Origin of the sequence: Amycolatopsis sp. WAC 01376, from assembly GCF_003947415.1 — a bacterium.
GTDB lineage: Bacteria > Actinomycetota > Actinomycetes > Mycobacteriales > Pseudonocardiaceae > Amycolatopsis.
The window spans coordinates 1,701,110-1,757,339 of record NZ_QHKL01000001.1; the positions used below are offsets into that span (position 1 = coordinate 1,701,110).

Consider the following 56,230-nt stretch of genomic DNA (forward strand, 5'->3'; position numbering starts at 1 on the left):
CGTTCGGCGTGCTCGGCTACCGCGACTATCTGCGCGGACGTTACTGGCGGGCGCTCGCGTTCCTGATGGTCTTTTCGCTGTCCGGGCTGGCGAGTCTCGGTCACTTCCTGGTCGCCGTGCCGCAGATCCCGGCCTTCTGGTTCGCCACGATCTACACCGACACGGCGGCCGCGCTGCTGCTGTGGGCCTTCGTGACCTGGGCGGCGACGAAGCTCAACCGGACCTCCGTGCCCGCGTGACGGTCAGCCGCCGTAAGTGATGTGGTGGGGCGCGGCGACCCGGTTGATCTTCGCCGGATCGATCGCCCCATCGGTGAAGACGGCGGGTCCCGCTTCGAACAGGTCCTCCAGGTAGTGCTCCCAGCCGCCGGGAGACGAGATCTGGAGAACCCGAGGCGGTTCGGAAACGCGTCGCAGGGCGTGCGGGACACCGCGCGGCAGCAGGACGAACGTGCCCTTGGCCGCGATGTGGCTCTCGTCGTCGAAGTCGATGCCGAGTTCGCCTTCGAGGACGTAGATGCACTCGTCGGCCTCGTGGTGCACGTGCCGCGGGATGTCCATGGCGACGGTGACCTCGAGCAGCGAAAACCTCGTCTCGGTGTCCTCGGTCATCGCCTTGACGCTGAACGCGCGCGGCAGCGGCACGCGGCCGGGCCGGGCCTCGCCGGGTTTGAGCAGGATGAAGCGGTCTTTCGACATGTTATGCTCTCCTTCAATCGGAAGCGGACTCCGTTTCCACTTAATCGCGAGGGAGGGCGGGTTGTCAACCAAGCCGCGAGCGGACGCGGAGCGCAATCGGGCTCGGGTGGTCGAAGTCGCGCGTGCGATGTTCGCCGAACGCGGGGAAGACGTGCAGATGCCGGAAATCGCGCGCGCGGCGGGCGTCGGCGTGGGGACCGTGTACCGGCATTTCCCGGACCGCCAAGCGCTGGTCGAGGCGGCGGCGGAGCACCGGTTCGCGGAGATCGAGCAGTACGCCCGGAGGCACTGCTTCGGCGAAGATTCCGGTCTGGAGCGCTATTTCCGGTATGTCGGCGAGCTGTTGTCCCGCGATCGCGGGCTCACCGCCGCCATCGATTCGGCCCGCGGGCGGCCGGGGAGTGAGCCGCGCGGTACCGCTCGCGAGCGGCTCGAAACCGTGGTCGCCGAAGTCATCGCCCACGATCAGGCCGCCGGCCTCCTTCGTTCGGATTGCACGGTCGCCGACGTCTATCTGCTGGTCGGTGCCCTGTCGTCCGTCATTCGCAAGGGTGGCGACTGGGCTCGTTTCCTCGACCTGCTCCGTGACCAACTTTCTACATAACATTGACGGTAGTCAGTGCCATGTAGACAATCGGAAGGGTGACGCGGACCACATCGGTGACGTTCGAACGTCATCCCAGCGGCTACCGGCACTGGAAACTGTCCACCGACGGCGACGTCGCGTGGCTCGAACTCGATGTCGACGCCGACGGGGGTCTCGTATCGGGTTACGAGCTCAAACTCAACTCGTACGACCTCGGCGTCGACATCGAGTTGTACGACGCGACGCAGCGGCTGCGGTTCGAACATCCCGAGGTCCGCGTGGTCATCGTGACCAGTGCGAAGGACAACGTCTTCTGTGCCGGCGCGAACATCCGCATGCTGGCGTCGTCGTCGCACGAGTGGAAGGTGAACTTCTGCAAGTTCACCAATGAGACCCGTAACGCCATGGAGGACGCCACCGCGCACTCCGGGCAGATCTACGTCGCGGCGGTCAACGGCACCTGCGCCGGCGGCGGCTACGAAATCGCGCTCGCCTGCGAAAAGATCCTGCTGGTCGACGACAACTCCTCGACCGTGGCGCTGCCGGAAGTACCCCTTCTCGGCGTCCTCCCCGGCACCGGCGGGCTCACCAGGGTGGTCGACAAACGTGGCGTGCGGCGGGACCTCGCCGACGTCTTCGCCACTCGCCCCGACGGGGTGAAGGGACGGACGGCCGTCGACTGGCGGCTCGTCGACGAGCTCGTGCCGCGGCAGGGTTTCCGCGAAGCCGTGCTGGCCAGGGCGAAGGACTTCGCGCGGACGAGCGAGCGGCTCGACGGCGAAGGTGTCGAACTGAAGCCACTCAAGCATCGTTACGTCGACATCGCCCGTGGCAAGACTGAAGCGACGATCACCGTCAAGGGGCCCGAGGACGACGACGGCTGGCTACTGGACGTCACCCGCGAACTGGACGACGCGATCCTTCGCCTGCGTACCAACGAACCCGAACTCGGCACGTGGGTACTCCGCACCGAAGGCGATCCTGCGAAGGTTCTCGAACACGAGCGCGCCGTGTTCGACGCGAAAGACTGTCTGAGCAACGAAATCGTCCACTACTTCAAGCGGACGCTGAAGCGCCTCGACGTCACCAGTCGCAGCCTGATTGCGCTCATCGAACCTGGTAGCTGCTTCGCCGGGCTTCTGCTGGAGCTCGCGCTCGCCGCGGACCGGCAGTACATCTTGGACGGTCCGCCGATCGACGACGAAGAAAGCGAAGAACGCGCCTCGATCACGTTGTCCGAAGCCAACTTCGGCCGACTGCCGATGGGCAACGGCTTGACCCGCCTGGAATCCCGGTTTTTCGGCGACCCGGAGCACGTCAAGAGGCTTGCGGAGGAACGCGAAAAACAGCTGAGCCCAGAAGAAGCGAACGAACTCGGCCTGGTCACCGACGCCCCGGACGACCTCGATTGGGAGGACGAGATCCGGATCGCGCTGGAAGGACGGGCTTCGCTCAGCCCGGACGCCTTGACCGGAATGGAGGCGAACCACCGGTTCGTCGGCCCCGAGACGCTGGAAAGCAAGATCTTCGGCCGCCTGGCCGCTTGGCAGAACTGGATCTTCACCCGTCCGAACGCATCCGGTCCCGAGGGCGCGTTGCGTCGCTACGGTACTGGTCAGAAGGCCGTCTTCGACAGGAAGCGGGTTTGAACAGCTCATGCCCACCAAGATCGATTACGACGCCAAGATCCCCAACAACGTCGACCTCTCCGGTGATCGGCGGCTCCAGCGGGCGCTGGAGGGCTGGCAGCCGAAATTCCTGGACTGGTGGGGCGAAATGGGCCCCACATTGCGGACGCAGGGCGTGTACCTGCGCACCGCGGTCAGCGTCGGCCGGGACGGTTGGGCGCATTTCGACCACGTCAACGTGCCCGACTACCGGTGGGGGATCTTCCTCGCGGAGCCGGATCCGGACCGCGTCATCACCTTCGGCGAGCACCAGGGCGAACGGGCGTGGCAGCAGGTCCCCGGCGAGTACCGCGCCGACCTGCAGCGGCTCATCGTCATCCAGGGGGACACCGAACCCGCGTCGGTCGAACAGCAGAAACTGCTGGGGCTCACCGCGCCGAGCCTCTACGATCTGCGGAACCTTTTCCAGGTCAATGTCGAAGAAGGCCGTCATCTGTGGGCGATGGTGTATCTGCTGCACGCCTACTTCGGCCGCGAAGGCCGGGACGAGGCGGAAGGGTTGCTGCTCCGGAATTCCGGAAGTCCGGACGCCCCGCGGATCCTCGGCGCCTTCAATGAGGAGACCGCGGATTGGCTCGCGTTCTACATGTTCACCTATTTCACCGATCGCGATGGCAAATACCAGCTCGGCACCCTCAAGGAAAGCGGCTTCGATCCGCTTTCCCGCACTTGTGAATTCATGCTCAAGGAAGAGGCGCACCACATGTTCGTCGGCACCACCGGGGTCGACCGGGTGGTCACCCGCAGTGCCGAACTGATCCGCGAGCACGACACCTTCGACATCGCCGGGCACGGCGGGATCCCGCTGGACGTCATCCAGCGTTACCTCAACTTCCACTACACCGTCTCACTCGACCTGTTCGGCGGCGAGACCTCGACCAACGCGGCGAACTACTACACCGCCGGGCTGAAAGGCCGCTGGCAGGAGGCCCGCCGCAAGGACGACCACAAGCTCACCGACGCCGCCGGAACGCTGTCCAAGCCGAGGGCCGACGGCACCTGGGGGACCGACGAACACCCGGCCATCCTGCTGCTGAACCTCGACCTGCGGGAAGAATACCGCGCCGACTGCCAGACCGGGGTCAACCGCTGGAACAAGATCCTCGACGAGGCCGGGATCGACTTTCGATTCGTCCTCCCGCACCCTGGATTCAATCGCGAAGTCGGCATAAACTCCGGCCACCATGTGACGCCCGACGGCACCGTTGTCGACGAGCGGACCTGGCTGGCCGGCAAACGCAAGTGGCTGCCCACACCCGAAGACCTGACTTTCGTCCGATCGCTGATGCACCCGGTGTACGAGCGAGGAAAGATCGCGAGCTGGGTGGCGCCGCCACGCCAGGGCATCAACGGGAAACCGTTCGACTATGAATACGTTCACCTGAGCTGAGCGATAGAAGGTGTGCCCGTGACCGCTGCTGCTACCGGGTTCAACGCGGTGAGCTACCTGCTCGACCGGCATCTGGCGGAAGGGACACCGGCCAAGCAAGCGGTCGTTTCCCCGCGGCGAAGTCTCACGTACGCGGAGCTCGCGGCCGAAACCCGCCGGGTCGCCGCCGGGCTGAAGGCGATCGGCGTCCGCCCGGAGGAGCGGGTCCTGTTCTGCATGGTCGACGACGTCGAGCTGCTCACCGGGATCCTCGGCGCGATGCTGGCCGGAGCGGTCGCGGTGCCGGTGTCCACCATGGTCACCGGGCTCGACCTCGGCAAGATGCTCGCCGATTCGCGGGCAAGGGTCCTGTGCGTTTCCGGCGAGTTCACCGCGCAGGCGACGATCGCGCTGGGGCTGGCGCCGGAGGTCACCGACGTCGTGCTGGACAGGGCGAAGGCGGCCGAACTGCCGTCCGGGGTCCGCGCGCATCAGTGGACCGATCTGTCCACAGTGGACGATGCCGGTTTCCTGCCGTCTCCGACCTGGGAGGACTCGCCCGCGCTCTGGCTGTACACCTCGGGCACGACGGGCAAGCCGAAGGGCGCGATGCACCGGCATGCGGGTATCCGCGCGGTCTGCGAGACGTACGCGCGCGGCGTGCTGGACATCGGGCCGAACGACCGCTTCCTTTCCGTCCCGAAGCTGTTCTTCGCCTACGGCCTGGGGAATTCGGCGTTCTTCCCGCTCGCGGCCGGCGGGACGGCGCTGCTCGAACCGGCGAGGCCGACCCCGGGGCTGATCGCCGCCAGGGCCCGCAAGGAGCGGCCGACGTTGTTCTTCGCCGTCCCGACCTTCTACGCCGCGCTGCTCGCCAGCGACATCCCCGACGACACGTTCTCCTCGGTGCGCCAAGCGGTTTCGGCGGGGGAACCGTTGCCCGCCGTGCTGTACGAACGATTCCGTGACCGGTTCGGCGTCGAAATCCTCGACGGCATCGGCTCGACGGAGGCGTTGCACATCTTCCTGTCCAACCGGCCGCGTCAGGTCCGCCCTGGCAGCACCGGGATTCCCGTGCCCGGCTACGAGATCGCGCTGCGCGACGAGTACGGCCGGCCCGTGCCGGACGGGGAGCCCGGCGAACTGTTCGTCGCCGGGCCGTCGATCGCGACCGGGTACTGGGCGCGCTACGAGACGACGAAGCAGGTCTTCCAGGGCGAATGGCTGCGCACGGGCGACAGTTTCGTGCGCGACGCCGACGGCGGTTACACCTGTCTCGGGCGGTTCAACGACATGCTGAAACCGGGCGGGATCTGGGTGTCGCCCGCCGAGGTCGAGGACAGGCTGCTGAAACATCCGGCGGTCGCCGAGGTCGCGGTCGTGGCCGCCTTCGACGCCGACGGCATCGAGAAACCGGTCGCGTGCGTGGTCGGCGTGCCGGGGCACCGGCTGGACGCGGACGAGCTGATCGAGTTCTGCCGGGCCGGGCTCGCTTCGTTCAAACGGCCGCGCAGCGTCGTCGAGCTGGGCGAACTGCCCAAGACGGCGACCGGGAAGATCCGGCGCAACGTCATCCGGGAACTGGTGCGGGACATGGACGAGGTCCGGGCCTACCAACCCGACCCCACCTCACCCCTGCCCGGCTGATCCCGAGCTCGCCCACTACCGCATTCAGAGGACGAAATGCGGCAGGTGTCAGGCGCCGTTGACGGTGCGCAGGGTTCGCATGGCCTCGGCCAGGTCGTGCGCGTCGTCGCCCAACGGGGTCAGGACAATGCGCCGCAGGATTTCCGCGCACGCCTCCCGCGCCTTCTCCGCGACGTCGAGGCCGTGGTCGGTGAGGACCGCGAAGGTGACGCGGCGGTCGTCCGGGCTGGGCACGCGGCAGATCAGGTCCGCGGCCACCAGCCTGTCCGCGACCTTGGTGAACCCGCCGCTGGACAGCGCCGCCTCGACGGCCAGCCGCGTCATCGGCATCCGGTGCTCGGGTGACCGGACGAGCCGCAGCAGGATGTCGAACGACGCCGGCGCCAGGCCGAACCGTTCGGCGATCTCGCCCATCAGCTTGTTCTGCGTGGCCAGGTAGCCCTCGATCACCAGGCCCCACCACGTGACCACTTCGTCGTCGTTCGGTTCCTCCGATTTCACCACTGTCACGCGAGCGAGGGTACACCAAGAAGTCTTTCCGGAATATATCTTGCGCGCGAGAGGTTATCGGGTTAGCTTGATTTCACCGGCTACCGGAGGAAGGGGCCATCATGTCGATCAAGACCTCGGGCCTGCACCACGTCACCGCCATCGGTGGCGATCCCCAGCGCAACGTGGATTTCTACACCCGGGCCCTCGGCCTGCGGCTGGTGAAGACCACGGTCAACTTCGATGACCCCGGCACCTTTCACCTTTACTACGGCGACGGCGCGGGCAAGCCCGGCTCGCTGATGACGTTCTTCCCGTGGAGGGACGCGCCGAAGGGCCGTCACGGCACGGGCCAGGCGACCACGACGTCGTTCTCCGTGCCGGAAGCGTCGCTCGGCTGGTGGAAGCAGCACCTCGCCGAAAGCCGTGTCGAGACCAGCCAGATCCGCAACTCCGACGGCGAAGAGACGCTCACCTTCGCTGACCCGGACGGCCTGAAGCTCGCGCTCGTCGCGCATCCGCAGGGCGACCCGCGTGACCCGTGGGACACGAAGCTCGTGCCCGCCGAACACGCGATCCGCGGCCTGCACTCCGTCACGCTTTCCGTGTCCAAAGAGGACGCGACCGCCGGGATGCTGACCGACGGGCTCGGCCTGACCTTCGAACACCAGGAGGGCAACCGCCTGCGGTTCTCCGCCGGCGAAGGCGGCCCCGGCGCGCTCGTTGACGTCCTCGTCACGCCGGATGCCCCGCGCGGGCTGGTGGCGGCGGGCACCGTGCACCACGTCGCCTGGCGCGCGCCGGACGAGCAGACCCAGGCGGCCTGGCGCGACGAGCTGATCGACGACGGCGTGAACGTGACGTCCATTTTGGACCGTCAGTACTTCCGCTCGATCTACTTCCGCGAACCAGGCGGCACCCTGCTCGAAGTCGCGACCGACGAACCCGGTTTCGCGATCGACGAGCCGCTGCTCGAACTCGGCCGCGCGCTGAAACTGCCGCCGTGGCTGGAGCCCAAGCGCGAAGACATCGAGGCGATGCTGCCGAAGCTCGACCTCCCGAGCGAGAACAACCCGCGATGACGGACTTGGCGCACAAGTACGTCGAAGGGGCGCCCGACGAGCCGGTGCTGCTGCTCCTGCACGGCACCGGCGGCGGGCCGGACGACCTCGTGCCGATCGCCCGGCAGCTGAGGCTGGCGACGGCGCTGCTCGCGCCGGCCGGGCCGGTGTCGGAACACGGTGCGGCCCGGTGGTTCCGCAGGCTGGCGGAGGGCGTTTTCGACCACGAGGACGTCGTCTTCCGCGCCAACCAGCTGGCCGACTTCGTGCTCGCCTCGCGCGAGGAGTACGGCCTCGGCGATCGGCGGCTGGTCGCGATCGGGTTCTCCAACGGCGCCAACATCGCCGCCGCGGTGACCCTGCTCCGTCCGGACGCCGTCCGGGAAGCCGCGCTGTTCGCGGCGATGTCTCCGCTCCCTTCGCCGCCACGTCACGACCTATCCGACACGCGGGTGTTCCTGTCGAACGGCGAGCGCGATCCGATGGCGCCGCTGGCTTCGGCGGACGCGCTGGTCCGCGACCTGCGCGAGCGCTCCGCGGACGTCGTCGCCCACCGCCATCCCGGCGGGCACCAGGTCACCGGCAACGGTTTGGTAGCGGCCGCGGGGTGGCTCAACGGGGGCGGGGGAGAGCAAAGCACGGGTACGTAACATCGTCGGATGACTAACGGGGACCTCGTCCGCGCCCAGGCCCTGCTCGAAAGGGTGCTCCTCGCGGACGGGCACAACGATCTGCCATGGGAGCTGCGGGTCACGACCGGGCCCGATCCGGTCGCGGCCGTCGCGGGCACGGATCTCACGGTCCGTCAGCCGCATCTGCACACCGACTTCCCGAAGCTCGCCGAAGGCAGGCTCGGGATGCAGTTCTGGTCCGTCTACGTGCCTTGCCAGTTCGAGGGGCACAGCGCGGTGACGGCGGTGCTCGAACAGATCGAGATCGTGCACCAGATGGCCGAGCGGTACCCCGATCGCCTCGCCCTCGTGGACACCGCGGACCAGGCCGAAGCCGCCTTCCGCGACGGCAAGATCGCGTCGCTGCTCGGCGCCGAGGGCGGCCACAGCATCGCGGAATCCCTTGGCGTGCTGAGGATCCTGCGCCGCCTCGGCGTCCGCTACATGACGCTGACGCACAACTACAACACCACCTGGGCCGATTCCGGCACCGACGAACCGGCGCACGGCGGGCTCACCGAGTTCGGCCGTGACGTGGTCCGCGAGATGAACAAGATCGGCATGCTGGTCGACCTCTCGCATGTCGCGCCGAGCACGATGCGCGCCGCGCTGGAGGTCAGTTCCGCGCCGGTGATCTTCAGCCACTCCTCGTGCGTCGCGGTCAACGACCATCCCCGCAACATCCCCGACGACGTCCTGGAAACCCTGGCCGCCAAGGACGGCGTCGCGATGGTGACGTTCGTGCCGGGCTTCATCTCGCCGAAGGTCGCCGAGTGGGACGACCGGCTGCGCCAGGACATGGAAGCCGCGGGCAAGGACTACCGGAACATCGACCAGCGCACGAAGTTCACCGCGGAGCGAGGCGGGCCCGAGAAGCCGAAGGCGGGCATCGACGACGTCGTCGCGCACATCGAGCACGCGCGCGAAGTGGCCGGAGTCGACCACATCGGACTCGGCGGCGACTACGACGGAGTCGCGACGCTGCCCGAAGGCCTCGAAGACGTTTCGAAGTACCCGGTGCTGTTCGCCGCGCTGCTGGAACGCGGCTGGAGCGAAGAGGACTGCGCGAAACTGGCCGGGAAGAACACCTTGCGCGTGCTGCGCGCGGCGGACGAGGTCACCCGTTCGGACGCTTGAGAGCGCGATCAAGCCCGTTTCGGCGGACACTGTCCTGCATGACGCAGCCGCAGGAGGGTGCCGCCGAGGTTCCGGTCAACCCGTCCGACACCGCTGGCGGCGGACGCCACAGCGGTAAGTTCGACGCCGCCCCGAAACTCAAACGGACCAGGGTCAGCGGTACCTGGATCGCCGTCATCGTGGCGCTGATCGTGCTGGTGTTCCTGCTCGTGTTCATCCTGCAGAACCAGGACACGGCCAACGTCCACTTCCTCGGCATGTCCGGCAGCATGCCGCTGGCGGTCGCGATGCTGTTCTCCGTGATCGCCGGCGGGGCGCTGGTCGCGCTCGTCGGCGGCGCCCGGATCCTGCAATTGCGCAAGCAGGCCAAGAAGTCCCGGCATCAGCTGCGTTGAAGGGCAGCGCGCCGGAAGTCGCTCGGGTTGACGCCGCGCACGCGTTTGAACGCCGCGCTGAACCCGAACGGATCGGAGTAGCCCACGGTGCGGGCGATGTCGGAGATGGTCGCGGATCCCGGACCGGCCAGGAGATCCGCCGCGAGCGTCATCCGCCAGCGGGTGAGATAGGTCAGCGGCGGTTCCCCGACCAGGTCGGCGAACCGCTTCGCCAGCGTCGACCGCGAGACCCCGGTCCGCCCGGCCAGCGCGCCGACCGTCCACGGCGCGGCCGGTTCCGCGTGCAGCAGCCGTAACGCGTCGCCGACCACGGGATCCCGCTGCGCGGCCCACCAAGCCGGGGGCCGTCCATCGGGCCGGTCGAACCATTCGCGCAGTGAGCAGACCAGCAACCAGTCCAGCAACCGGTCGAGGACCACCTGCTGACCCGGCGCGTCGATGGCGACCTCGGCGGCGAGATGCTCCAGCACGGGGTCGCCCGCGCCTCCGGAATCCACCCGCAGCACGACGGGCAGCGCGTCGAGCAGCGGTCGGCCGATCTCGCCGCGCACCGGATACGCGCCGACGATCAGCGACGTCTCCCCGCCGGGATCGTCGACCCAGCCGAGACGGTGCCGCGTCCCGCCCTGCTCGGGCGTCGCGCAGTGCTCGCCGCACGCGATCGGCTCGGCCGAAGTGCCGACCTCGTCGACGAAGGTGAAGGTCGAAGGGCCACGCACGATGGCCGACTCGCCCGCGCGCAGCGGCTCGGGCGGACCGTCCTCCGGCACGATCCAGCCCGCCCCGGTGAGCACGGCGCACAGGGTGAGCGGCGCACCGTCCACGAAGTGCAGCGACCAGGGCGGGGACAGGGTCGAACTGCCGAACAACGAACCGTGGGACCGCACACCGCGGATCAGGTCACTGAAGACGTCCACCCCGGCGAGGCTAGACGAATACACAGGCGATCCGGCCTTTCACCTATGGGCACGTCCAAGTCGGCCGGGTTGAATCGAGGCCATGCTGACCACTGACGACCTCGAATTCCTCCGCCGCCCCCTGCACGGGTTCCTGGCCGTGGCGGGCGGCCCGGTCCGGCCGGTGTGGTTCGAGGCCACCGGCGAAGGCGCGATCCAGCTGTTCACCCCGAGTGACTCGCCCAAGGTCCGGCGGCTGGACGACGATTCCCGCGCCTCGATCATCGTGGCCGCGCCGGTGGGCGAACGTGAGCGCTGGGTGTCGGTCGCCGGCCGCGTCACGGTGGAGCCCGACGGGGCGCACGAGCTGGCCGCTCGCCTCGCCGAGCGCTACTGGGACCTCGAAGACCCGGCCCACTCCGGCGAACTCGCCGGGATCCAGAGCCTGGATCTCGTCCGGCTCGTCATCCGGCCGGAGAAGGTGAGCCGTTACTCGATGTGATGATCGACGTCATCCCCAGCAGGATGGCGCAAACGTTTTCGTCGCCCTTGGCGGTGACCCGGTCGCGGTCCGCCGGGTTCCGGGTGCAGAGCCGCCAGAAGGTGTCCGCGTCCGTCGTCACCGAGGCCAGCGGCGAGCGCGACGTCGGCGCGACGCGGTCGAGCGCCCAGCCGCCGGCGGTCCGCTCGGCCGTCCACTTCCCGCCGCCCTGACCGGTCACGGTGTAGCCGACCTGCCTGCCGACGCGCGCGTCGACGTCACGCAGCGTGTGCGGCAGCGCCCGCATGAAGGTGTCGATCACCGGGCCGCGGAACTCCGTCTCGTCGAGCGTCCGCGCGCCGACGGCCTCGCGGATCTGCTGCTGGTGCACCCAGAACTCGGTGTACTCCCGTGCGACGTCGAGCCAGACCGGCGCCGGTTCGTCCCCCGCCCAGCTCACCGGATCGCCGACGGCGTCGAGGTCGGCGCGGCCCCACATCTCGGCGATCTGCGAGGTGCTGTCCACCAGCATCGCGAACAGCACTTCGGGGGACAGCCGTCGGCACGCGACCACCCATTCGTCGTTGATCCGGTCGATGAAGTCCTCGAACCGTTCACCCTCACGCGGCGCCGTCGCCCGGTAGTCGTCGCGGTCGCGGGACAGCCTGCCGAGTTTGTCGCCCAGGATGTGGGCGGCGAGATCGTGCACCCTCCAGCCCGTGCACACCGTCGGCGCGGCCCACTTCTCCGCGTCCAATCCGGTGAGCACGTCGAGCAGAGCCTGCTCCTCGCGCGCGAACAGCGGGAGGACGTCGATCGGCGGACCCCAGCGCGTGAAGCTCATGTCTTCATCAAAACACCCTCGTCGATCACAATTTCGGCCATTCGGCCTACTCGCAGGTAGCATCAGCGCGAACGTGAGGGGAGTGCCCGTGAGCAACGAACGACCCGCCGGTGACGACCTGGCCGCTTTCGCCAAACGCGCGGGGCAGCTGGCGGGCTGGGCCGCCCGCACGGGCTTCGAGTTCACCCGCAAACTCCCCGGCGTCGAAATCGCGGAGCAGGTCATCAAACAGGGCGAGCGGCAGCTGCTTTCGGAGCTGCGCCGCCGTCTCGACGAGGTCGACGACCCGTACCACGCCGCGCTCACCGCCGCGTCCGCGATGAACCGGCCGGCCGCCGACGGTGCGCGCCCGGTCGAAGCGACCATCACCCTCGTGCACAGCCGCGCCCAGCTCGAACCGCTCCGCGCGGCGATGGCCGAACTGCTCAACCACTCCATCGGCTTCGGCCGCGAGCGGGCCCGCGAGTACCTCTACGCGATCATCCTTCGGCAGCTCACGCCGGACGAGGCCCGCATCCTTTCCGCGCTTTCCGACGGCTCGCCGTTCCCCGCCGTCGACGTCGCCGAGCGGACCAACCTCGGTGGAGCCGGGCGGTTCGTGCTGCGCAACGCCTCCACCGTCGGCAAGGCCGCCGGGGTGTCGCTGCCCGACCAGGTGCCCGGCTACCTCACCAGGCTGATCGGGCTCGGCCTCGTCGAGCTGGACGAAGAGGTGCCCGCGCTCGAGACGCAGTACGAGATCCTGTTGACCGACGAGACCGTCCGCGAGGCGGAGAAGTCGGTGAAACGGGTCAAGTTCGTCAAACGCACGGTCCATATCTCCCGGCTCGGCGCCCAGTTCTGGCAGGCCTGCGACCCGAGCGCCGGCTGACCTCGGCATGGGTGCGTTCCTCGACGGGATCCTCGCCGACTTCGGGCGGCACTGGCCGCTCTACGTCTCCATCCCGATCGTGGCCGCCCTGATCGGCTACACCACCAAACTCGTCGCGATCCGGATGATGTTCCAGCCGGTCGAGTTCGTCGGGATCAAGCCTTTCCTCGGCTGGCAGGGCATCGTGCCCAAACGCGCCGCGCGGATGGCGAGCATCGCCTGCGACACGATGACCGAGCAGCTGATCAAACCGGCGGAGGTCGTCGCCAAGCTCGATCCGCAGAGAATCGCCAAGGAGATCGAAAAACCGCTCCAGGCGGCCGTCGAGGACATCGTGCGCGACGTCGCGGCCCACTACCAGCCGGGGCTGTGGGAATCGCTGCCGGTCGGCATGCAGCGGCTGGTGATCCAGCGTGTCCAGGCCGAGTCGCCGCGCATGGTCGCGGCCGTACTGGAGCTCATCAAGTCCGATGTGGACAGTGTGTTCGACCTCAAGGGCATGGTGGTCACCGCACTGGTCAAGGACAAACGACTGCTGAACCGGATCTTCCAGGAGGCGGGCGACAAGGAGTTCAAGTTCATCGCCCGCTCCGGCATCTTCTTCGGCGGGCTGATCGGCGTGATCCAGATGATCGCGTGGATCCTGTTCAAATTCCCGCTGATCATGCCGCTGTTCGGGCTCTTCACCGGCTGGTTCACCGACTGGCTGGCACTGCGGATGATCTTCTACCCGATCGAGGAACGCCGGTACTTCGGCGTGCGCTGGCAGGGCCTGTTCCTGAAGCGGCGCGGCGAGGTCGCGGAGGCGTACGGCGCGCTGATCGCGAAGGAGATCATCACCCCGCACAACGTGATCGAGGCGGTGCTGCGCGGCCCGCTGTCGGACCGGGTGCTCGGCCTGATCCAGCGCCAGCTCGACGAACAGCTCGGCCGCCGCGTCGGCGTCGGGAAACCGCTGGTGGTGTTCGCCGTCGGCAGCAGGCGGTATCAGGACATGAAGCTGAACATCGCCGAGAAGATCATGGACAAGCTGCCGGAGACCATGCGGTACATCGAGGACTACGCGAACGAAGCGATGGACATCCGGAACGTGCTGGTGACCAAGATGAAGGAGCTGTCGCCGCGCGAGTTCGAGGGACTGCTGCGGCCTGCCTTCCAGCAGGACGAATGGATCCTGATCGCGACCGGCGCCGCCCTGGGCTTCGCCGTCGGTGAGGCGCAGGTCCTGCTGCTGGAGCACTTCGCCGCCTGACGTTCGCGTTCGCGGGCACCAGCGGTCACAGCGGCTGCGTGTGAAGGCCCCCTTTCCTCGGCTGAGCCGAGGAAAGGGGGCCTTCACACCTTCCGAAGGGACTCGAACGCCCTGATGCCCCCAATGCGGCATTGGAGACGCTCAGCGCCCCCAATGCCGCATTGGGGACATCGAGCTCCGGGGCGAAATGCGGTCCTGGGCGTATCCAGGCGCGGCGACCGCGCACCTGATTGCGGGGGCGTGAAACCGCCCTTACGGGCGCACGAATTCCGGCCCTAACGGTGGTACACCGGTTCGCCCGTCCGGTCTAAGGTGCTCGGTGCACAAAGCCTTGGGGAGGGCGCACATGGCCGACGCGGGGAGTCCGTGGCCGCAGGAGATCCGGCTGGCGATGACCATGGTGGGCGGGGCGAGCCTCGCGGTCTGGATGGGCGGGGTCGCCACCGAGACCTCGCATCTGCTCCAGGCGTCGAGATCGCCGGAAGCCGAAGGGCCGTACCGCGCCCTGCTCGATCTGCTCAACGCCACCGTCTCGCTCGACGTGCTCACCGGCACGAGCGCGGGCGGCATCAACGCGGCGTGTCTCGGGCTGGCCGAGGCGTTCCGGTCGAGCCCGCAGGTGCTGCGTGACACGTGGATCAGCACGGGCTCGCTCGACAACCTGATCCGCGATCCCGGCGAGAAGGAACCGCGTTCGCTGCTCGACGGCGACAAGGTGCTGCTCGGTGACTTGAAGGACGCGCTGCACCGGATCACCGACAAGGCGACGGTGAAACCCGACTGCCCGGACATCACCGTCCTGCTCACCGGCACGATGATCGACGGCGAGACGACCAGGTTCGACGACGCGCTCGGCAACCTGGTGCGGGACACCGAACATCGCCTCCTGTTCCGCTTCGATGGTCCTTTGTGGACAGACGACGTGGTCGGCCCGCTCGCGCTCGCGGCCCGGTCCACCGCGTCGTTCCCCGGCGCCTTCGAACTTTCCCGGATGCCGATCGGTGAGAAGACCGGGCCGTTGCATCCGGACATGACCAGGTACACCGACGTCACGCGGTCACATTGGCTGACCGACGGCGGGGTGCTGCTGAACAAGCCGTTGCGCCCGGCGCTGCGGGAGATCTTCGAACGGCAGTCGCATTCGGACGTCCGGCGGCTGCTGCTGTACGTGGTGCCGACGGCGGAACGCGAGGCGGAGCGGGTCCCGGTCGATCCGGAGCGGCCGCCGTTGCTGGGCAGCGCGATGAGCAAGGTCGTCGGCACCGTGCTGAGCCAGACGATCAGCGCCGAACTCGAAGACCTGACGCGGCACAACGACGCCGTCGTCCGTACCAGGGGGACCCGGGTTTCCCTTGCCTCGATGGGGGTTCGCGGCGGCCCGGAGACGCTGGTCGACCAGCGGCTGATGAACGACTACCGCGATCGGCGGGTGCAGGAGGACGCCACCGCGCTGGTCCGCGACGCGACCCGCAGGCTCTCACTGTCCGATGTGGAGGATCAGGGCCGTCAGTGGGCGTCCGGGACGGCGGCGCAGCTGCGCGCGGCCGCGGCGGCGGGGCTGCGCGACGGCCTGCCCACCGAGCCGCCGAAGGACACCTGCGAACTCGACGATCTGGTCGCCTTCCGCACCACCGCGCTCGACGATTCGGTGGCCACCGGCCTGCAACTGGTGAACGCGGGCTTCCGGCTCGATCCGTCACCCGAGCACGCGGTCCAGCTCAACCGTTGCCGCGTGCTGCTGCACGAGGCGCGGCACAAGGCGGCGCGGGGGAAGCGGCTGGCGGGCTGGGTCGCCGAACAGGATCCGCCGGCGGCCGGCGCCACACTGGCGGCCTGGATCGAGGGTCTCGCCAAGGAATGGGCCGCGCTCGGCCGCGCCGACACGCTGAAGGAGGCGTGGCCGCTCGTGGTCGCCGCGCTCCGGCAGGCGACGCCGATCCTTTTGCCGTTGGCACAGGCGAAACCCGACACCGAAGCCGCCGACACGGTCAGCACGCTACTGGCGTGGACGGGGCTCACCTCGGACGACACGAGCGCCGGTGACTCGATCGTCACCTCCCGGCTGGTGCGCCTGCACATCGCGACCAGGGGGCTGCTCGCGCAACCGCCGTCGGTCGACCAGCGGGTGGATCTCGTCCAGGTGAGCGCGGATTCGCGGACGCTGCTGGACATGAAGCGAAGCCGTTCGTGGGACAAGCTCACCGGTATGCAGGCCGACTACTTCGGCGCTTTCTACAAGGCTTCCTGGCGTGCGAACGACTGGATGTGGGGCCGGGTCGACGGCGCCGGCTGGCTGGTCCAGTGCCTGCTCGACCCGAAGCGCCTGCGGCTGCTGCGTGACGTCGTCGGGCGGGAGGCGTTCCGGACGCAGGTGCGGGACACCTTCGCGAAGATCGGCTGGCGGCAACCGGGGACCGAAGACGGTCTGTCGCAAGAGGAAGCGGACGCTCTGCGCGGGCAATTGGCCGAGGAGCTGGCTTTCCTCGGTCTCGACGGTGAGCTCGCCGACGTGGAAACCGAAGCCGCCCTGCCGATCAGCATGCCGGTGACGGCGATGGTGCTCGCCAGGGTCCGGCAGCTGGAGATCGCGCGCGAGGAGCTGCCCTGCGTCGGACTCCACTGTGGACACGACGTGAAGACGGCCAAGGGGAACGGGAAACCGTCGGAACGGTTCCGGCGCCTGATCGAGAACGAGCCGGAAACCGACGAGCAGACCCAGCGCGCGTTCCAGGCGTGCCAGGTGTCCGGCGAACGGTTCGAACACGAACGCGGGACGATGTTGCTGACGAAGACGCTGGTCAAGGCCGGTGCCGCCGGGCTCAACGCGGCCGCGGGGGCGACACGGGTGCCGAAGTCGGTCCAGCCCGCCGCGACCTTCGCCAAGGCGGCCGGCCGCAGCGCCTGGTGGATCACGCGCGGCGCGGCCACCCTGCCGTCCTCGTGGAACGTGCTCGCCGCGATGATCACCGTGCTGGCCGGGTTCGTCATCGGCGGGCAGGGCGGTCCCGTCCTGCAGTGGGTCGGCGTGCCGGTGGCCGCGGGCGCCATCGTGTTCCTGGTGGTCAGCCTGATGACGTTGCGCAAGACGTGGCGGATGGTGCTCACGGTGCTCGGCGTGCTGGTGGGGGCCGCGTTGCTGTTCGCCGCCTTCCTGCCACCCGTCCGCGAGCCGCTGTTCGGCCGGCTCGGCGACGTCGTCGCGGGCTGGCGGCGCGGCGAGGCGCCGGTCTGGTGGCTGGTCGTCTGCCTCCTGCTCGTGCTACCCGCCGTATGGACGCCGATCGGTTCCGTCTTCCGGGGGCGTGCACGCCGCAAATAGCCCTCTTCTTGCGGCAACAGGGGCCCGAATCGCGCCCTGACCCTGCGACGAAGTGGTAACGGTTGGTATCGTCACATGCAGTGAGACCGCACCGAAGCGGCCTTACCCACAAGTGCTGCGCTTCAAACGTTACCGTTACCTTTGTCACGTGTGTTTCAGGGTTGTTGCAGGTAGCCGCGTTGCCGCCGCCGCGCTGATCTGACCGCGCCCGAATCCTCCGGTACGTTTCTTGGACATGTCCGGAAAGCACTTGATCGAAAATCCGACCAAGGCGGACGGTGCCGCGCTCTGGAGAATCGCCCGCGATTCGAAGAAGCTCGATCTCAACACGCCTTACGCCTATTTGCTGTGGTGCCACGATTTCGCCGACACCTCGGTCGTCGCGAAAGTCGACGGCACCCCGGTCGGCTTCGTGATCGGGTATCGGAAGCAGGACACCGGGTTCGTCTGGCAGGTCGCGGTCGACGCGTCCCAGCGAGGAAAAGGCCTGGCCGGAGCTCTGCTCGACGAGCTGTTCAGCCGCCTGACCGCCCAGGGCGTGCGCTACCTCGAAACGACGATCACCCCGGACAACGAGGCTTCGATCCGGTTGTTCGCCTCGTTCGCCAAGCGGTGGGATGCCACCGTGGAACGCCAGGATCTGTTCTCCGCGACGGATTTCCCGGCCGAGGAAGGAACGCACGAGCAGGAGGACCTGTACCGAATCGGTCCGCTCGGCAGTAACTAGAACGTAAATCCGGGGATCTCAGGGAGAAAGAAAACGTGATGAGTATTTTCGAGGAACTCGAATCCGAAGTACGCAGTTACAGCCGCGGCTGGCCCGTGGTGTTCGACAGGGCGCAGGGGAGCTACCTGTACGACGAGGACGGCAAGGCCTATCTCGACTTCTTCGCCGGCGCCGGCGCGCTCAACTACGGGCACAACAACCCCGCGCTGAAGCGGGCGCTGATCGACTACATCGCCCGTGACGGCGTGACGCACGCGCTCGACATGTTCACCGTGGCCAAGCGGGACTTCCTCCAGACGTTCAAGGAGAAGATCCTTCAGCCGCGCGAGCTCGACTACAAGGTCGTCTTCCCCGGCCCCGGTGGCGCGAACGCGGTCGAGGCCGCGCTGAAGCTCGCCCGCAAGGTGACCGGCAAGGAATCGGTCATCAACTTCACCAACGCCTTCCACGGGATGACGCTGGGCGCCCTCTCGGTGACCGGCAACTCGATGAAGCGCGGCGGCGCGGGTGTCCCGCTGGTGCACGCCACCCCGATGCCGTACGACAACTACTTCGACGGCTCCATCCCGGACTTCCTCTACTTCGAGAAGCTGCTCGAAGACTCGGGCAGCGGCCTGAACGAGCCCGCCGCCGTCATCGTCGAAGGCGTGCAGGGCGAGGGCGGCATCAACGCCGCGCGCGTCGAGTGGCTCAAGGCGCTGGACGACCTGTGCAAGAAGCACGGCATCCTGCTGATCCTCGACGACGTCCAGATGGGCTGCGGCCGCACCGGCCCGTTCTTCAGCTTCGAGGACGCGGGCATCAAACCCGACATCGTCTGCCTGTCGAAGTCCATCGGCGGCTACGGCATCCCGATGGCGCTGACGCTGATCCGCCCGGACCTCGACGTCTGGGAGCCGGGTGAGCACAACGGCACCTTCCGCGGCATCAGCCCGGCGTTCGTCACCGCGACCGAGGCGCTGCGCGTCTACTGGAGCGACGACGAGCTGGAGAAGTCGACCAAGGCCAAGGGTGAGCGCATCGCCGCCGCCTTCCAGGGCATCGTCGAGGCATACCCGGACGCGAACCTGTACGCGAAGGGCCGCGGCCTCGCCCGGGGCATCGAGTTCGCCAATGGCGACCTCGCGGGCAAGGTCTGCGCCGCCGCCTTCGAGCGCGGGCTGCTGATGGAGACCTCCGGCCCCGACGGCGAGGTCATGAAGGTGCTCCCGCCGCTCACGCTGACCGACGAAGAGCTCACGAAGGGCCTTTCGATCATCGACGAGGCCGTCGCCACGGTCCTCGACTGACCTGAACTGACCGTCCCCAACCAGGAACGAGAAGGAGTTTTCCGTTGCTTGTCAGAACACTCGACGAGGTCACCGACACCGACGCCGACATCAAGACCCCGAACTGGCGCAGCAAGCGCATCGTGCTGGCCAAGGAGGGCGTCGGCTTCTCGGTGCACGAGACCACGCTGTACGCCGGGACGGTCAACGACTTCTGGTACGCGAACCACATCGAAGCGGTGTTCATCACCTCCGGTGAAGGCGAGCTGGAGAACACCGCGACCGGCGAGGTCTTCCAGCTGAAGCCGGGCACGTTGTACCTGCTCAACGACCACGACAAGCACCAGGTCCGGCCCAAGACCGAGATCAAGTGCGTCTGCGTGTTCAACCCGCCCATCACCGGCCGCGAGGTCCACGACGAAAACGGCGTGTACCCGCTCGTCACCGAACCCTAGAAATCGCTCGAGGAGGCGACTGCATTGACGCTGACCGACACCCGAGTCGACGACAGTTACCCGACCCGCATCACGGGTAAGCCCGAACACCTGCCCAGGGCGCACCCCACCGTCTGGGGCAGCGAGGCCGACGGTCCCCTGGACGCGGCCACCCTCGCCAACCACGAAACGCGTGGTTACACCGTCGTCGACCAGTTGCTGTCGCCTGGCGAGGTCCAGACGTACTGGCAGGAACTCGTCCGGATGTCCTCCGGCGACCACAGCGGCGACGAGCGCGTCATCACCGAGGCCAAGACCGGTGAGGTCCGCTCCATCTTCGACGTCCACGAGACCAGCGAGCTGATCGCGGAACTCGTCCGCGACCCGCGCGTCCTCGACCGGGCCCGGCAGATCCTCGGCTCCGAGGTCTACATCCACCAGAGCCGCGTGAACTACATGCCCGGCTTCAAAGGCACCGGGTTCTACTGGCACTCGGATTTCGAGACCTGGCACGCCGAAGACGGCATGCCCGCGCCGCGCGCGGTCAGCTGCTCCATCGCGCTCACCGACAACTACCCGTTCAACGGCGGGCTGATGGTGATGCCGGGTTCGCAGCGGACCTTCGTGCAGTGCGCCGGGGAAACCCCGGAGGACAACTACAAGAGTTCGCTGAAAGAGCAGCGGGTCGGTGTCCCGCGTGAAGAGGACATCACCAAACTCGCCGCCGAATACGGGATCGACCAATTCACCGGACAGGCCGGTTCGGCGCTCTGGTTCGATTCGAACGTGATGCACGGTTCGTCGAACAACATCACGCCGTACCCGCGGTCGAACATCTTCCTCGTGTTCAACAGCGTCGAAAACGCGCTGCGGGAGCCGTTCGCCGCGATCGAACCGCGTCCGGCGTTCATCGCCGGCCGCGACTCGACCCCGCTGTCGCGCTGACGAAACCGCAGGTCGCGAAGGCCATGACGGGGCGCCTGTAGCCGTCGGTGTGCGCCCTGTTACGTTGTCGCCACGTGAGCGGGCCAGTGGGCTCGCTCACGTAGGTGTTGTCGACGACCGAACGGGTTCTTCGCTCGGGGTGAGCCCACCCGGACGGACGTGGACGCCGATGTCCGGTGTGGGTCGCGCCCCCAGGCGGCCCAAATCGGACATCCCCCGGCTCCGTGCCATCAGATCGGGACTGATGGCACGGAGCCTTTTCATTTCCGGGGCGCCGGCCCCTTATTTCCCGGTGCCGGAAGTGCATGAAGGCCTGAGTGTCCATAAGGGACACTTTCGAGCGGTGAAATGTCTGATTGATGGCTGAATGTGCTGTTCTCGAGAGGGTCGTGAGTGGCAATGAACGTTAGAGCCAAGGGTGTCTTAGGTACCTACGTGGTTGAGGCTGCGGTTGATGCCAGGTCGCGGTCGTGGGGATGTCGTGAAGGGCCCCTTTGAGACGTTGAAGGTCTCAAAGGGGCCCTTCGCGACATAGGAGTTCGACGCCGGGCCGTTGGAAGCACTGAAGGAGCCGCCCGCTCATCTTCGCGTCTCGTGAGTGGCGATTCGGGTCAGGGTCGGCCGTGTTCTAAGTGTCCATGGCGGTCGCCCCTCATTCGACGCGCCCAATGTGGCATTGGGGACGCTCAGCGTCCCCAATGCCACATTGGGCGCGCAGCCACCCTCGGCCGTAGCCCGCAGCGAAGTCCACAGTGGACGCAATCCGCCCGTTTGGGCGTGTTTGTCCGTATCGGCGAAGCGGCGAGGGCAGCTCAAGGTAGGTAAGGACAACCTCACGACCTGGTGCGTCGCACGAGGCTTTTCTGGTTGGCGGCGTCTTCGCGCGGTAGGTTGGCTACTCCGGTAAGGGGAGAGATCGGAGGAGGGGGCTTGTCATGGGCGAAAACGGTTCCCCTGCCCGTTTCCAGCTCCTCGGTCCCGTACGGCTTCTCGACGGCGATCGCCCGGTCCCCGTCGGCGGTCCCGGCGTCCGCGGTCTGCTCGCGTTGCTGGCGCTGAAGGTCAACAAGGTGGTCGGGCTCGACGAGATCATCGACGCGCTCTGGGGGCACGATCCGCCCGCCACGGCCCGCACGATCGTCCACGGCAATGTCTCGCATCTGCGGCGCGTGCTCCGCGACATCCAGGGCGACCATCCGCACGGCGCCCGGATCCTCACCGCCCCGCCCGGTTACCAGCTCACCGTCGAACCCGGCCGGATCGACGTCCACCGTGCCCGGTCGCTGCTGGAGCGGGCTTCGGCCGAAGATCCGGAGAACGCGTCCGAACTGCTCGCCGAGGCCCTCGCGCTGTGGCAGGGGCCGACGCTGGCCGGGGTTCCGGGCTCGGTTCGCGCCCCCGAGCTGGAGGATCTGCGGCTCGCCGTCCACGGTGCCAGGGTCGACGCGGATCTCGAACTCGGCAGGCACGCGGAACTGATCGTCGAGCTCAGCCCGCTGGTCCGCGCGAATCCGCTCGCCGAACGCACGGCCGGTCAGCTGATGCGCGCGCTCTACCACGCCGGGCGCCGCGGCGACGCGCTCGAGCTCTACCGCACGGTGTCGCGGGCGACCTTGCGCACGCTCGGCGTCGAACCCGGCGCGGAGCTGCGCTGGCTGCACGAACGGGTCCTCAATGACGACCTGCCGGTCAAGGTCGTCGCGGAGCCGAAGGCCGAGTCGGCGCCCGTCCAGCAGCTGCCGCCCGCCGTGCCGAACCTCGCCGGGCGCGAGGCCGATCTGGCGTGGCTCGACGAGCTCGCCGAGCGGGCCGAAGCGGGCGAGACGGCGGTCGGCGTCGTCACCGGGACCGCCGGGATCGGCAAGAGCAGCTTGGTGGTGTGGTGGGCGCATCGCGCCGCCCGGCGCTTCCCCGACGGCATCCTCTTCGCCTCGCTGCGGGGTTTCGATCCGCATCATCCGCCGCTGGAACCCGCCGATCTGCTCATCCAGTTCCTGCTCGGGCTGGGTGTCCCCGCCGAGGGGGTGCCCGAGCAGGTCCACGAACGCATCGCGCTCTACCGGTCGATGATCGCCGGCCGCCGGATGCTGGTGATCCTCGACAACGCCCGCACCGCCGAGCAGGTCCGGCCGCTGCTGCCGCCCGGTTCGCGGTCGATGACGCTGGTGACCAGCCGTTCCCGGCTCGACGGGCTCGCCGTGTCCAATGCCGCCAAACTGCGCGTGCTCGGCACGCTCGCGCCCGGTGACGCCGTCCGGCTGATCGAGGAGCTCGCCGGTCCCGCCGGATTCGACCTCAACCACGCGCTCGCCCGGCTTTGCGGTTATCTCCCGCTCGCGCTGCGGATCGCGGGAGCCCGGCTCGCCGCCAGCGCGCAGTGGTCCGCGCAGGATCTGGTCGACGAACTCGGCAACGAACGCACCAGGCTGGCCGCCCTCGACGTCGAGGGCCCGGACGACGGGGTCCGCGCGGCGTTCGACGTTTCGTTCCGGGGGCTGCCGCCCGAGGTCGCGAACACGTTCCTGCGGCTCGGCGTCGTCCAGTGCGTTTCGGCCGGTTCGCATCTGACGGCCGCGATCGGCGGGATCACCGTCGCCGAGGCGCGACGGCATCTGCGGGTGCTCGCCGCGCACAACCTGCTCGCCGAAACCGGCCGCGACTCCTTCGTCCCGCACGACCTCGTCCGCCTGTTCCTGCGCGAGCTGGCGGAGAACGAACTCGACGATGCCGACCGGGAAGACGTCCTGACGCGATCGGTGCGGTTCTATCAGGCCGTCGCCGACCGCGCCCGGCGCAAGATGCTGCGGATCGTCGACCCGCTCGACTTCACCGGCGCGCTGAGCGACGCGCAGACGCCGCCGATCACCTCCTTCACCGACGCGCAGGACTGGTTCACCGCGGAATGGGAGAACCTCCTGGAGGTCCTCGAAGCCGCCCGCGCCGGCGGCCGTCACGACGACGTCTGGCGGCTGGCCAGGGTCGCGCACACCTATCGCGCGGTGTATCCGCTGCTGGACGAGTGGCGGCGGCTGATCGAGATCGGGCTGGAGGCCGCCGAGCGGTCCCGTGACGTCCTCGGCCAGTGCTGGATGCTGATCTCCCGCTGCGCCATCGCGCTCACTTTCGAACTGCCGCAAGGATGTCTCGCCGACGCCGAACGCGCGCTGGAACTCGCGACCGCGATCGGCGACAACCGGCTGACGGTCTCCGCGAACATCCACCTCGGCTCCGCGCTGACCTTGCTGGGACGGTACGACGAGGCCATCAGGACGTTGCGGCAGGCGGTCGAGGAGACCGATCGGACCGGCGATCTCGAACTGCGCGGGCAGGCGCTCAACAACTGCGCCGAGGCGGAAAAACGAGCGGGACGATTCATCGAGGCGATCGGGCATCAGGTCGCCTCGCTGGAGATCGACCGGACTCTCGGCGACGAAAGCTACGTCGTCGTCTCGCTGAACAACCTCGCCGAATTGAGCATGCGGATCGGCGAACTCGCCGCCGCCGAACGGTACGTCTGGGAGGCCGTGGACCTGACGATCAGCAGGCGGTTCGTCCTCCAGGAAGGCGTGCTGCGGCTGACACTGGGCCGGGTGCTGCGGGCCGGGTCGGATGTGGACGGTGCCCGCGAGCAATTCGCGCTCGCGCTGAAAATCCTCTCGGACGCCAATCCGAAACTCGCCGGACTCGTCCGTGCGGAACTCACGGACCTCGGCGAAAGTCCGTGAGTGATCCTTAGCGGATTCTTAGTGGCCTCGCCGCTCGCGCGCGTAGGGTCCCGTTCAGCGTCGATCGAGCCCTAGGGGAGGGGCACGCGATAGAGATCGGCGCTCGGGCGGGCCCTTTCTCGCGGCCCGTCTGAAGAGTCGCCAGGAGCGGCTCGTGGCGGTCCGGCCGGTGGAGGTGGGGGCGATACCGGCCGGCCGCCAGGCGAAGAGTCAGCCGGTGCCGGCGGTGCACAGGGCGATGGTCTGGCCCTTGTTCTCCGCGACCTTCTGGCCGTTGACCAGTATCGAGCAGGCGATCTGGTTGCTGACCGACGAGTTCCGGGTGTCCGCGGTGACGGTGAGCATGTATTCGCCCGAGTTGAACGACGCCGTGCCGCGCCATTCGTCGGTGCTCGCCGGGGTCGTCTCGGTGCGCTGGTCGTTGAGCGAGCCGAAGCGGACGGTCGCGCCGCCCGAAGCGCTGACGACGAACTCGACGGTGTTCTTGTCCCCGGCGACGGCCGGGATGTGCAGACCCGACTCGCCGGTAGCGAAGAAACTGGTGTAGACCAGTAACCCGCCCGCGGCCACCAAACCGGCGATGGAAAGCGCGAGTCCCGCGATCCCCATTCCCTTCTTGTCGGCTTCACCCTTCTTGATTTTGGTCAAACCGATCACGGAAAGAGTCAACCCGATTACGGCGAGCGGCCATGCGGCGATCCCCGCGACCGGGACGAAGGCGACCCCGAGCGCCGCGAGCCCGACCAGGAAACCCGCGATGACCAGGCCGTTCTTGGGTTTCCGATGCCTTGTTCCGTGCGCGGCGAACCCGGCGCCATAGCGGGTGGCCGGCGGGTGCGGGAGTGGTGGATCGGTCGGCATACATGCCCTTTCGGAGGCTTCCGTCCGAAGACGTTAACCCATCGTTCGGGGTAATGGCCGAAATTGTTACCTGCCGGAAAAAGTCATCATTCAACGATGATCAAGCGAATACCGATATTTTCTGACGAGAATTGTGGCATCGCCGAATGTCGGAAACCCGATCACTGATCGAACAGGCTGACTTCCGGGGTGATCTCCAGCAGTTCGTGCACCGGGCGGCCGCGGCGGCCGTCGATGGTCGTGGTGCGCACGACACGCAGCCGTGCGGTCACCGGCCGGTCCAGGTTCTCCTTGATCTCGTCGAGCAGATCCGGCGCGACCGCGCCCTGGATCGTGCCGCCCGATTCGCGTTCGAGATAGAAGATCCGGCGCCGGGTGCGGACCCCGTCCAGCCTGCCGCTGACCGTCTCGTAGCCGACGGCCTCCCGCGACTCGCGCAGGCTTCCGGACAGGATCCGCGCCTGCTCGGTGGTCATGCTGCGGGTCAGCTCGTCGCCGGCGGTCGGGGTCAGCGCCATGCCGATCCCGGCGTGTTTGCTGACCGCGTTGACGATGTCGCTGACCGCGTTGCGGACGGTGTCGCGCTGCAGCAGCACCGCGTCCAGCGCGCCGTCGTCGGAGCCGTTGGCGGGCAGGAAGTCGCACAGCTCCTTGACCGCGCGTTCGGACAGCGACTCGAGCCCGTCGTGGATGAGCGCGTCGTCGAGCGCCGGTTCCGGGAAACCGAAGAAGATCGCGTTGCCCGCCTGGCCGCGCTGGATCAGCGGGGCCTTCTCCCGGTCCGCGGGCTGGACGAAGGTCACCTCGCCCGACGGATTGCGGATGATGTGCCCGATCTTCGCCGTCGCGTCCTGCAACGCGCGGCTGATGTCGGAGAAGGTGTAGGCGTCCAGATGCGACTCGCCGAGCACGGACACGCGAAGCAGTGGCGAACGCGACGTCCGCTCGAACTTCGCGTACGCGGCCATCGCCGACGCGCGGGCGAGGTCGTCGAGCCAGGTGCCGCCGGGGATCTCGTCGGCGATACGCCGGAATTCGTTCCTCACCAGATCACTTCCGGAATTCCCCTGCCACCCGATGCCCACACTTCCTCCCAGATCTCCTCGTCGCCGGGGCGGCAGAGGAAGCCGTCGAGCATCCCGCCGACGGGCTGGACCTGGTCGAGATACATGGCGGGCTGGCCGACGATGACCCCGCGCAAGGTCAGCAGCCCGTACAGCGCCGAGCGGCCCGCGTCGTCGAGCCGTTTGAGCGCGCCCCATTCGTCCGGGATCAGCACCACGTCGAGCCCGATCGGCGCGTGCGGGGTCCTGGCGGTCAGATCGCCGCCGATCCACGCGCGGCCGGTGGGCATGATCCGCCGGGCGACACCCAGGTAACTGTTCAGCGCGCTGAACAGGATCTCGCGGTCGTTCTGATGCGGCGCGTCGAACACCAGCCGCTCGTAGACATCGGCCAGATCGGCGGGATGGCGGCCCGGAGGCAGCAGGTTGTGCGGCGTCCAATAGGGGAGCGCCAAATCGGAGCCTCCTTCGTGTGCCGGAGCTCTCGATCGAAGAAACGTATCCGGCGTCACGCTCACAGTGCGTAGCCGAATTTACCAGGCGGGTGTCAGCCGCCCTGCCCCGGCCGGTGCTCGGGCGCGCGTCCGGCGGGCGGCCAGTCCTCGTCGCTCGGCCAGACCGGTTCGGGTTCGTGCCCGCTCTCGCCGTTCTTGGCGGCCGGTTCAGGCTGCTCCGGGTGGTAGCCGTGCACCAGCTCCGGGGTCAGCTGGCCCTCACGGTGGCCTTCCGCCTCCTGGTCGAACGGTTCGTCGTCTTCGTGGATCCGCGCGGGCGGGATGAACTGCGTCCGTTCGGTGGACAGCAGTTCGGGAACCGGCTCGGGTTCCGGTTCGGGCGCGACGGCGCGTACCGGCTCGTGGGCCACCGGTTCGGCGGCCGGCCGCTCACGTGGTTCGCCGCGCATCAGCAGCCAGGTGACACCACAGCCGAGGGCGAAGGCGATGAGCAGCCAAAGCCAGATCTGCCCGAAAAGCCAGAGCATTCAGCCATCACCTCTGTTCTGCCGTGATGTCGACGCGGCGGCCCTCGCCGCTCGCGCCGTCGGAGTTCCTGCGCTGGGTGGAGTACGCCTGATCGCGTTTGACCCCGTTGCGCTCCAGCAACCGCTCCACCGTCAGCGCCCGGTTCAGCGCGAGCCGCCGGTCCGAACCGGTCGCCACCTGCCCGGTGATCCGGAACCGCAGATCGGCGGGTGCGTCCGTGAGCAGCTTCGCGATCTCCATCGCGCCGCGCTCGCCGTCCGCGGTGAGCTCGGTGGTGTCCGGTTCGAACGTGATCGGCGTGGCCGTCAGCAGGCGGTCGAGCTCGGCCTGGAACCCGGCCTTGTCCGTCGGCCTGGCCGAAGTCGGCGTCGGGCTCGGCGATGGGCTCGGCGGCGGCTGGCTCGACGGTTCGCCGCTGGTCGTCACCGGGCCGGCGGGCGGCGCGGTGTCACCGGAGATCTCGACCGTCCGGACCCCGTCGATCCGCTGGATCGCGTCCATCGCCTGCGCGGCCTTGTCCGGCGGGAAGCCGGCGAGGTTCGCGTCGCGGCCGGAGAAGCTCACCTGGCCGCCGGAGACGCCGACGTCGGCGAGCGCGTCCTTCGCGCGCGCCGTCAGCTCGGCCTCGATGTCGTCCGAGGCCGACCAGACGGTGATCGCCGTCAAAGCGAGCGTGACCAGCAGCGCTGTAGGCAGCAAGCGGCTCCAGCGTGTACCGGGCATGAAGGGACTGTAAGCCGCGTCCGGCCGGTTAGCGAACCGGCTTTCGTCACGTCCGGCCCAGTGTGCCGCCACCGTCAGGGCTGGTCCGCGAGAGGCGGCCGCACGTCTCTGGCCTGCGACGTCGGGCGAGTCCGGGAAGGGCGGCGGACCGCGCGCCGGCGTCGGCTCAGGTGCACCGGACGGTCAGTACATGACCCTTCTGGGTGACACCGATCGAGGGCTCGGCGTGGGTTTCGCGCGTGAAGGGGCCTCTGTACCTTCTGGCTCGGCTGATCGCGGGAACGCGGTCCGTGAAGGCCTCCCCAAGTACATGAAGGACCCTTCACTGCGCTAGTCGCAGGGCCCCGGCAAAGTCGCATAACTGCTGGTCGGCTCCGCCGCTAGAGCGGGACTAGGTGAACGTGCCGTGGTGGATCCGACAGGAGCGGGCTCCCGCAAGGAGCCTCACCCGGCTCTTGGCTGTCCACAAGGGACCCTTTACGACACAGAAGTGCCCGATTTGGGTGACTTGCACGGTTTCGCGAGGGGGTCGTGAGTGATTTGTGTCGTTCTAACCCTCATTGCCACTCACGACCCCCCGCGAAACCGCACATAGCGGCATCAATCGGACACGCAATCGCCCGGCGGTGTCCCTTGTGGACACTGAAGCCCCACCGGCGCCCAGAAACAAGCCCCACCACCGGCACATGCGGCCCCGCGACAGTGCAGGAATAGTCGCCTGACCTGCAAGATCTCGACTTTGCCGGGACCCTTGGCACTAGGCGCAATGAAGGACCCCTTCACGTACTTCGAGCGACCGGCGCCCTTCAGCTCGCGTGGTGGTGGATCTCCCGCGCCGGGAGCATCTGCTCCGCCGGAATCGCGACACCCGTCGCGTCGATCTGCTCCAGCGGGAGCAGCGGCGCGAGCTGGGGGCGCTTCGGGGACAGGCCGTCGCCCATGGACTCTCCCCTGAGCTGACGCCGGATCCACGGCAGCAGGTGCGCCTTCGTCCACTCGAGGTCGGAGCGGCGCGAAGTGATCCAGGTGCTCGGCTCCTCGGACGCCGGCCACGGCTCACGCCAGTCGTCGGCGGCCGGGACGCCGAGGACCTCGGCTGCGCGCAGCGCGATCCGCCGGTGGGCCTCGGGGGTGAAGTGCAGCCGGTCGTCGCTCCAGGCGCGGCGGTCGTGCAGCGGGGCCATCGCCCACATGTCGACCATCTTGGCGCCGTGCCGGTCGGCGATCGCCCACAGATGCGCGTTGTAGATGCCGACCTTCCCCCGGAGGACGTGCATCACGGACAGGTATTTGGTGTCCGGCCCGTTGAAGATGAGCACCGGGATCCCGGCCTCGCGCAGCTTGGCGACCCCCGCCTCCAGCCGCGCGGCGACGGCGTCCACGTCCGCGCCGGGCACGATGATGTCGTTACCGCCCGCGCACAGGGTGACCAGGTCGGGCTTCACCGCCAGCGCGATCGGCAGCTGCTCTTCGAGGATCTCGTCGAGCATCTTCCCCCGGAGGGCCAGGTTCGCGTACTGGAAATCGGGCCTGCCTTCGGCGAGGATCTCCGCGAGCCTGTCCGCCCAGCCCCTGAAGCTGCCGTCGGGCAGGTCATCGTTGAGTCCTTCGGTGAAGCTGTCACCGATCGCCACGTAGCTGTCGAATCCGTACACGTTGGGTCCCCTTCCGTCCGTGTGCCCCCGGTTGGTACTTGTACACCACAACTAACAGCTGAGAGCGCCCCTGCAATCCCACCTGAGCGAAACCTGTGATTCAGGCCGTTGACACAGTCTCTTATTTTGTCGGACGTCCATGCATCCCCATTACCGGGATGTACACGTCTGCGCAGCGCAGATTCCCCTCAAGTGGGCGTAAACCGGACAGTGTATGTGGCGAACGTCTCCCCGCCTGGGTGTTCGGGGTCATGGATCCGGCAGGCTGTAAGGGTGACCTCACGACCCCCGCGCGAGTCGCTCGCCCAGATCCTCGGCGGGCGGCGTGGCGCCATCGACGCGAGCATCCCGCCCGCGGCCTTCGTCGTCGGCTGGCTGATCGCGGGCCAGTCGATCGCCTGGGGCGCCGGGGTGGCCATCGGGGTGGCGGTGCTGCTCGGGGTCTACCGGGTGGTGCGCGGCGACAAGGCCCGCGCGGTCGTGGTGAGCCTCGCCGCAGTGATCGCCGCCGCGCTGATCGCCCTGCACACCGGCCGCGCCGAGGATTTCTTCCTCATCCAGCTGCTGTCCAATGTGGCCAGCGCGCTGCTGTGGGCGGCCAGCATCGTGGTGCGGTGGCCGTTGCTCGGTGTCGTGGTCGGGCTCGTCATCGGGCAGAAGACCCGCTGGCGCCGCGACCCCGCGTTGCTGCGCGCGTACTCGCGGGCGAGCTGGGTGTGGGTTTTCCTGCAGTACACGCTGCGGGTCGCGGTGTACGGCTCGCTGTGGTGGAGCGGGCAGGTGGTCCCGCTCGGCATCGCGCGGACGGTGCTGTCCTGGCCGCTGGTCGCGGTGACGGTCGCCGTGAGCGGCTGGGTGCTGTATCGCACGCTGCCCCCGGAACATCCCGGTCTGCGGGTGGTGGAAGAGAACGGGGATTCCTCGGATTCCGAGCCGGATGGGCTACCCAGGACATAAGGCGGCCCCCGGCGAGGGGGGAGGGTCCGGGGGCCGGGTCCTACGGTACCCGGAGTTCGGCCCCGGAGTCGATGGTTTGGTCTTTTCGGGCTTGTTTTGGGTGTTTTTTCAGGATGGCGCCGGTCTTGGGGCATCTTCCCCATACGCCTCGACGGCCGCGAGCCAAGCGGCACCGAGTACCCCGTCGGTGCTGGTCAGGGCCTCGATCCCGGTCAGTTCGGCGCGCACTTTTCGCCCGACCGGGCCCTCTGGCGACAACACACTGCCCACGAGGACGATCGGTGTGGTTTCCCCGGGATCCCGCGCTGCCATGACGTTCGTCACCAGAAGGGCGGCCGCCCGGGTGGTGATCTCATCCGCCGCGGGGTCGCCTTCGCGGTCGGCCTCGCTCACGAACGGGGCGAACCTGGCGAGCCGGATCGGCGCCTCGGAGTTGGCGCTCGTGACGAGCGCGTGCCGCAGCGGCGCCCGGTCGCTCGCGGGGTCCACTGCGGACGGTCCGAGCGCTTCGGTGAGAACGGAGCGCGCGAGCGGGCCGAGTTCGCCGCCGCGGCTCAGAACATCCAAAGTGGAGCGAACGGCTTCCCTGCCGAGCCAGTACGCGGAACCTTCGTCACCCAGCAACCAGCCGTAGCCGCCGGCGGTCGAGACCATCCGCCTGCCGCGGACCCGGCCGGCGATCGACCCGGTGCCCGCCACGAGAACCGAACCGTCCGGCGCGGAAGTGGCCGACGCGTAGGCGACTTCGGGGTCGGGGACCGTCCGCACCGGACTGATCCCCAGGTCCTTCCAAGCGGCTTCGAAGATCTCCGCGACCGCCGGATCGCTCAGCTTGCTGACCCCCGCCATGCCGACGACGCATGCTGTGGTCGCGGCCGGGTCCAGCCCGCCCAGCGCGCCGGCGATCGCGCTCGCGATCCGCGCGGCGGCTTCCGACGGCGGATGGGAGTTGGGATTCGCCCCGCCCGCGCGCCCGGTCCCGAGGACGGCGCCGGAGGCGTCGACCGCGATCGCTCGCGTCGACGTGCCTCCGGCGTCCACACCAATGACGTGGGTCACCGGGTCTTGGTCACCTTGAGCAGCCCGCGCGGGCTGTCCGGGTCACCGCCGCGTGCCAGCGAGAGGCCGAGCGCGATCCGCTGGATCGGCAGGATCTCCAGGATCGGGGCGACCTCTTCGGCGGACGGCGCGACACCGATCCGCAGCGCGGCGGGGACGTCGGCCGAAGCGGAGCCCACCGCGAGCACGTCCGCGCCGCGTTTGCCGACGGCTTCGAGGACCTCCTGCATCGCGCCGACGCCGTGGCCCTGACTCGTCACGGCCAGCACGGCGGTCTCGCCGTCGACCGCGGCGACCGGACCGTGCAACAGGTCCGCGCCGCTGTACGCGCGCGCCGCGAGGTAGCTGGTTTCGGCCAGCTTCAACGAACCTTCCAACGCCGTGGCGTAGGAGTAACCGCGGCCCGTGGTGAGTACCCGGTCGACGAAGCGGTAGCGGTCCACCGCGCGCTGCACGCCTTCTTCGGCGCCTTCGAGGGTCTGCTCCGCGAGCTCGCCCAGCTTCTTCGCGTCCTCACCCTTGCCGCCGCGGACCGCGTCGATCAGAAGGTAAAGCGAAAGCAAGGTGGCCGAGTACGTCTTCGTGGCGGCGACGGCCTTTTCCAGCCCCGCGCCGATGTCGACACCGAGTTCGGCGGCGGCGCGCAGCGGCGAGGACAGGGTGTTGGTGACCGAGACGGTCAGCGCTCCCTGGCGACGCGCGGTTTCGGTGACCTCGATGAGATCCGGGGAACCGCCGCTTTGGCTTACTGTGATGAAGAGAACGTCCCGCAGATCGGGACGGGCGCCGTACAAAGTCGCGGTGGAGGGCGAGACGAGACCGCAGGGGAGACCGAGGAGTACTTCGATCAGGTACTTCGCATACAGGGCGGCGTGGTCGCTGGAGCCGCGGGCGGCGAGCAGTGCGAACCTGGGCGGGCGCTTGGAGATGGCTTCGGCCACCTCGGCGATTTCGGCCTGTCGCTCCACGATTCCTGCCAGAATGGCGGGTTGCTGGGAGATCTCCGCGGCCATGTGCTCGCCGGGGCGCTGTTCGGTCATCTCGTTCCCTTCGACCGGGACGTACTTCGTCCCCCGAGTAGGTCTAGACCAATGCTAGCCCGAATGGACGTTTGTGGAGAAGGGTACGTTTCCTAGCGGGGACGGTGCGCGTTCGAGTGGGAAGGCTTAGGGAGTCGGTCATGTTGGAGACAACCACCGCGGGTGAGGCGGGCGCTACGGCAGGGATGCGCGGACAACGCGAACCCAAGTACTGGGCGCTGAAACAGCATCTGCTCGATCTGCTCGACGCGTTGCCCCCGGGTTCGCCGATTCCGACGGAACGGGCGCTCGCGGGAGAATTCACCGTTTCGCGCACCACGGTCCGGCAGGCCCTCGCGGATCTGACCGCCGAAGGCAGGCTCCACCGCGTACAGGGCAAGGGCACTTTCGCCGCCGAGCCGAAACTCGCGCAGCGCCTCCAGCTGTCGTCCTACACCGAGGACATGCGCAAGCAAGGCCTCAAACCGTCGTCGAAGCTCCTCGAAATCGACGAAGTGCCGGTCGAGGCCGACCTCGCGAAACTCCTCGGAATCCGCGTCGGCGCGAAGATCCTTCGCCTTCGCCGTCTCCGGCTGGCCGATTCGCAGCCCATGGCACTCGAGACCACGCATCTCCCACTCGGCCGCTTCCGCGGTTTGCGCAAACACGTTTCCGCAGGTGGCTCGCTGTACGCGGTGCTGAGGGAGCACTACGGCGTCGAGCTCGAAAGGGCCGAGGAAACCATCGAGACCGCCCTCGCCGGACCGCATGAGGCGGAGATGCTCGGCGCCGACGTCGGAATGCCGATGTTGCTCCTTTCGAGGCATTCCTTCGCCACGGATGGAAAACCGGTCGAGTTCGCCAGGGCGATCTACCGGGGTGACCGTTACAAGTTCGTCACCACGCTGTTGCCTTGAGGCGCGCTTACGGAAACGTTTCGCAGGGCGCTGGACCGAAGAGAACTCGCGGTGATCTCGAAGGGCGCCCTACAAAACGTTTCCGTGGCCTTCGGCCAAAAGAGGGCGCGCCTGTGCGGACTCCCCGTCCGCGCTGACGCGCGTTCGGGGAGTCAGGTCCGCCGGTTCCAGTGGTTTCGGCCCTTTGATTCTCTGACGTGTCAGGTAATTGCCGCTTCTGGTGGCTGTGGGCGTGGTGGCGTGATTCAGTCGTCTTATGAGTGATGGGGTGGCGACGGGGATTCGGTGGGGGACGCCGGTGGCGCGCGGCGTACTCGCCACGACCATCGTCGGCTCGGGCATGGCGATGCTCGACGGGACGATCATCAACGTCGCCCTGCCGAGGATCGGCGAAGAACTCAACGCCTCCGTCGCCGGCCTCCAATGGATCCTCGACGGCTACCTGCTCGCCCTCGCCGCGCTGATCCTCGTCGCCGGATCACTCGGCGACCGCTACGGCCGCCGCCGCATGTTCATCGTCGGCGTCGTCTGGTTCGGCATCGCCTCCGGGCTGTGCGCCGCCGCGACGACGACCGAGATGCTCGTCGCCACCCGGATCCTCCAGGGCATCGGGGGAGCTTTGCTCACGCCCGGCTCGCTCGCGATCCTCCAAGCGTCCTTCGCCCACGAAGACCGGGCCCGCGCGATCGGCGCCTGGTCCGGACTCGGCGGCATCGCGGCCGCGATCGGCCCGCTGCTCGGCGGCGTGCTCGTCCAGGTGTGGTCGTGGCGGCTGGCGTTCCTGATCAACCTGCCGCTGGCCGCCGTCTGCGTCCTGCTCGCCCGGCGCTACGTGCCCGAGTCCCGCGACGAGGAGGCGACCGGGCATCCCGACTTCCTCGCCGCCGCCGTCGGCGCGATCGGGCTGGCCGGACTGACCGGCGCGCTCGTCGAGGCACCTGGACGCGGTCTCGGTGACGTCGTCGTCCTGGTGTCCATCGTGCTCGGCGTCGCGGGGCTGGTGTCGTTCCTGGTGATCCAGCACCGTTCGGCCGATCCGCTGGTGCCGCCGAAATTGTTCCGCGACCGGACGTTCAGCCTCGCCAACGCGCTGACCTTCGTCGTCTACGCGGCGCTCGGTGGCGTGATGATGCTGATGGTCATGCAGTTACAGGTGTCGCTGGGCTACACGCCGACCGCGGCCGGCCTCGCCGGACTGCCGATCACCGTCATCATGCTGCTGTTCTCCGGCCGGTCCGGTGCGCTCGCGCAGAAGATCGGGCCGCGTACGCAGCTGGTCGCCGGCCCGATCCTGGTCGGTGTCGGCATGTTCCTGCTGATGCGCGTCGGGCCGGGATCCTCATACCTCGGTTCGGTGCTGCCCGCGGTCGTCGTGTTCGGCGCCGGACTGGCGACGGTCGTCGCACCGGTGACCGCGACGGTGCTGGCCGCCGCGCCGGACCGGTACGCCGGCGTCGCCTCCGGGGTCAACAACGCCATCGCCCGGTCCGGTGGCTTGCTCGCGATCGCCGTGCTGCCCGCCGTCGCCGGACTGTCCGGCGCCGCCTACACCGATCCGGTGGCGCTGACCGCGGGCTGGCGGATGGCGTTGCTCGTCTGCGCGGCGCTGGCGATCGGCGGCGGCCTGATCGCGCTCGGCATCCACAACGGTGTCCTCGACACGCCTTCCGAATCCGACACCGCCGACACCGACGAGTCGCCGCACCCCGGCGAATGTCTCCACTGCGGGGTCGACTCCCCGCCGACGCACGTCCGCCCCGCCGGACACACGTGATCAGACGCGTAACTCGCGTGCTTGAAGGCGTAACTCACGTGCTTGAAGGCGTAACTCGCGAGTTACGGCTCCAATCACGCGAGTTACGGCGGCGAACACGCGAGTTACGCCAGCAGGGTGGCCAGGGTCGCCGGGTCCAGGTTGCCGCCCGAAACGACCGAAACGACTTTGCCGGGCGGTAGCGCGTCGCGGTGGGAGAGGAACGCCGCGGTCGCGGTGGCGCCGCTCGGCTCGGCGATCAGTCGCGCGCGGTGCGCCAGCGTCCGGACGGCCTCCCCGATCTCCGCCTCGGAAACGGTGATGACGTCGTCGAGCACCGCCTGGAGGTGGGCGAAGGTCAGGTCCGAAGGCTGGGCGCGCAGGCCGTCGGCGCTGGTCCGGGCCCGCAGGTCCATCGGCCACTCGATCCGCCTGCCCGCGCGGAAGCCCTCGGCGGTGTCGGCAGCCAGCTCCGGCTCGACGCCGATGACCTTCGCGCCGGGAAGCAGTTCCTTGATCGCCGTGCCGACGCCCGAGGCCAGCCCGCCGCCGCTGAGCGGGACGAGCACGACGCCGGCGTCCGGCAGGTCTTCGGCGATCTCCAGGCCGACGGTGCCCTGCCCGGCGATGACGTCGCGGTGGTCGAACGGCGGGATCATGGTGAGTCCCCGTTCTTCGGCGACGGCGAGCGCCGAGGACTCCTGAGCGTCGATCGGGACCTCGATCACTTCGGCGCCGAGCGCCTTGGTGGCTTCGATCTTGGCGCGCGGCGCGACATCCGGAATGAGGATCACCGCGTGGATTCCGAATCGCTTCGCCGAGTAGGCGACCGCTTGCGCGTGGTTGCCACTGGAGAACGCGACGACGCCGCGGGCGCGCTGATCTTCGTTCAACGCGGCGATCGCATTGTACGCCCCGCGCACCTTGAAAGCGCCGATCGGCTGAAGGCTTTCCGGTTTGAGCCACAGCGGCGCCCACGTTTGTTCCAGTAACGGTGTGCGCACCGCGACGCCTTTGACACGGCTCGCCGCATCGCGGATTTCCTCGATCGATACCAGGTCCATACGGCCGATTATGTCAAGGAGTTGTGAGCCGTGGACAGTCCTTTTTGGACAGATGGCGTGGCGCTCCTCACGTGCGGACAACGAAGGGAGCATCCCGTGCGCCTTACTCGTTAGGACTGGGTGAGGACCGACTAGCTGCAGAACGGGATCATGACCAAGGAGACTTCCGAGAAGGACACCGAGAAAACCGAAAAGACGGAAAAGCAGGGCCGGATCGTCCAGGTGACCGCGGCCGCGATGGCCGCGATCACCGCGGCACTGCTGGGTTCCACGCTCGGCGTCGCCGGGACGGTGGCGGGTGCCGGGCTGGCGAGTGTGATCACCACGCTCGGCGGCGAGCTGTACTTGCGTTCGCTTCAGCGGACGAAGGACGCGGCGCTGAAGGCGCGGGTGGTGCTGACCGTGCCGGGACGGCGCCGGGTGCTCGACCCCGGCGAGCAGGAAACCGTCCGGTTGAAGCCGTCCGAGGACGAAGAGGAACCGTCGGGGCGGAAGTTCAAGCCACGCTGGGCGGTGATCGCCGGGGTCAGTGTGGCGGCGTTCGCGGTGGCGCTCGTCGCCATCACCGGCTTCGAGGGGGCGACCGGCAAGACCTTCGGCGGCGGCACCGGGACGACCATAGGGAAGATCATCGGCGGCGGGCAGGCCCAGGAACGCCAGGACAAGCACGACACCCCGCCGGCGACATCGCCTTCGGAGACGCCGGGCAAGCAGCCCGAGACGACACCGCCGACCACGCCGCCGCCGACCACGACACCGACGGCTCCGACGACCACTCAGGCGCCGCCGACGACGCCGTCCACGGCGCCTTCGACCTCGCAGGCGCCCCCGACGACGCCCTCGGCCCCGCCTGCCTCGAACACCCCCGTGCCCTGATCCCCCTCCCGCATTTCGTCCTCTGGATGCGGTAGTTCGCGCTGCCAACTACCGCGTTCAGAGGACGAAATGCGTGGGATCAGGGGAGGGCGGAGCGAAGCGTGCGAGCCGCCGCTTCGGGGTCTTCGGCCTCGGTGATCGCCCGGACGACGACGATCCGCGACGCGCCGGCGTCCAGCACCTCGGGCAGCCGGTCGGCGTCGATCCCGCCGATCGCGAACCACGGTCGCGAAGTCCCCAGCGCGGCGGTGGAGCGCACCAGGTCGAGCCCCGGGGCGGACCGGCCCGGCTTCGTCGGGGTCGGCCAGCAAGGGCCGGTGCAGAAGTAGTCCACGCCGGGCTCCCCGGCCGCGGCCTCGGCCTGTTCGGCCGAATGGGTGGACCGGCCGATCACCACGTCGTCGCCGAGGACCCGGCGGGCGAGCGACACCGGGATGTCGTCCTGGCCGAGATGCAGCACGTGCGCGCCGACGGCGAGCGCGACGTCCGCGCGGTCGTTCACCGCCAGCAGCTTGTCGTGCTTCTCGCACGCCTCCGCCAGCACTTCCAGTGCGGCGATCTCGTGTTTCGCCTCGATCGGGGCGCCGCCGGTCTTGTCCCTCAGCTGGATGATGTCGACGCCGCCGGCCAACGCCGCGCCGGCGAATTCGGCGAGATCAGCGCGTCCGGACCGGGCGTCGGTGCAGAGGTACAGGCGGGCGTCCGCGAGCCGGGCGCGGATCAGCGAACCAGACAGGGTGGGCATGGCGGGGACGGTACCCGCGCGCTACGGTGGGGTGGTCCGCACGGGAGCCCGAGGACGGGCTGAGAGGGAGCCGAGACCGCTCCGACCGTGGAACCTGATCCGGGTCATGCCGGCGCAGGGAGCGTGCGTTCATGAGAGAACTTTCGGTTGTCGGCGGCGGGGTCATCGGCCTCTCGGTCGCTTGGCGCGCGTCCGCGCGCGGCCATCGCGTCACCGTGTACGACCCCGAGCCGGGGCGTGGCGCGTCGTGGCTCGCGGGCGGCATGCTCGCGCCGGTCACGGAGGCCTGGCCCGGCGAGGAGGACGTCCTCGCCCTCGGTGAAGCGTCGCTTCGGCGCTGGCCGGATTTCGCCCGTGACCTGGCCGAAGAGGGCATCGACCCGGGCCTTTCGCCGCACGGCACGCTCGTCGTCGCGCTGGACAGCGCCGACGCGGGCAACCTCGAGATGCTCGCCGCGTACCTCACCGAACTCGGCCGCGAGGTCGAGCAGCTGACCGGCCGCGAGGCCCGCCGCGCCGAACCCGGTCTCGCCGGGTCCGTCCGAAGTGGACTGCTGGTGCCCGGCGATCTGGCCGTGGACAACAGAAGGCTGCTGCACGCGCTCGCGCATGCCTGCGGCAGGCACGGGGTCGAGTTCCGCCACGAGACGGTCACGGATCTCGAAAACCTCGAAGGCGACGTCGTCCTCGCCGCGGGCGCCTGGACCGGACGCCTGCATCCCGCGCTCGCCGGCGCCGTCCGCCCGCTGAAGGGCGAGATCCTCCGCCTGCGACCGCGGCGGGGCTGCCTGCCGCCACCGAAGCGGACCGTCCGCGCGATGGTCGAGGGCCGCCCGATCTACCTCGTCCCGCGTGACGACGGCCAGCTCGTCCTCGGCGCGACCCAGTACGAGGCGGGTTTCGACGAGACCGTCACCGTCCGGGGCGTTCGTGAGCTGCTCGAAGGGGCGGAGCGTGTCTTCCCCGGCCTCACCGAGTACGAACTCGTCGAGACCGCCGCCGGGCTTCGCGCGGCGAGCGTCGACACGATGCCTTTCATCGGTGAGCTGGGCGAAGGCGTCTTCGCCGCGACAGGTCACCATCGCAACGGCCTCCTGATGGCCCCGGTCACCGCGGACGCCGCGGTCGCCTGGCTGGACGGCGTGCCGTTGCCGGACGAGGTCGCGGCGGCCACGCCGTCACGGCGAAGCGAGGAGCGGGTGTGATGGAGATCCAGGTCAACGGCCAGTGGCGTGAGTTCCCCGACGGAACCACCGTCGAAGGCGTATTGGAGGCACTGGGCACGGCGACGAAAGGTGTCGCGGTCGCGGTGGACGGCGTCGTCGTCCGGCGCGGCGAATGGCCGGAAGCGGTGGTGCGCAAGGGCGCCAGCGTCGACATCCTCACCGCTGTGCAAGGAGGCTGACATGAATGGTGACGCCCTCGTCATCGGCGAGCACAAGCTCTCGTCGCGGTTGATCATCGGCACCGGCGGCACGTCGAACCTCGCCGTCCTGGAACGCGCGCTGGTGGCGTCCGGTACGGAACTGACCACCGTCGCGATGCGCAAAGCCGACGCCGAAGGCGGCTCCGGCGTCCTCGAACTGCTCCGGCGGCTCGGCATCAGGCTGCTGCCCAACACCGCCGGGTGCCGGACGGCCGCCGAAGCGGTCCTCACCGCCCAGCTCGCCCGCGAAGCGCTCGAAACCGACCTCATCAAGCTGGAGGTCCACGCCGACGACCGCACGCTGCTGCCGGACCCGTTCGAGACCGTCGAAGCGGCCGAACAGCTCTCCGCGGAGGGCTTCACCGTGCTCGCGTACACCAACGACGACCCGGTTCTGGCGCTGCGGCTGGAGGAAGCGGGCTGCGCGGCCGTGATGCCGCTCGGCGCGCCCATCGGCACCGGTCTCGGCATCCGGAACCCGCACAACATCGAGCTGATCGTGTCGCGCGCGGGAGTCCCGGTGATCCTCGACGCCGGTATCGGCACGGCTTCCGACGCGACGCTGGCGATGGAGCTCGGCTGCGACGCCGTCCTGCTTTCCACCGCCGTGACCAGGGCCGCGGACCCGGAACGGATGGCGTCGGCGATGCGGGCCGCGGTCACCGCCGGACGGCTCGCCGCCGGTGCGGGGCGGATTCCCCAGCGGTTCTGGGCGCACGCTTCGAGCCCGCCTCGATAACCCTTTTGTACGGTTCACGGCCTTGACAGCGAGTGCGCTCCGGATGCCCGTATGGTTGACGGCACTTTCCGGAGGCGCCCGCCGCCGTGTACCCAGAGGAGCCAGTGGTGACCACGTCAGCGGTCCAGGACGTTTCGGGCAGGTTGTTCCTGGCGGTCGGCCGGTTGTCCCGGTCTCTTCGCCAGGCGGGCGTGCCAGGACCCGGCCACGGCGCGATCTCGGCGCTCGCCACGCTCGTGAACTACGGCCAGCTCCGCCTGGGTGATCTCGCGGCGAAGGAAGGCGTCGCCGCGGCCACCATGTCGAGGATCGTCGCTTCGCTGGTCGAAGCGGGCTACGTCAGCCGTGAATCGGACCCGATCGACAGGCGCGCCTGGCTCGCGGAGGCCACCGAAGAAGGCGAGAGGCTGGTTTCCGGTGTCCGGTCGACTCGGGTCAACGAACTGGGCAAACGCCTCGAACGGCTGACCCCGGAGCATCAGGCGGCCCTGGCGGCGGCCCTTCCGGCGCTTGAGGCGCTCATCGCGGACGAAGAGCGCTGAGTTCCGCGACTTCCGCGCGAAGGGCGCGGAGCTCGTCGAGGATCTCCTTGTTCGCCCGAGCCTGGGTTTCGGTCTGCTTCGCCTCTTCCTCGCGGATGTCCTGGCGAAGCTCGTCCTCCATCCCGCTGACCACGACGGCGATGAAGAGGTTCAGCACCGCGAAGCTGGACACGAGGATGTAGAGCACGAAGAACACCCAGGCCATGGGTGCTTCCTTCATGATCTCCTTGGCGATGTCCGGCCAGGCCTCGCCGGTCATCACCTGGAACAGCGTGAACAGCGAAGTGCCGAGGTCGCCGAAGTTCTCCGGCGAGATCGCGCCGAACAGCTTCGTCGCCATCACGCCCGCGACGAAGATGATCAGCGCGAGGAGCGCGGCGATGGACGCCATACCGGGGATCGCCGCGAGCAGGCCGGTGACGACCTTCCGCATCGACGGCACGACCGAGATCAGCCGCAGCACCCGCAGGACCCGCAACGCCCGCAGCACCGCGAACGGGCCAGTCGTGGGGAGCACCGCGATACCGACGACGACCAGGTCGAAGATGTTCCACGGGTCGCGGAAGAACTTTCCGCGATAGGCGTAGAGCTTCGCGCCGAGTTCGAGGACGAAGATCCCGAGCGCGAGGTAGTCGACCGTGTGCAGCAGGCTCCCGTACTCCGCGACCATTCTGGTCGAGGTCTCCAGGCCGAGGGTGATGGCGTTGAAGACGATCACCGCGATGATGAAGTTCTGGAAGCGGCGGTCTTCGACGACCCTGGCCACCGTTTCACGTCCGGTCACGGCACAGATCGTAACCGGACGTGTGCTCACTGCTCCGGCGCAAGCCGCCAGAACGCCGAAACCGGGCCGACCTTCGCGCCCATCGGATAGGCGTTTTCGACCGCGTGTGAAACGAACCACTTGCCGTAGCGGGCGGCCTCCACGACGGACATCCCCTTCGCGAGACCGGCCGTCAGCGCCGACGCCATGGTGTCCCCGGCGCCGTGGGTGTGCTGCGTCGCGAACCGCTCACCCGGCAGTTCGACGAACGTGGAGCCGTCGAACAGCACGTCGACGCATTCCGGGTCGGAGACGAGGTGACCGCTCTTCACGAGCACGTACTTCGGCCCCAGCCGGTGCAGGACGACGGCCGCCTGATGCATCTGTTCGCGGGTGGTCACGGTCATCCCGGTCAGCAGGCGGACCTCGTCGAGGTTCGGCGTGAGGACGGTCGCGCGCGGCAGGAGCTCGTCCCGCAGCGCGACCAGCCCGGCCTCGTCGAACAGCGGATGACCGTGCATCGACGCCGCGACCGGGTCGACCACGAACGGCACCTTGGCGTCGCGGCCGATCTCGGCCTTGTCGCACGCCGCGGCGACGGCGTGGATGATCTCGGCCGAAGCGAGCATGCCGGTCTTGGCCGCGTTGACGCCCATGTCGGCCGCGACGGCCTCGATCTGGCCCGCGACGATCCGCGCCGGGATGTCGGTGCGGTCGTGTACGCCGAGGGTGTTCTGGACGGTCACGGCGGTGACCGCGACCAGACCGTGCACGCCACAGGTGAGGAACGTGCGCAGGTCCGCCTGAAGGCCGGCGGCACCGCCGGAATCGGACCCCGCGATGGTCAGCGCCGACGGCGGGCTCGGGTTCTCGCTCATGGGTCCATTTTCCACGCGCGTTCTCAGAGGGTCAGGACGAGCTTCCCGGTCACCCTGCCGCCTTCGCCGACTTCGTGCGCCTTCGCGACGTCTTCGAGTGGGAAGGTCTGGTCGACGTGGACACGCAATTCACCCTTCTCGATCAGGCCGGTCAGCGCCAGCAGGCCGATCTCGTCGGGTTCGGCGAGCATCCCCGACGTCCGCACGCCCAGCTTCTCGGCCTTCGCGGCGACAGCCTCGCTCACGCCGCCCGGGACCGCGATGAGCAGGCCGCCCGGTTTCACCGCGTCCAGCCAGCGCAGGTCGCTCTGCTCGCCGACCAGCCCGAACACGACGTCCACGCCGGCCGCCGTCGCCGTCTCGTCCCGGTAGTCGATCGGCTCGTCGACACCGAGCTCGCGGAGGAAGTCGTGCTTCCCGGCGCTCGCCGTGCCCAGGACGTACGCGCCGCGCGCCTTCGCCACCTGCACGGCGAGGTGCCCGACCCCGCCCGCGGCGGCGTCGATCAGCACCCGCTGTCCCGGCCGGACATCGGCGATGTCCACGAGACCCTGCCAGGCGGTGAGCCCGGCCAGCGGCAATCCGGCGGCGTCCTCGTGGGTGAGGTTCGCGGGTTTGCGCACGAACTGGCGGGCGGGGGCCGTCACGTATTCGCCGTAGCCACCGGCCTGCCGGGGGAACCACGGGAAGCCCAGGACCTCGTCGCCGACAGCGAAGCGCGTGGTGCCGACGCCGAGTTCTTCCACCACCCCGGACACGTCCCAGCCGAGGACGAACGGCGGCTCGCCCATGAAGACGCCATAGGCCCGGGTCTTCCAGTCGACCGGGTTGATCCCGGCCGCGCGCACGCGCACGAGCACCTCCGTCGGGCCGGGGGACGGCCGATCGGTTTCGGTCACCTCCAGCACTTCCGGGCCACCAAGCCGCTGCTGGGTCACGACGCGCATCGAAAGCTCCTCCGTTGTTGGTGCCCTCCATGTTCGGCCGCATGGTCACTTTTCGCTAGAAGGCACTTATAGGTAAACTAGGTACCTGATGGAAACCACCTGTGAAGTGCCGGAATCGCCGTGGGACATCTACCTGCGGAACTGCCCGTGCCGAGACGTCCTCGATCTGCTCGCCAACAAGTGGACTGCGCTGGTACTCGGCGCGCTGTCCCGGCGGCCCCACCGGTTCGGCGAACTGCGCCGCGCCGTCGGCGGGATCAGCCAGAAGATGCTGACGCAGAACCTGCGTGCCTTCGAACGCGACGGTCTGGTCACGCGCACTGTCTTCCCGACCGCGCCGCCGACCGTCGAGTACGCGCTGACCGAGCGCGGGTCGAGCGCGGGCACGCTGCTCATGGCGGTCAGCGAATGGTCGGTCGCCAACTTCGACGGGATCCTCGACTCGCGCAAGGAGTACGACTCGCGGGTGATGGAGCCCGTCGGCTGAAGTCCTTCGCGGGGGCACGCGGACTTCATCGTGAAGACAGTTCGGCGCACTAACTTGACGAACAATTGGTTCGTACAAGTTATCTGGAGGCTTTCGTGCGCAGAACGCTTTCCCTCCTGTCGGCACTGGTGGCCGTCGCCGGATTGACCTCCGGCGTGGCCACCGCCGCGGCCAAGACGCCGAAGGTGCTGGTCATCGGCCTGGACGGGGCCCGGTTCGACAAGCTGATGGCCGCGGACACGCCGAACGTCCACGCGTTGGTGGAGCGCGGCTACGCCTCGCGCAGTTCGCTGTACGGCAGCGGGATGGCGCCGACGGTCAGCGGTCCCGGCTGGTCCACGATCCTCACCGGTGTCTGGCCGGACAAGCACAAGGTCAAGGACAACTCCTTCACCGGCAACGACCTCGCCTCGCATCCGAGCTGGCTCGCCCGCGCCGAAACCGCGAACCCGGCGCTCGACACGTACGCGGCCGTCGACTGGACGCCGATCAGCGACCGGATCCTGCGTACCGGCCAAGACCGCAAGTTCGTCCAGAACGGCGACAGCGACGGCTACGAGAAGACCGACGAACAGGTCGCCGTCGACGCCGAGAAACACCTCAAGCAGGACAAGGCCGACGCCTCGTTCGTCTACTTCGGACAGACGGACATCGCGGGCCACGACCACGGCGCGGACTCCCCGCAGTACGAAGCCAGCCTGCGCACCGACGACGCGCTGATCGGCCGCCTGCTCGCCGCCGTCGACGCGCGCGCGAACCGCGCGGACGAGGACTGGCTGATCATGATCTCGTCGGACCACGGCCACACGCCCTCGGGCGGCCACGGCGGCGACACCCCCGAGGAACGGATGACGTTCGTGATCGCCGCCGGTGGCGCGGTCCCGGCCGGAACCCCCGCCGTGCCACCGAAGATCGTCGACATCGCGCCGACCGTGCTACGGCACCTCGGCGTGGCGGCTCCGGCGGTCTACGACGGCTACGCGCTCGGCGCCGCGCCCTCGGACGTCTTCGACACGGCCGTTTTGAAGCCCAGGCAGGACGAGACCGGCGTCCCGGCGGGAGTACTCGGCTGGACGCACGACGCGCCGGGCGGCTGGACCGTGCGCAACGCTTCCGGCATGCCCGCCGGCGTGACGGAGTGGCAGGGCTGGTCCTTCACCACCGATGACTTCTGGACGCGCACCGCTCCCGGCCAGCAGCGCGAGGCGAACGCCCGGGCGCGCGGCGTCTTCGCGGTCGCGGACCCGGACGAGTGGGACGACAAGGGCTCGCCTTCTTCGAGTGGGACCTTCGACTCTTCTCTGGTCTCGCCTTCGGCTGACGTTTCCGGGAAGTCCACTGTGGACGTCTCGTTCGTGTCGCACTACCGGCAGGACGGGACGCAGCGGGGTGCGCTGACGGCGTCGTTCGACGGTGGCCCGGAGCAGAACGTGCTGGCCTACGGGCCGGAATCCGGTACGGCGAACAAGGGTGGCGACGTGCTTTCGGTGCCGACGTCGGCTTCGGTCAAGGTGCCCGCGGGGGCTCGTTCGGTGAAGCTGAGCTGGCGGCTTTATGCGGCGGGGAACAATTGGTACTGGGCCGTGGACGCTCCTCGCGTCACGATCCGGTAACGCGTGCAATGAAAGGACCGTTCCTTGCAAATTTTGCAAGGAACGGTCCTTTCCTAGCGCGTGTCAGGGGCTAGCGAGCCGCCAGAAGGGTGAAACAGGACCCACCCCGGCCCCCAGCGGATACGACTCCGCCACACACCGCTCGATGAACCGCTTCCCCTCGGCGACGGCGGTCGGCACGTCCGCCCCCTTCGCCAGCGAAGACGTGATCGCCGAAGCCATCGTGTCCCCGCCGCCGTGCGTGTTCCGCGTGTCGAAGCGAGGCCCGCTCAGCTCCACCCAGGATTCGCCGTCGGACAACAGATCCACGCAGTCCTGAGCAGCGTCGAGGTGCCCGCCCTTCACCAGAACCCACTCGGAACCGAACTCCAGCAACGCCTCCGCTGCCTCACGCTGAGTCGACGGCCCGGTCACCGAAACGCCGGTCAGCAGCCGCACCTCGTCCAGGTTCGGCGTGATCAGTGTGGCCCGCGGGAAGAGCTCGGTGCGGATCGCCTCCAGCGCCTCCTCGCGCAGCAACGCGTGCCCGGTCATCGAAGCGGCGACCGGGTCCACGACGAACGGCGTGTCCGACGAGCGTCCGATGTGGACTTCGTCGAGTGTCTTCGCGACGGCGTTGATGATCTCGGCGGTCGCGAGCATGCCGGTCTTCGCCGCGTTCACGCCCATGTCCGTGGCGACGGCCTTGATCTGCCCGGTCACGACGTCGACCGGGATCTCGCTGAAACCCTGCACGCCCAGCGAGTTCTGCACGGTGACCGCGGTGAGCGCGACCATCCCGTGCACCCCGTTGGCGAAGAACGTCCGCAGGTCGGCCTGGATGCCCGCACCACCACCGGAATCCGATCCGGCGATGGTGAGGGCGGTCCTGGGTGTGGCTGTCACTGATTGACCACCGGCAGGTACACCTTGTTGCCCTGCTCGGCGAACTCGTTCGACTTCTCCGCCATGCCTGCCTCGATGGCCTCCACAGTGGACAGTCCGTGTTCGTCGGCGTACTTGCGGATGTCCTGGGTGATGCGCATCGAGCAGAACTTCGGCCCGCACATCGAGCAGAAGTGCGCCGTCTTCGCCGGTTCCGCGGGCAGCGTCTCGTCGTGGTACGCGCGGGCGGTGTCCGGGTCCAGCGACAGGTTGAACTGGTCGTTCCAGCGGAATTCGAAGCGGGCCTTGGAAAGCTCGTCGTCCCACTCCTGCGCGTACTGGTGCCCCTTGGCGAGGTCGGCGGCGTGCGCGGCGATCTTGTAGGTGATGACGCCGGTCTTGACGTCGTCGCGGTTCGGCAGGCCCAGGTGCTCCTTCGGCGTGACGTAGCAGAGCATCGCCGTGCCGTACCAGCCGATCTGCGCCGCGCCGATGGCCGAGGTGATGTGGTCGTACGCCGGCGCGATGTCGGTCGCGAGCGGGCCGAGGGTGTAGAACGGCGCCTCGCCGGTCAGCTTCTCCTCGAGTTCGACGTTCTCCTTGATCTTGTGCATCGGCACGTGGCCGGGGCCCTCGATCATCACCTGGACGTCGTGTTCGCGGGCGATGTGCGTGAGCTCGCCCAGCGTCTCCAGTTCGGCGAACTGCGCGCGGTCGTTGGCGTCGGCGATCGAGCCGGGCCGCAGGCCGTCACCGAGCGAGAACGTGACGTCGTACTCGCGCAGGATCTCGCAGAGTTCGGCGAAATTGGTGTACAGGAACGATTCCTTGTGGTGCGCGAGGCACCAGGCCGCCATGATCGAGCCGCCGCGCGAGACGATGCCGGTGACGCGGCGCGCGGTCAGCGGGATGTAGCGCAGCAGCACCCCGGCGTGCACGGTGACGTAGTCGACGCCCTGCTCGCACTGTTCGATGATGGTGTCGCGGTAGACCTCCCACGACAGCTTTTCCGGCTCCCCGTTGACCTTTTCCAGCGCCTGGTAGATCGGCACGGTGCCGACCGGCACCGGCGAGTTGCGGACGATCCACTCGCGTGTCTCGTGGATCCGCTTGCCGGTGGAGAGGTCCATGATCGTGTCGGCGCCCCAGCGGGTGGCCCACACCATCTTGTCGACCTCTTCCTCCACGGAGGACCAGACGGCCGAGTTGCCCATGTTGGCGTTGATCTTCACCAGGAACTTCTTGCCGATGATCATCGGCTCGGTCTCCGGGTGCTTGCGGTTGGCGGGGATCACCGCACGGCCGCGCGCGACCTCGTCCCGCACGAATTCCGGCGAGCAGCGCTCGCGGGCCGCGACGTACTCCATCTCGCGGGTGATGACACCCTGTTTCGCCCAGCCGAGCTGGGTGTTGTGCTCACGACCGTCGGCCCAGCCTGCCCGCAATCGATGGAGTCCACTGTGGACATCGATCTGCGCGTCGTCGTCGGTGTACGGGCCGGAGGTGTCGTAAACGTCGAAATGCTCGCCGTTCGAAAGGTCGATCCGCCGCGCGGGGACCCGGAGACCGGATTCCGTCTGGTGGTAGATCTTGCGCGAACCGGTGATCGGCCCGGTGGTCACGGTCGGCGTGATGCCCTGGGCATTCTTTTCAAAGGCACTGTCAAGCGTCGTCAACGACGTTCACTCCCTACGCCGGCATTACCCGGTCAGGTTCATGCGGTCGGCGGCGCCGGGTCTTCCAGAAAAAAGACTCCAGCCGCCCTCTCAGCCCGCCATGGCGCGAGCTCCCGCGTTGTTTGGTTGTGCCCCGACCATGCCACGCCGGGGCTCGGACAATCAACCCTCCAAGGCGACGGTCACTCCGAAGCCGACCAGAACACCGCCGGACGTGCGCTCCAGCCACAGCTTGACGCGATCGCGGCGCAGCCACTCACCCAGGCGTGTGACCAGCCAAGGCGAGCGACGATCTGGAGGAGGAACGAGACCGCGAACACGCCGGCCTTCGGGTTGCTCACGTTGATCAGGAAGCCGGAACGGATGCCTCGCCCGGCGGGTTCGGTGACGTCGCCGGCGCGCTTGCGGAAGAAGAGCGCTTTGACGCCGAGGCAGCGTTCCGGCGTGAGCCCTTCGCCGACTGCTTGATCAGCATCACCGTCGCCGGGCCGGAGACCATCGCCATGAGAAGGCTGCGGGGATGAACGCCAGCAGGTTCGGCCTGCCCTGATCATCGGGGCCGCGAGTAACACGATTTCCGTGGCCGACATGTCGACAGCGTTAGCGGTTCACCGGTTTGGAGCATGTGCTCGCGGGGGATTCACGACAGAATCCCGGAGGTTCTGCACCGTTACAGAAGTCTGGGGTGGATATGCGAAAACTCATGCTCCCGGCACTGGCAGGCGTGCTGGTCGCGGGGCTGCGCCCGGCGGTGGCCGCGGCACAGGGCGGTGAGGCGCCCGGTGCGCCCGGCGCCCATCCGAGCTGGCTCCCGGCGGACAAGACCGGCTTCGGCACCGCCCGCGAACGCGCGAGCAACGTCTGGTTCACGCTGCAAGGTGGACGGCTCTCCGAGGTCTACTACCCGGATCTGTCCACGCCGAGCGTCCGCGCGCTCGACCTCGTCGTCACCGACGGGACGAGCTTCGCGACGGTCGATTCCTCGGCCAAGGCGCAGCAGGTGCGCCGCACCGATGGCCTCACCTACGAACAGACCATCACCGACGACCAGCGTCGTTGGAAGCTCCGCAAGACCTACGTCACCGACCCGGCGCGCACGAGCGTGCTGATCGACGTCGACTTCGTTTCGCTGACCGGCCGTCCGTACCAGGTGTACGCGGTCGCGGATCCCGATCTCACGAACGAGGGATCCGACGACTCCGCACGCACCGATGGGGTGAACGCGGTCGCGTCCGACGCGAAGACCGCTGCCGCATTGACCGCGGAACCGGCGTTCTCGCGCACTTCCGTCGGTTACGCGGGTTCCTCCGACGGCATCACGCAGCTGACGAAGTCCTTCGCTCTCAAGGATTACGCGAGCGCGGCCAAGGGCAACGTGCTGATCACCGGGCAGACGGCCGCCGACGGTGTCCGCTCACGGGACTTCACGCTTTCGCTCGGCATGGGCGCGAAGGACTCCGACGCGCTCTCCACCGCGAAAGCCTCGCTACGGCGCGGATTCGCCGACGCCGCCCGCGCGTACGACCGCGGCTGGAAGCAGTACCTCCGCCAGGTGAAGGACGCGCCGTCGTCGCTCAAGACCAAGCAGGAACGGGACCTCTACCAGGCGTCCGTGCTCATGCTCGCGGCGAGCGAGGACAAGATCCACCAGGGGGCGCTCATCGCGTCGCCGAGTATGCCGTGGCGGTTCGGGAACAACGACCCGGAATGGTCGCCGTCGGGAACCTATCACCTGGTCTGGCCGCGCGACCTCTACCAGATCGCGACCGGCCTGCTCGCCGCCGGCGACCGCGACGCCGCCAACCGGTCGATCGACTACATGTTCGGCACGCAGCAGCTGCCGGACGGGCATCTGCCGCAGAACAGCCACGTCGACGGCACGCCGTACTGGACCTCCATCCAGCTCGACGAGACCGCGCTGCCGATCGTGCTCGCCCAGCAGCTCGGCCGGACCGACGCCAAGACCTGGCGGGGTGTGCGCAAGGCGGCGGAATTCCTGTTGTCCTACAAGGCGGACAACGGGCACGCGTCGCCGTACAGCCAGCAGGAACGCTGGGAAGAACAGGACGGCTACTCGCCTTCGACGATCGCCGCGGTGATCGCCGGACTGGTCTGCGCGGCCGACATCGCCAAGGCGAACGGCGCCGCCGCCGACGCGAAGCGCTACCTCGACACCGCCGACGCGTTCAAGGCGAAGCTCGCCCAATGGACGGTGACCACGAACGGCCCGCTGTCGAAGGACCCGTACTTCGTCCGGCTGACCAAGGACGGCAACGCGAACAACGGCACGAAGTACAACCTCGGCAACTCCAGTGTGACCATGGACCAGCGCGCCGTGACCGACGCCGGTTTCCTCGAACTGGTGAGGCTGGGCATCTACCGCGCCGACGATCCGGTGATCAGGAACAGCATCAAGGTCACCGACGCCGACATCGCCTTCACCACCCCGACGGGTCAGTTCTGGCACCGGTACACGAAGGACGGCTACGGCGAGAAGGCCGACGGAGCACCGTGGGACTACACGTTCCCGGCGGAAAGCCGGACCACTTTCGGGCGACTGTGGCCCCTGCTCGCGGGTGAACGCGGCGAGTACGACCTCGCCGCCGGTGACCGCGGTACGGCCGCGAAGCGCCTTCGCGACCTGGGGCGCATCAGCAGCTCCGGCGACACGATGCCGGAGCAGGTCTGGGACGAGAACGCGCCTTCGGGGCAGCCCGGCTTCCCGGCGGGCACTCCGACGGCGTCCGCGACACCGCTGGCCTGGACGCACGCCCAGTACCTGCGGCTCGCGTGGTCGGTGCAGGCGGGGAAGGTGATCGAGCAGCCGCGGGTGGTGCGATGCCACTTCCTGGGCTGCTGACCCTCGCGTAAACGCCATGAACGGTCCGTTCCTTGCAAAATTTGCAAGGAACGGACCGTTCATGGCACGCGGGAAGGGTGCGAGAGGGTCAGTCGCCGGCCGATTCGGGCTGCGCCTCCGGCAGCCAAGAGTTGCCCGGAACGCCCCATTTGTTCGACTTGAGCATTTTCTTCGCCGCGCGAGCGTGGCGCCCGACCAGCCGGTCGAGGTAGATGAAGCCGTCCAGGTGATCGGTCTCGTGCTGCAGGCAGCGCGCGAAGTAGCCGGTTCCTTCGACCTCGATCGGATTACCGTCGACGTCGAAGCCGGTGACCTTCGCCCACGAAGCGCGGCCGGTCGGGTACGACTCGCCGGGCGCCGACAGGCAGCCTTCCCAGTCGTCGTCCGGATCCGGCATCGTCTCCGGGATCTCCGACGTCTCGAGCTTCGGGTTCACCACGAGGCCCTTGTGGCGGGTGCCCTCGTCGTCGGGGCAGTCGTAGACGAACACGCGCAGGTCGAGGCCGATCTGGTTGGCCGCGAGGCCCACCCCTTCGGCGGCGTACATGGTCTCGAACATGTCGTCGACGAGGGTGCGCAGCTTGTCGTCGAACTCGGTGATCTCCCGAGTCGGGTTGTGCAGCACTGGCTCGCCGGCGATCACGATGGGATGGACGGTCACGCGCGCAGTTTAGTCGGACCCTTCTGGTACACCCTTACCCATGACGCGCCGACGCCGATACCGAGGCCGGGCGCCGGTTCCGTGGTCTAATGGCGCCGCGGAATGACAAGCCTGTGGTTTCACGCCGCCGAGCACTGACCTGATTGCGAGGAGTCGGATGGACGCCGCGGAGTCGATGGCCGAGCCCGACCAGCCGTCCCCGTCGGAGACCGTGAACGGCCTCAGCGAGCGCGAGCTCGACATGCTCGCGTTCGAACGTCAGTGGTGGAAATACGCCGGCGCGAAGGAACAGGCGATCCGCGAACGCTTCTCTATGTCGTCGACGCGCTATTACCAGTTGCTGAACCGGCTGCTCGAGAAGACCGAAGCCATGCAGGCCGACCCGATGCTGGTGAAGCGCCTGCGAAAGACGCGAGCGGCCCGGCAGCGCAATCGCGCGGCCCGGCGACTGGGGATCGATCTCTCATGAGTCTGTTTTCGGGGCTGTCCCGGCCGATGAAGGCCGCCGGACTGGCCTTGGTCGGTGTCGCCGTGATCGCCGCCGTGATCGGCGGAATCACCCTGACCAGTGGCGGCGGTGACTCGGACACCGCCACGCCGCCCGGCACCACGCCCACGACCTCGGACGGTGCGACGCAGCCCTCGTCTCCGGCGCCGGGGTCGCCTTCGGCCAGCACACCGCCCGCCTCGTCGGCGCCGCCGTCGAGCGCGCCCGCGAGTTCCGCCCCGCCGGCGAGCCAGCCCGGGCAGACCGGTCAGCCGGGTCAGCCCGGTCCTGGGCAGCCCGGTGGCGATCAGCAGGCGTCCCACAAGTGGGTGACCGTGCGGGTCTACAACAACAGCACGATCCAGGGGCTCGGCGAGCAGGCCGCGAAGGACTTCCGCGCTTCCGGCTGGAACGTCTCCGAGGTCAAGGGCTATCCGGGCAGGCTCCCCGAGACCGTGGCCTACTTCCGGCCGGGCACCGACGAGGAAGCGGCCGCGAAGGCGCTGGCGCTGGAGTTCGGTTTCCGTGCCGAGCCCAGGTTCAAGGAGATCGAGAACATCGGCCCCGGCGTGATCGTCATCCTCACCAAGGATTACAAGACCAACGACAAAGACGGCTCCTAGCAGCTACGGAAAGGGCCCTCTTCCTCGCGGGGAAGAGGGCCCTTTCCGTGCTCAGGCCTGGTTCCGCGCGTAGGCCTCCAGCGCCGCGAGCTGTGCCGGGTCGAGCGACGGCCGGACGGCCTCGGCCGCCTTCGTCAGATGCGTGGCGGTGACCTCCTTGGCCTCCAGTGACTCGCGCATCGCGGTCAGCGCGGCCTCCCTGATCAGTGCCGCGCAGTCCGCCGCCGAGTAACCGTCCAAAGTGGCCGCATACGCCGCGAGGTCCACATCGGACGCGAGCGGCGTGTTCTTGGCGCTGGCGGCCAGGATCGCCTCGCGCGCGTGGGCGTCCGGCGGCGGGACGTAGACGCGGCGCTCCAGCCGTCCCGGCCGCAGCAGGGCCGGGTCGACCAGTTCCGGCCGGTTCGTCGCACCGAGGACGACGACCTCGCGCATCGGCTCGACACCGTCCAATTCGGTCAGCAGGGCCGCAACGACCCGGTCCGACACGCCCGAATCCGAGGACTGGCCGCGACGCGGGGCGAGCGCGTCGATCTCGTCGAGGAAGATCAGCGACGGTGCGGCCTCGGCGGCGCGACGGAAGAGTTCCCGCACCGCACGCTCGGACTCGCCGACCCATTTGTCCATCAGTTCGGCGCCCTTGACCGCGAAGACGTTCAACGCGCCGGTGCCCGCGAGCGCGCGGACCAGGAATGTCTTGCCACCGCCCGGCGGGCCGTACAGGAGCACGCCGCGCGGCGGATCGACGCCGAGGCGGGCGAACGAGTCCGGGTAACGCAGCGGCCACAGCACCGCCTCGGTGAGCGACTGCTTGACGTCCGTCATGTTGCCGACGTCGTCGAGCGTCAGTCCGCCGGTGGCCAGATTGTCCGAAGTGGACATCGAGATGGGGCGGACGGTGGTCAGCGCGTCGAGCAGGTCCTGCTGGGAGATCCGCGGTTCGTCGGCGTCACGCTGCCGCAGCGCGGCCCGGAGGGCGGCGTCGCGGCGGAGCGCGATGAGATCCGCGGCCACGAAACCGGGTGTGCGCTCGGCGATCGGGCCGACGTCGACGCCGGACTCCAGCGGGGCTTCGCGCAGGAGCACACGGAGGAGTTCCGTGCGGGTCTTCGAGTCCGGGAGCGGCAGGCCGAGTTCGCGGTCGAGCAGGTCCGCGGCGCGCAGCCGGGGATCGGCCGACTCGGCCCGCCCCGTGGTGGCGATGACCGCGAAACCCTTGCTGCGCAAGGCATTACGCAAGTCGTCGAGGACGACCGTCGCGAGCGGTGGCGGCTGGGACGCGGGCAGCAGCGCGTCGATGTCGGTGATCAGCAGGACGGCGGGGTCTTCGTCGTGGGTGGCCTGTTCGATCGCCTTACGCAGCCGAGCGGCGGCCACGTTCGGGTCGAGAACGGCGATGTTCGGCGCCGCGATCGACACCACCCGCACCTTCTCGGCCTGCGCCACGGCGCGGACCAGCGTCGCCTTCCCGACGCCTTCCGGCCCGGACAGCAGGACCCCGAGATGCGCCGACGTCCCGAGCTTCGCCAGCAGCTCCGGACGGTGGAAGGCCAGGTCGAACCATTCGGCGAGCTTGCGCGCGGCCGATTCGGAGCCGGCGAGATCCGACAGGGGAGGCACGGACTCCTCGGCCACTTCGTCGACCCGCTCGTCTTCGACGATCTCGGCGTCGATGAAGTCCTCGTGTGGCGTGGAGGGCGTGCTTCGCACCAGCGTCGTCCCGGCACGGGCGGGGACGGCGGCGGGCGCGGCCTCGCCGGTGCGGGCGCCGTCACGCCAGCTGACCACAGTGGACGGTCCGACGGCGACCGGCCCCGGCGGCTCGGTGGCGGTGACGGTGAGCAGTTCGTTCGTCCACGTCATGCCGATGGCGCGGGAAAGCTGGCCGCGGACCGCGGAGACGTCGGAGCCCGGTGCGGGCGCGAGGTCTTGGGGGAGCAGGGAAACGGCGTCGCCGACGGTCAGGACCTTGCCGATCAGGGCGAGCCTCAGGGTGTGCGGGGAGAGCGAGACGCTCGCCATCCTCGAACCCGACACGGTGACCGTCTTCGCGGCCGACACCTCCGCCGGCGCGACGACCACTTCCGCTCCCTCGGTCACGCCGAGGTTCGACATCGTGACGTCGTCGAGGAGGATCACGCCAGGGATGCCCTCCGCGTCCGACGGGGCGGCCAGCGCCGAGCTGACGCGGGCGCCGGTGACGCGGACGGCGTCCCAGGCCATCAGGCCGAGCGCGTCGAGGACTTCGGGGTGCAGCCGGACGACGCCGCGGCGGGAGTCCAGGGCGGACGGGGTGTGCCGGACGGTCAGCGTGATCTGGGGTGCGCTCACCCCGCCACCCTATCTACGCGGCGGGCCCCCAGCGGTCGAAGGACAGGATCTCCCCGGCGGGTCGCCGGACGGCCGGGGAGAAGTCGCGCTGGGTGGTGTGGGCGACGGCGAGCAGGCTGATCTGCGCGACGTCGCCGGGGATCCCGAGCAGCTCCGCGACCTCGGCCTCGCGCGCGGGCAGGTGGTACGCGCACATCGAACTGCCGAGCCCCTTCGACCGCAGCGCGAGCTGGAAGCTCCAGATCGCCGGGTACACCGAGCCGTAGTAGCCGTTCTGGATGACGGGATCCGACGGCGGGCGGCCGATCATGCAGGGGATGGCGAGCGCCGGGACGCGCCCGAGGTTGTCGACGAGGTGCCGAGCCGACCGCATGATGGCGTCGCTCGTCAGGTGGCCGTACTTCGCGATGGTCGGAATCGCCTCGGCGCGGACGATGTCCGCGACCTCGGCCCGCAGCTCCGGGTCGCGAACGATCACCCACCGCTGGGAGTCGAGCAGCATCCCCGCGGCGGGCGCCTGCTGCGCGATGCGGACGCAGTCTTCGAGAAGTCCCTCCTCGACCGGCCGGTCGAGGTCGAGCTTGCGGCGGACCGAGCGGGTGGTGGTGAGCAGCGTTTCGGTGTCCATGACATCCCTCCAGGTGACTTACGACGTAAGCATACGAGGTGATTACTTACGGCGTAAGGGGGTGCCGGTAAACTGGGACACATGGCGCTGAGCAGGGAGAAGGTGCTCGACGCCGCGTTGCGGCTGGCGGGCGAACACGGACTGGCCGGATTGTCGATGCGGAAACTCGCCGCCGACGTCGGCGTGGAAGCGATGTCGCTCTACAACCATGTGGCCAACAAGGGTGATCTGCTCGACGGGCTGACCGCGCGTGTCTTCGAAAGTGTGCCGCTGCCAGGGCCCGGGCCTTGGGACGAGCGGCTGCGGGCGCTCACCCATGGCCTGTACACGGCCTTTTCGCGGCATCCGGTGGTCGTCCGGGCACTGGCGACCGACGCGGCGAACCCGCGTTCGGCGGGCGCGTTGAAGTTCATCGACGCGATGTTCTCGGCACTGCTGGACGCCGGACTCGACGAACGTGGCGCGGCGCGGGGCTACCGGTCGCTCATCGGGCTGGTGTTCGGCGCCGTGCTGACCGAAACAGTAG

At 68.6% G+C, this 56,230-nt stretch carries 55 protein-coding genes and 2 riboswitches (2 of these 57 cut by a window edge); of the genes, 32 read left to right on the forward strand and 23 right to left on the reverse strand.

The window, feature by feature from the left end; translation table 11 throughout:
• Positions 1 to 239, forward strand: the 3' portion of a protein-coding gene (locus DMH03_RS08185) for a hypothetical protein (RefSeq protein WP_125791300.1). Its footprint begins 181 nt before the window's first position; the window shows 239 of its 420 coding nt (coding positions 182–420); its start codon lies beyond the left edge, outside the window; its stop codon occupies positions 237 to 239.
• Between the two features lie 3 nt (positions 240 to 242).
• On the opposite strand, the gene DMH03_RS08190 is transcribed toward DMH03_RS08185, so the two are convergent.
• Positions 243 to 698 (reverse strand): cupin domain-containing protein, encoded by a 456-nt coding sequence (locus DMH03_RS08190; RefSeq protein WP_125791301.1) that lies wholly within the window; start codon positions 696 to 698, stop codon positions 243 to 245.
• 61 nt (positions 699 to 759) lie between these two features.
• Here DMH03_RS08190 and DMH03_RS08195 point away from each other — a divergent pair, with 61 nt between their 5' ends.
• Genes DMH03_RS08195 through DMH03_RS08210 form a run of 4 tightly spaced genes read left to right on the forward strand, consistent with a single transcriptional unit; the run spans position 760 to position 5,988 of the window.
• Positions 760 to 1,302: a TetR/AcrR family transcriptional regulator gene (locus DMH03_RS08195; RefSeq protein ID WP_233611324.1), complete on the forward strand. Its 543-nt coding sequence runs from the start codon at positions 760 to 762 to the stop codon at positions 1,300 to 1,302.
• 38 nt (positions 1,303 to 1,340) lie between these two features.
• A complete protein-coding gene (gene boxC, locus DMH03_RS08200) occupies positions 1,341 to 2,933 on the forward strand; it encodes a 2,3-epoxybenzoyl-CoA dihydrolase (protein ID WP_125791302.1) in 1,593 nt (530 codons plus the stop codon).
• Between the two features lie 7 nt (positions 2,934 to 2,940).
• Positions 2,941 to 4,362: a benzoyl-CoA 2,3-epoxidase subunit BoxB gene (gene boxB / locus DMH03_RS08205; protein WP_125791303.1), complete on the forward strand. Its 1,422-nt coding sequence runs from the start codon at positions 2,941 to 2,943 to the stop codon at positions 4,360 to 4,362.
• Positions 4,363 to 4,380: 18 nt separating this feature from the next.
• Complete coding sequence (locus DMH03_RS08210; protein ID WP_125791304.1) at positions 4,381 to 5,988, forward strand: benzoate-CoA ligase family protein; 1,608 nt, start codon at positions 4,381 to 4,383, stop codon at positions 5,986 to 5,988.
• A 48-nt stretch (positions 5,989 to 6,036) separates the two neighbouring features.
• Here the strand turns inward: DMH03_RS08210 and DMH03_RS08215 are convergent, their stop codons facing one another.
• A complete protein-coding gene (locus DMH03_RS08215) occupies positions 6,037 to 6,498 on the reverse strand; it encodes a MarR family winged helix-turn-helix transcriptional regulator (RefSeq protein ID WP_199748717.1) in 462 nt (153 codons plus the stop codon).
• A 101-nt stretch (positions 6,499 to 6,599) separates the two neighbouring features.
• On the opposite strand from DMH03_RS08215, the gene DMH03_RS08220 reads away from it, so the two are divergent.
• The 4 genes from DMH03_RS08220 to DMH03_RS08235 are packed head-to-tail and all read left to right on the forward strand — an operon-like array spanning position 6,600 to position 9,741.
• Positions 6,600 to 7,559 (forward strand): ring-cleaving dioxygenase, encoded by a 960-nt coding sequence (locus DMH03_RS08220; RefSeq protein WP_125791305.1) that lies wholly within the window; start codon positions 6,600 to 6,602, stop codon positions 7,557 to 7,559.
• Positions 7,556 to 8,188, forward strand: a complete 633-nt coding sequence (locus tag DMH03_RS08225; RefSeq protein WP_125791306.1) for an alpha/beta hydrolase — start codon at positions 7,556 to 7,558, stop codon at positions 8,186 to 8,188. Before DMH03_RS08220 ends, DMH03_RS08225 begins: the two co-directional genes overlap by 4 nt.
• A 9-nt stretch (positions 8,189 to 8,197) precedes the next feature.
• Positions 8,198 to 9,346, forward strand: a complete 1,149-nt coding sequence (locus tag DMH03_RS08230; protein WP_125791307.1) for a dipeptidase — start codon at positions 8,198 to 8,200, stop codon at positions 9,344 to 9,346.
• Between the two features lie 38 nt (positions 9,347 to 9,384).
• Positions 9,385 to 9,741 carry a lipopolysaccharide assembly LapA domain-containing protein gene (locus tag DMH03_RS08235; protein WP_125791308.1) on the forward strand — a complete coding sequence of 119 codons (357 nt, stop codon included), beginning with the start codon at positions 9,385 to 9,387 and terminating at the stop codon, positions 9,739 to 9,741.
• Here the strand turns inward: DMH03_RS08235 and DMH03_RS08240 are convergent.
• Positions 9,729 to 10,658 (reverse strand): AraC family transcriptional regulator, encoded by a 930-nt coding sequence (locus DMH03_RS08240; RefSeq protein WP_125791309.1) that lies wholly within the window; start codon positions 10,656 to 10,658, stop codon positions 9,729 to 9,731. The two genes, DMH03_RS08235 and DMH03_RS08240, sit on opposite strands and share 13 nt — an antisense overlap.
• A gap of 82 nt (positions 10,659 to 10,740) precedes the next feature.
• On the opposite strand from DMH03_RS08240, the gene DMH03_RS08245 reads away from it, so the two are divergent.
• Positions 10,741 to 11,139 carry a pyridoxamine 5'-phosphate oxidase family protein gene (locus tag DMH03_RS08245; RefSeq protein WP_125791310.1) on the forward strand — a complete coding sequence of 133 codons (399 nt, stop codon included), beginning with the start codon at positions 10,741 to 10,743 and terminating at the stop codon, positions 11,137 to 11,139.
• Here DMH03_RS08245 and DMH03_RS08250 read toward each other — a convergent pair.
• Entirely contained in the window at positions 11,102 to 11,962 is an 861-nt protein-coding gene (locus DMH03_RS08250) for a maleylpyruvate isomerase family mycothiol-dependent enzyme (RefSeq protein ID WP_125791311.1), read from the reverse strand. The two genes, DMH03_RS08245 and DMH03_RS08250, sit on opposite strands and share 38 nt — an antisense overlap.
• 88 nt (positions 11,963 to 12,050) lie before the next feature.
• On the opposite strand from DMH03_RS08250, the gene DMH03_RS08255 reads away from it, so the two are divergent.
• From DMH03_RS08255 to DMH03_RS08290, 8 genes are all read left to right on the forward strand, one after another.
• Positions 12,051 to 12,833 (forward strand): Abi-alpha family protein, encoded by a 783-nt coding sequence (locus tag DMH03_RS08255; protein ID WP_125782217.1) that lies wholly within the window; start codon positions 12,051 to 12,053, stop codon positions 12,831 to 12,833.
• 7 nt (positions 12,834 to 12,840) lie between these two features.
• Positions 12,841 to 14,085, forward strand: a complete 1,245-nt coding sequence (locus DMH03_RS08260) for a DUF445 domain-containing protein (protein WP_125791312.1) — start codon at positions 12,841 to 12,843, stop codon at positions 14,083 to 14,085.
• A gap of 346 nt (positions 14,086 to 14,431) precedes the next feature.
• Positions 14,432 to 17,404 carry a patatin-like protein gene (locus tag DMH03_RS08265; protein WP_125791313.1) on the forward strand — a complete coding sequence of 991 codons (2,973 nt, stop codon included), beginning with the start codon at positions 14,432 to 14,434 and terminating at the stop codon, positions 17,402 to 17,404.
• Positions 17,405 to 17,639: 235 nt separating this feature from the next.
• Entirely contained in the window at positions 17,640 to 18,131 is a 492-nt protein-coding gene (gene ectA / locus DMH03_RS08270) for a diaminobutyrate acetyltransferase (RefSeq protein WP_125791314.1), read from the forward strand.
• A gap of 38 nt (positions 18,132 to 18,169) precedes the next feature.
• Positions 18,170 to 19,420 (forward strand): diaminobutyrate--2-oxoglutarate transaminase, encoded by a 1,251-nt coding sequence (gene ectB / locus DMH03_RS08275; RefSeq protein ID WP_125791315.1) that lies wholly within the window; start codon positions 18,170 to 18,172, stop codon positions 19,418 to 19,420.
• Between the two features lie 44 nt (positions 19,421 to 19,464).
• Positions 19,465 to 19,854, forward strand: coding sequence for an ectoine synthase (locus tag DMH03_RS08280; protein WP_007033454.1), 390 nt, complete (start codon positions 19,465 to 19,467; stop codon positions 19,852 to 19,854).
• Positions 19,855 to 19,878: 24 nt separating this feature from the next.
• On the forward strand, positions 19,879 to 20,778 hold the full coding sequence (gene thpD / locus DMH03_RS08285) for an ectoine hydroxylase (RefSeq protein ID WP_125791316.1): 900 nt from the start codon (positions 19,879 to 19,881) through the stop codon (positions 20,776 to 20,778).
• A gap of 935 nt (positions 20,779 to 21,713) precedes the next feature.
• Positions 21,714 to 24,503, forward strand: a complete 2,790-nt coding sequence (locus DMH03_RS08290; protein ID WP_125791317.1) for a BTAD domain-containing putative transcriptional regulator — start codon at positions 21,714 to 21,716, stop codon at positions 24,501 to 24,503.
• 210 nt (positions 24,504 to 24,713) lie between these two features.
• Here DMH03_RS08290 and DMH03_RS08295 read toward each other — a convergent pair whose 3' ends face one another.
• The 6 genes from DMH03_RS08295 to DMH03_RS08320 form a co-directional block, all read right to left on the reverse strand.
• A complete protein-coding gene (locus DMH03_RS08295; RefSeq protein WP_125791318.1) occupies positions 24,714 to 25,364 on the reverse strand; it encodes a DUF4190 domain-containing protein in 651 nt (216 codons plus the stop codon).
• 161 nt (positions 25,365 to 25,525) lie between these two features.
• Positions 25,526 to 26,410, reverse strand: a complete 885-nt coding sequence (locus DMH03_RS08300) for a hypothetical protein (protein WP_125782202.1) — start codon at positions 26,408 to 26,410, stop codon at positions 25,526 to 25,528.
• On the reverse strand, positions 26,407 to 26,883 hold the full coding sequence (locus DMH03_RS08305) for a hypothetical protein (RefSeq protein ID WP_125782200.1): 477 nt from the start codon (positions 26,881 to 26,883) through the stop codon (positions 26,407 to 26,409). The genes DMH03_RS08300 and DMH03_RS08305 overlap by 4 nt, the downstream gene beginning before the upstream one ends.
• A 92-nt stretch (positions 26,884 to 26,975) precedes the next feature.
• On the reverse strand, positions 26,976 to 27,410 hold the full coding sequence (locus tag DMH03_RS08310; protein ID WP_125791319.1) for a hypothetical protein: 435 nt from the start codon (positions 27,408 to 27,410) through the stop codon (positions 26,976 to 26,978).
• 7 nt (positions 27,411 to 27,417) lie between these two features.
• Positions 27,418 to 28,134, reverse strand: a complete 717-nt coding sequence (locus DMH03_RS08315) for a cell envelope biogenesis protein OmpA (protein ID WP_233611326.1) — start codon at positions 28,132 to 28,134, stop codon at positions 27,418 to 27,420.
• 806 nt (positions 28,135 to 28,940) lie between these two features.
• On the reverse strand, positions 28,941 to 29,789 hold the full coding sequence (locus DMH03_RS08320) for an SGNH/GDSL hydrolase family protein (protein WP_125791320.1): 849 nt from the start codon (positions 29,787 to 29,789) through the stop codon (positions 28,941 to 28,943).
• Positions 29,790 to 30,062: 273 nt separating this feature from the next.
• Here DMH03_RS08320 and DMH03_RS08325 point away from each other — a divergent pair, with 273 nt between their 5' ends.
• Positions 30,063 to 30,746, forward strand: a complete 684-nt coding sequence (locus DMH03_RS08325) for a DUF3159 domain-containing protein (RefSeq protein WP_125791321.1) — start codon at positions 30,063 to 30,065, stop codon at positions 30,744 to 30,746.
• Between the two features lie 108 nt (positions 30,747 to 30,854).
• Here the strand turns inward: DMH03_RS08325 and DMH03_RS08330 are convergent, their stop codons facing one another.
• Together DMH03_RS08330 and DMH03_RS08335 are read right to left on the reverse strand one after the other, a co-directional pair.
• Positions 30,855 to 31,805, reverse strand: coding sequence for an N-acetylglucosamine kinase (locus tag DMH03_RS08330; protein ID WP_125791322.1), 951 nt, complete (start codon positions 31,803 to 31,805; stop codon positions 30,855 to 30,857).
• Complete coding sequence (locus DMH03_RS08335; RefSeq protein ID WP_125791323.1) at positions 31,802 to 32,845, reverse strand: SIS domain-containing protein; 1,044 nt, start codon at positions 32,843 to 32,845, stop codon at positions 31,802 to 31,804. Before DMH03_RS08335 ends, DMH03_RS08330 begins: the two co-directional genes overlap by 4 nt.
• A 140-nt stretch (positions 32,846 to 32,985) precedes the next feature.
• Here DMH03_RS08335 and DMH03_RS08340 point away from each other — a divergent pair, with 140 nt between their 5' ends.
• Together DMH03_RS08340 and DMH03_RS08345 are read left to right on the forward strand one after the other, a co-directional pair.
• Entirely contained in the window at positions 32,986 to 33,741 is a 756-nt protein-coding gene (locus DMH03_RS08340; protein ID WP_125791324.1) for a GntR family transcriptional regulator, read from the forward strand.
• Positions 33,742 to 33,997: 256 nt separating this feature from the next.
• Complete coding sequence (locus DMH03_RS08345) at positions 33,998 to 35,515, forward strand: MFS transporter (RefSeq protein WP_125791325.1); 1,518 nt, start codon at positions 33,998 to 34,000, stop codon at positions 35,513 to 35,515.
• A gap of 104 nt (positions 35,516 to 35,619) precedes the next feature.
• Here DMH03_RS08345 and DMH03_RS08350 read toward each other — a convergent pair whose 3' ends face one another.
• Positions 35,620 to 36,558 (reverse strand): threonine/serine dehydratase, encoded by a 939-nt coding sequence (locus DMH03_RS08350; RefSeq protein ID WP_125782184.1) that lies wholly within the window; start codon positions 36,556 to 36,558, stop codon positions 35,620 to 35,622.
• Between the two features lie 150 nt (positions 36,559 to 36,708).
• Between DMH03_RS08350 and DMH03_RS08355 the strand changes: the two genes are divergently transcribed.
• Complete coding sequence (locus DMH03_RS08355) at positions 36,709 to 37,434, forward strand: hypothetical protein (RefSeq protein ID WP_125791326.1); 726 nt, start codon at positions 36,709 to 36,711, stop codon at positions 37,432 to 37,434.
• 79 nt (positions 37,435 to 37,513) lie between these two features.
• On the opposite strand, the gene thiE is transcribed toward DMH03_RS08355, so the two are convergent.
• Positions 37,514 to 38,179: a thiamine phosphate synthase gene (gene thiE, locus DMH03_RS08360; protein WP_125791327.1), complete on the reverse strand. Its 666-nt coding sequence runs from the start codon at positions 38,177 to 38,179 to the stop codon at positions 37,514 to 37,516.
• Between the two features lie 30 nt (positions 38,180 to 38,209).
• Positions 38,210 to 38,317, forward strand: a riboswitch (TPP riboswitch).
• Between thiE and thiO the strand changes: the two genes are divergently transcribed.
• From thiO to DMH03_RS08380, 4 genes are all read left to right on the forward strand, one after another.
• Positions 38,311 to 39,384 carry a glycine oxidase ThiO gene (gene thiO, locus DMH03_RS08365; protein ID WP_125791328.1) on the forward strand — a complete coding sequence of 358 codons (1,074 nt, stop codon included), beginning with the start codon at positions 38,311 to 38,313 and terminating at the stop codon, positions 39,382 to 39,384. It overlaps the preceding riboswitch by 7 nt.
• Complete coding sequence (gene thiS / locus DMH03_RS08370; RefSeq protein WP_005160548.1) at positions 39,384 to 39,584, forward strand: sulfur carrier protein ThiS; 201 nt, start codon at positions 39,384 to 39,386, stop codon at positions 39,582 to 39,584. Before thiO ends, thiS begins: the two co-directional genes overlap by 1 nt.
• Before the next feature lies 1 nt (position 39,585).
• On the forward strand, positions 39,586 to 40,344 hold the full coding sequence (locus tag DMH03_RS08375; protein WP_125791329.1) for a thiazole synthase: 759 nt from the start codon (positions 39,586 to 39,588) through the stop codon (positions 40,342 to 40,344).
• Positions 40,345 to 40,451: 107 nt separating this feature from the next.
• Positions 40,452 to 40,886 (forward strand): MarR family winged helix-turn-helix transcriptional regulator, encoded by a 435-nt coding sequence (locus DMH03_RS08380; protein WP_125782174.1) that lies wholly within the window; start codon positions 40,452 to 40,454, stop codon positions 40,884 to 40,886.
• Here DMH03_RS08380 and DMH03_RS08385 read toward each other — a convergent pair.
• From DMH03_RS08385 to DMH03_RS08395, 3 genes are read right to left on the reverse strand one after another with little or no spacing between them, the layout of a single operon-like run.
• A complete protein-coding gene (locus tag DMH03_RS08385; protein WP_125791330.1) occupies positions 40,864 to 41,670 on the reverse strand; it encodes an ion transporter in 807 nt (268 codons plus the stop codon). The two genes, DMH03_RS08380 and DMH03_RS08385, sit on opposite strands and share 23 nt — an antisense overlap.
• 26 nt (positions 41,671 to 41,696) lie before the next feature.
• Positions 41,697 to 42,527, reverse strand: a complete 831-nt coding sequence (thiD, locus tag DMH03_RS08390; protein ID WP_125791331.1) for a bifunctional hydroxymethylpyrimidine kinase/phosphomethylpyrimidine kinase — start codon at positions 42,525 to 42,527, stop codon at positions 41,697 to 41,699.
• Positions 42,528 to 42,550: 23 nt separating this feature from the next.
• Entirely contained in the window at positions 42,551 to 43,474 is a 924-nt protein-coding gene (locus DMH03_RS08395; protein WP_125791332.1) for an NADP-dependent oxidoreductase, read from the reverse strand.
• 88 nt (positions 43,475 to 43,562) lie between these two features.
• Here DMH03_RS08395 and DMH03_RS08400 point away from each other — a divergent pair, with 88 nt between their 5' ends.
• Entirely contained in the window at positions 43,563 to 43,961 is a 399-nt protein-coding gene (locus DMH03_RS08400) for a helix-turn-helix domain-containing protein (RefSeq protein ID WP_199748719.1), read from the forward strand.
• A 95-nt stretch (positions 43,962 to 44,056) separates the two neighbouring features.
• On the forward strand, positions 44,057 to 45,574 hold the full coding sequence (locus DMH03_RS08405; protein ID WP_125791333.1) for an alkaline phosphatase family protein: 1,518 nt from the start codon (positions 44,057 to 44,059) through the stop codon (positions 45,572 to 45,574).
• 63 nt (positions 45,575 to 45,637) lie between these two features.
• Here the strand turns inward: DMH03_RS08405 and thiD (DMH03_RS08410) are convergent, their stop codons facing one another.
• The 3 genes from thiD (DMH03_RS08410) to DMH03_RS08420 all read right to left on the reverse strand — a co-directional run bounded on the left by thiD (DMH03_RS08410) (position 45,638) and on the right by DMH03_RS08420 (position 48,704).
• Entirely contained in the window at positions 45,638 to 46,459 is an 822-nt protein-coding gene (thiD, locus tag DMH03_RS08410; RefSeq protein ID WP_125791334.1) for a bifunctional hydroxymethylpyrimidine kinase/phosphomethylpyrimidine kinase, read from the reverse strand.
• Positions 46,456 to 48,060 carry a phosphomethylpyrimidine synthase ThiC gene (gene thiC, locus DMH03_RS08415; RefSeq protein ID WP_125791335.1) on the reverse strand — a complete coding sequence of 535 codons (1,605 nt, stop codon included), beginning with the start codon at positions 48,058 to 48,060 and terminating at the stop codon, positions 46,456 to 46,458. The genes thiD (DMH03_RS08410) and thiC overlap by 4 nt, the downstream gene beginning before the upstream one ends.
• Positions 48,061 to 48,107: 47 nt before the next feature.
• Positions 48,108 to 48,241, reverse strand: a riboswitch (TPP riboswitch).
• Positions 48,242 to 48,296: 55 nt separating this feature from the next.
• Positions 48,297 to 48,704, reverse strand: a complete 408-nt coding sequence (locus DMH03_RS08420; RefSeq protein ID WP_125791336.1) for a hypothetical protein — start codon at positions 48,702 to 48,704, stop codon at positions 48,297 to 48,299.
• Positions 48,705 to 48,805: 101 nt separating this feature from the next.
• On the opposite strand from DMH03_RS08420, the gene DMH03_RS08425 reads away from it, so the two are divergent.
• A complete protein-coding gene (locus DMH03_RS08425; protein ID WP_125791337.1) occupies positions 48,806 to 50,974 on the forward strand; it encodes a glycoside hydrolase family 15 protein in 2,169 nt (722 codons plus the stop codon).
• 88 nt (positions 50,975 to 51,062) lie between these two features.
• On the opposite strand, the gene DMH03_RS08430 is transcribed toward DMH03_RS08425, so the two are convergent.
• Positions 51,063 to 51,635: a peptide deformylase gene (locus DMH03_RS08430; protein WP_125791338.1), complete on the reverse strand. Its 573-nt coding sequence runs from the start codon at positions 51,633 to 51,635 to the stop codon at positions 51,063 to 51,065.
• Positions 51,636 to 51,792: 157 nt separating this feature from the next.
• Here DMH03_RS08430 and DMH03_RS08435 point away from each other — a divergent pair, with 157 nt between their 5' ends.
• Both DMH03_RS08435 and DMH03_RS08440 read left to right on the forward strand, forming a co-directional pair.
• Complete coding sequence (locus DMH03_RS08435) at positions 51,793 to 52,104, forward strand: DUF3263 domain-containing protein (RefSeq protein WP_005160574.1); 312 nt, start codon at positions 51,793 to 51,795, stop codon at positions 52,102 to 52,104.
• Complete coding sequence (locus tag DMH03_RS08440; RefSeq protein WP_125791339.1) at positions 52,101 to 52,745, forward strand: LytR C-terminal domain-containing protein; 645 nt, start codon at positions 52,101 to 52,103, stop codon at positions 52,743 to 52,745. Before DMH03_RS08435 ends, DMH03_RS08440 begins: the two co-directional genes overlap by 4 nt.
• Before the next feature lie 51 nt (positions 52,746 to 52,796).
• Here the strand turns inward: DMH03_RS08440 and DMH03_RS08445 are convergent, their stop codons facing one another.
• The gene (locus DMH03_RS08445; RefSeq protein ID WP_125791340.1) at positions 52,797 to 55,076 is read right to left on the reverse strand and encodes an AAA family ATPase; all 2,280 of its coding nucleotides are present in this window, start codon (positions 55,074 to 55,076) and stop codon (positions 52,797 to 52,799) included.
• A 13-nt stretch (positions 55,077 to 55,089) separates the two neighbouring features.
• Positions 55,090 to 55,704 (reverse strand): nitroreductase family protein, encoded by a 615-nt coding sequence (locus DMH03_RS08450; RefSeq protein ID WP_125791341.1) that lies wholly within the window; start codon positions 55,702 to 55,704, stop codon positions 55,090 to 55,092.
• A gap of 81 nt (positions 55,705 to 55,785) precedes the next feature.
• On the opposite strand from DMH03_RS08450, the gene DMH03_RS08455 reads away from it, so the two are divergent.
• Positions 55,786 to 56,230 carry the 5' portion of a TetR/AcrR family transcriptional regulator C-terminal domain-containing protein gene (locus tag DMH03_RS08455; protein WP_125791342.1) on the forward strand. It continues 200 nt past the right edge of the window, so the window shows 445 of its 645 coding nt (coding positions 1–445); it begins with the start codon at positions 55,786 to 55,788; the stop codon falls past the right edge of the window.

Coding starts and splice junctions, on each gene's coding strand:
- DMH03_RS08190 (WP_125791301.1), bottom strand. CDS start 698: ATGTCGAAAGACCGCTTCATCCTGCTCAAACCCGGCGAGGCCCGGCCC.
- boxB (WP_125791303.1), top strand. CDS start 2,941: ATGCCCACCAAGATCGATTACGACGCCAAGATCCCCAACAACGTCGAC.
- DMH03_RS08220 (WP_125791305.1), top strand. CDS start 6,600: ATGTCGATCAAGACCTCGGGCCTGCACCACGTCACCGCCATCGGTGGC.
- DMH03_RS08225 (WP_125791306.1), top strand. CDS start 7,556: ATGACGGACTTGGCGCACAAGTACGTCGAAGGGGCGCCCGACGAGCCG.
- DMH03_RS08230 (WP_125791307.1), top strand. CDS start 8,198: ATGACTAACGGGGACCTCGTCCGCGCCCAGGCCCTGCTCGAAAGGGTG.
- DMH03_RS08235 (WP_125791308.1), top strand. CDS start 9,385: ATGACGCAGCCGCAGGAGGGTGCCGCCGAGGTTCCGGTCAACCCGTCC.
- DMH03_RS08245 (WP_125791310.1), top strand. CDS start 10,741: ATGCTGACCACTGACGACCTCGAATTCCTCCGCCGCCCCCTGCACGGG.
- DMH03_RS08250 (WP_125791311.1), bottom strand. CDS start 11,962: ATGAGCTTCACGCGCTGGGGTCCGCCGATCGACGTCCTCCCGCTGTTC.
- DMH03_RS08260 (WP_125791312.1), top strand. CDS start 12,841: ATGGGTGCGTTCCTCGACGGGATCCTCGCCGACTTCGGGCGGCACTGG.
- DMH03_RS08265 (WP_125791313.1), top strand. CDS start 14,432: ATGGCCGACGCGGGGAGTCCGTGGCCGCAGGAGATCCGGCTGGCGATG.
- ectA (WP_125791314.1), top strand. CDS start 17,640: ATGTCCGGAAAGCACTTGATCGAAAATCCGACCAAGGCGGACGGTGCC.
- ectB (WP_125791315.1), top strand. CDS start 18,170: ATGAGTATTTTCGAGGAACTCGAATCCGAAGTACGCAGTTACAGCCGC.
- DMH03_RS08290 (WP_125791317.1), top strand. CDS start 21,714: ATGGGCGAAAACGGTTCCCCTGCCCGTTTCCAGCTCCTCGGTCCCGTA.
- DMH03_RS08295 (WP_125791318.1), bottom strand. CDS start 25,364: ATGCCGACCGATCCACCACTCCCGCACCCGCCGGCCACCCGCTATGGC.
- DMH03_RS08310 (WP_125791319.1), bottom strand. CDS start 27,410: ATGCTCTGGCTTTTCGGGCAGATCTGGCTTTGGCTGCTCATCGCCTTC.
- DMH03_RS08315 (WP_233611326.1), bottom strand. CDS start 28,134: ATGCCCGGTACACGCTGGAGCCGCTTGCTGCCTACAGCGCTGCTGGTC.
- DMH03_RS08335 (WP_125791323.1), bottom strand. CDS start 32,845: ATGACCGAACAGCGCCCCGGCGAGCACATGGCCGCGGAGATCTCCCAG.
- DMH03_RS08340 (WP_125791324.1), top strand. CDS start 32,986: ATGTTGGAGACAACCACCGCGGGTGAGGCGGGCGCTACGGCAGGGATG.
- DMH03_RS08345 (WP_125791325.1), top strand. CDS start 33,998: ATGAGTGATGGGGTGGCGACGGGGATTCGGTGGGGGACGCCGGTGGCG.
- DMH03_RS08350 (WP_125782184.1), bottom strand. CDS start 36,558: ATGGACCTGGTATCGATCGAGGAAATCCGCGATGCGGCGAGCCGTGTC.
- DMH03_RS08355 (WP_125791326.1), top strand. CDS start 36,709: ATGACCAAGGAGACTTCCGAGAAGGACACCGAGAAAACCGAAAAGACG.
- thiE (WP_125791327.1), bottom strand. CDS start 38,179: ATGCCCACCCTGTCTGGTTCGCTGATCCGCGCCCGGCTCGCGGACGCC.
- thiO (WP_125791328.1), top strand. CDS start 38,311: ATGAGAGAACTTTCGGTTGTCGGCGGCGGGGTCATCGGCCTCTCGGTC.
- thiS (WP_005160548.1), top strand. CDS start 39,384: ATGGAGATCCAGGTCAACGGCCAGTGGCGTGAGTTCCCCGACGGAACC.
- DMH03_RS08375 (WP_125791329.1), top strand. CDS start 39,586: ATGAATGGTGACGCCCTCGTCATCGGCGAGCACAAGCTCTCGTCGCGG.
- thiD (WP_125791331.1), bottom strand. CDS start 42,527: ATGAGCGAGAACCCGAGCCCGCCGTCGGCGCTGACCATCGCGGGGTCC.
- DMH03_RS08395 (WP_125791332.1), bottom strand. CDS start 43,474: ATGCGCGTCGTGACCCAGCAGCGGCTTGGTGGCCCGGAAGTGCTGGAG.
- DMH03_RS08400 (WP_199748719.1), top strand. CDS start 43,563: ATGGAAACCACCTGTGAAGTGCCGGAATCGCCGTGGGACATCTACCTG.
- DMH03_RS08420 (WP_125791336.1), bottom strand. CDS start 48,704: ATGTCGGCCACGGAAATCGTGTTACTCGCGGCCCCGATGATCAGGGCA.
- DMH03_RS08425 (WP_125791337.1), top strand. CDS start 48,806: ATGCGAAAACTCATGCTCCCGGCACTGGCAGGCGTGCTGGTCGCGGGG.
- DMH03_RS08435 (WP_005160574.1), top strand. CDS start 51,793: ATGGACGCCGCGGAGTCGATGGCCGAGCCCGACCAGCCGTCCCCGTCG.
- DMH03_RS08440 (WP_125791339.1), top strand. CDS start 52,101: ATGAGTCTGTTTTCGGGGCTGTCCCGGCCGATGAAGGCCGCCGGACTG.
- DMH03_RS08450 (WP_125791341.1), bottom strand. CDS start 55,704: ATGGACACCGAAACGCTGCTCACCACCACCCGCTCGGTCCGCCGCAAG.